Source organism: [Mycobacterium] fortunisiensis (genome assembly GCF_019050325.1).
In the GTDB taxonomy this organism is placed as follows: Bacteria; Actinomycetota; Actinomycetes; order Mycobacteriales; family Mycobacteriaceae; genus Mycobacterium; species Mycobacterium fortunisiensis.
In genome coordinates this window covers 338,446-382,371 of sequence record NZ_VOMB01000023.1, presented here as the reverse complement: position 1 = coordinate 382,371, position 43,926 = coordinate 338,446, and the positions used below count along the sequence as shown (strand labels likewise).

Below are 43,926 nucleotides of genomic sequence, written 5' to 3'. Positions count from 1 at the left end.
CCTTCTCGGCGGAGCCACACGGATGGGGAATTTCGATGAGCGTCAGTGGGGAATTTCAGTGAGCGCGGTCAGTCGAGCGTGTTCGAAATATCCGAGCACTTCGCCCCCGACCACCCAGTCCCAGACGGAGGGTTCGTCGCGTCGGCGGCCTTCGACCGAGCCGGTGAATTCGCGTCAGGCCTGCGAACTGAACACGACAGGGCGATGGACACGCTCTACTACGGGACCAATCCGCCGACCTTCGACGATGTGATCGACCGCGTGCAGGAATGTGCTGAACTGCTCGATCCCCACCGATAGATTTCAGGATTTGCGCTTGAATTAAAGACGTCTCCAAGCGGTTCTTTGTCGATCACCGCCAATTCGGCATCGCTGTACTCTGTGCGGATAAACGGGCTTGAAGGGACCGCGCCGCCTGATTATGGCGACACCAATTGCGCCGCGGTACGGCGCGGAATAGCGAACTGGACTTCAGGCGTGGAGGTGGTTGGGGCCGCGCACTCCTGAGCTGTCCTGCTATCACGCAGGCGTCGTCTGTTGCGCTCCCGCGGGGATCAGGCCGAGCTGTTGCAGCATGCCGAGAGTGTCCCAGGTGACCCAGTTCTCGGCGATCTTGCCGTCGGCGAATCGCGTGGTATCGGTCAGGTTGATCCGGCAATGCTTACCGGTGGCTGCATGCCCCATGATCTCGCCGGTGTTGTCGCCCTGGGCTTCGAGCAAGGTGCAGACGTGGTCGCCTTCGGCGATCTGCTTCTTGACGTCGAACTTCATGTTGGAGAACGATTTCCGGTACATCTCGAACAGGCTCTTCATGTGTCCGGGGCCGCGCTGATCCCCGAACGGATCCTGGGTGTCATGGAAGGCAGCGTCCTCGGCGACGAGATCATCGAGCTCGTTGAGGTCGCCGGAAACGAATAGCTCCCATACGCGTCGTGCCATCGCTTTGTTCTGATCCTCGGCCATGATCCGGGCCTTTCGAGAGGTAACCGCACGGCAGATAACGTCCGCACAAAAAACGGTAGAACCGCGGCCGCTGATCCGACAGCCACGCTGCTGCGTGTGTTGTCACTGGCAATTACCGGATGACCCGCACACCCCGGTTGACCTGCGCAGTCCGTGATCCTGCCACCGGCCGATGGCGTCGCTTCGGCTGTCAGCTCATCCAGCTCGGCGGGCGCTTCTGCAGAAACGCCATCATGCCCTCGCGTGCCTCATCGGAGACGAACAGCTGCGCCGACTGGCGGGTGAGATCCTCGGCGAGCGCATCGAACCCCCGCAGGATCGACGCCGTGGTCAGGGCCTTCGACGTGGCCAGCCCCTGCGGTGACCCCTTGGCGATCTCGGCCGTCAGCGCCTCCACCGCCGCCGGCACGTCGTCGGCGGCCATGGTGATCAGTCCGATTGCCGCTGCCTCCTCGGCGCCGAAGCGCTCCCCGGTGACGAAGTAGCGGCCGGCCGCTCGCGGCGACATCTTCGGCAGCAAGGTCAGCGAAATGATCGACGGCGCAACACCGATGCGCGCCTCGGTCAAGGCGAAAGAGCTCTGCGGCCCCGCGACGACGATGTCGCACGCACCGATCAGGCCCATACCGCCGGCCCGGACATGTCCGTCGATCGCGCCGATCACCGGCACCGGCAGCTCCAGGATCGCCCGCAGCGTCTTGGTCATCTCCCGGGCCCGATCCACCGCGATATCCCCGGGATCCTGCCCGGCAGCTTCAGAGAGATCAGCTCCCGCACAGAAGGTTCCACCGGTGTGCCCGAGCACCACCACCCGCACCCGGGGGTCGGCGGCCGCGTCGTCCAGGCCCTGGTGCAACTGGGTCACCAGGGCCGTGGACAGTGCGTTGCGGTTGTGTGGGGAGTCGAGGGTGACGTGCGCGACGTGGCCCTCGACGCGGTAGTGAACGAGCTCGGACATCAGCAAGCCCCTGTCAGTAGGAGCGAGGCAGGCCGAGGGACGTCTGCGCGACGAAGTTCAGGATCATCTCCCGGCTCACCGGTGCGATGCGGGCCAACTTCGACGCGTTGACCGCGGCGGCGATACCGTACTCCTTGGTCAAACCGTTGCCGCCCAACGACTGCACGGCCTGATCCACCGCCCGCACCGAAGCCTCGCCGGCGGCATACTTGGCCATGTTGGCCGATTCGGCGGCACCGAAGTCGTCGCCCGAGTCGTACAGCGTGGCGGCCTTCTGCATCATCAGCTTGGCCAGCTCGATCTCGATGTGGTTCTGCGCCAGCGGATGTGACAGGCCCTGGTGCGAGCCGATCGGCACCTTCCAGACCTGACGGGTCTTGACGTAATCGACGGCCTTGTTGATCGCGAACCGACCCATGCCGACCGCCGACGCCGCACCCATGATCCGCTCAGGGTTCAACCCGGCGAACAGCTGCGCGATCGCGGCATCCTCCGAACCCACGAGTGCATCGGCCGGCAGCCGCACGTCGTCGAGGAACACCTGGAACTGGCTTTCCGGGCTGATGATCTCCATCTCGATCTTGGTCCAGTGCAGTCCCGGGGTGTCGGTGGGGATCACGAACAGCGCCGGCTTGAGGTTGCCGGTCTTGTGATCCTCCGTGCGGCCGACGACGAGCACCGCCTGCGCCTGGTCGATACCGGAGATGAAGGTCTTCTGGCCCTTGAGAACCCAGTCGCTGCCATCTTTACGGGCCGTGGTGGTGATGCGGTGGCTGTTGGACCCGGCGTCGGGCTCGGTGATGGCGAAGGCCATCGTGATCGACCCGTCGGCGATGCCGGGGATCCAGCGCTTCTTCTGCTCCTCGGTGCCGAACTTCGAGATGATCGTCCCGTTGATGGCGGGGGAGACCACCATCATCAGCAGCGCCGCACCCGAGGACGCCATCTCCTCCATCACCAGCGACAGCTCGTACATGCCGGCGCCGCCGCCGCCGTACTCCTCGGGCAGGTTCACCCCGATGAAGCCGAGTTTGCCTGCCTCGTTCCACAATTCGGTGGTGTGCTCGCCGGCGCGGGCCTTCTCCAGGTAGTAGTCCTGGCCGTAATTGGCGGCCATCGCGGCCACCGCCTGGCGCAGTGCCTTCTGTTCCTCGGTCTCGATGAAGCTCATCACTGTTCTCCTTCAGGTGTTTCCACGCGGGCAAGTACGGCGCCGACCTCGACCTGTTGGCCCGCGGCGACATTGAGTTCGGCCAACACCCCGTCTTCGGGTGCGGCGATGGTGTGCTCCATCTTCATGGCTTCCAGCCAGATCAGTGGTTGGCCGGCGGTGACGGTGTCACCGACGGCAGCGCCGACGCGGACGACCGATCCGGGCATGGGAGCCAGCAGCGAACCGTGTGCCACCGCCGAATCCGGATCGGGGAACCTTGGCAGCGCGGTGAACTGCACCGGGCCCAGCGGGGAGTCGACGAACACCTGGTCGTCGTAGACCGCCACGTCGAATGCACGCTCGACGCCGTTCACCGAGAGCACCACCCGTTGCGGCGTTGCCGACACGACCGAAACCCCGTCGTCGTCGGGTAACTCGACCCCGGCGCGGCTGAAACGGTAGCGCACTGCGACGTCGTCGCCCGCGGCGTCACGGTAGCTACGCGACTGATACCCCGACGCCAGGTTGCGCCAACCGCTGGGGGCGGGCGCGAAAGCGCGTGCGGTGGACCGGTTGTGGACGGAGTCGGCCAGTGCTGCGGCGATCGCCGAGAGCGTCACCGCGCCCGCATCGGCCAGCGGCGTGGCCAGCACATCGAGGCCGTGGGTGTCGAAGAACGCGGTGTCGGTGGCCCCGTCGAGGAACGCCGGATGGCGCAGCACGTTCACCAGCAGATCGCGGTTGGTGCGCAGGCCGTGGATCTTGGTGCGGGCCAGGGAAGCAGCGAGCACGGTGGCGGCCTGGCGCCGGGTGGGCGCGTACGAGATGACCTTGGCCAGCATGGGGTCGTAGAAGATCGACACCACCGAGCCGTCCTCGATGCCGGTGTCGACGCGGACCTGCTCGGGGACCTCGAACTTGTGCACCGTGCCGGCCTGCGGCTGCCAGTTCTTGGCCGGGTCCTCGGCGTACAGGCGGACCTCGATGGCCGAACCACGTGCGGCCGGCGGCTCGGGTTCGAGCCGGCCACCATCGGCGACCAGGATCTGCAACTCGACCAGATCGAGCCCGGTGGTCGCCTCGGTCACCGGATGCTCCACCTGCAGACGGGTATTCATCTCCAGGAAGAAGAAGTGACCCTGCTCGTCCGCCATGAACTCCACGGTCCCCGCACCGGTATAACCGATGGCCTCGGCAGCCAGGCGGGCCGCGTCGAACAACTTCTCCCGCATCCCCGGGGTGCGCTCCACCAGCGGCGACGGGGCCTCCTCGATGACCTTCTGGTGCCGACGCTGGATCGAGCACTCGCGCTCGCCGACCGCCCACACCGTGCCGTGCTCATCGGCCAGCACCTGCACCTCGACGTGATGACCGGCGGCCAGGTAGCGCTCACAGAACACCGTCGGATCACCGAACGCCGACTGCGCCTCACGCTGAGCGGCAGCAACTTCGTCTGCCAACTCGGACAGCTCACGCACCACCCGCATACCGCGGCCGCCACCACCGGCCGAGGCCTTCACCAGCACCGGCAGCTGATCGGCCGTCACCGTGGACGGGTCGAGCTCGGTCAGCACCGGCACCCCGGCAGCGGCCATCATCTTCTTGGCCTCGATCTTGGGGCCCATCGCCTGCACGGCGTTGACGGGCGGGCCGATCCAGGTCAACCCGGCAGCGAGCACCGCGGCCGCGAAATCAGGGTTCTCCGAAAGGAATCCATAGCCGGGGTGGATCGCGTCGGCCCCGGCGGCCTGGGCGGCGTTGATGATCTGCGCGGAATCGAGATAGCCGCTCGTGCCGTCGAGGCGCACCCGGGCATCGGCCTCGGCGACGTGCGGCGACCCGGCGTCAGGATCGGTGTACACCGCAACGGTGCCGATACCCAGGCGCCGGCAGGTCTCGAAGACCCGGCGGGCGATCTCGCCACGGTTGGCGACCAGAACTCTAGTGATCATCGAGCCGCTCACATCCTGAAGACGCCGAAGTTCGACGTCCCCTCGATCGGGCCATTCGCGATGGCAGACAAGCACATTCCCAGCACCGTTCGGGTGTCGCGGGGATCGATCACCCCGTCGTCGTACAGCCGGCCGGACAGGAACATCGGCAGCGACTCGGCCTCGATCTGAGCCTCGACGGCCGCCCGCAGCGCGGCGTCGGCGGCCTCGTCGACCTGCTGCCCGCGGGCCTCGGCGGCCGCCCGGCTGACGATCGAGAGCACCCCGGCCAGCTGGGTACCGCCCATCACCGCCGACTTCGACGACGGCCAGGCGAACAGGAAGCGGGGATCGTAGGCGCGGCCGCACATGCCGTAGTGGCCGGCGCCGTAGGACGCCCCGATCAGCAGCGAGATGTGCGGCACCGTCGAGTTCGACACCGCGTTGATCATCATCGAACCGTGCTTGATCATGCCGCCCTCTTCGTACTGCTTACCCACCATGTAGCCGGTGGTGTTGTGCAGGAACAGAAGTGGGGTGTCGGACCGGTTGGCCAGCTGGATGAACTGGGTGGCCTTCTGCGATTCCTCGCTGAACAGCACCCCGCGGGCGTTCGCCAGGATCCCGACCGGGTAGCCGTACAGCGTGGCCCACCCCGTCACCAGCGACGACCCGTACAGCGGTTTGAACTCGTCGAAATCCGAACCGTCGACGATGCGGGCGATCACGTCGCGCGGGTCGAACGGGATCCGCAGATCGGCCGGCACGATGCCGATGAGCTCGTCGGGGTCGAACAGCGGCTCCACCACCGGCGCGGGCGTCGGTCCCTGCTTGCGCCAGTTCAGCCGGGCCACGATGCGACGGCCGATCCGGATGGCGTCGAGCTCGTCGTTGGCCAGGTAGTCACCCAGACCCGATGTGCGGGCGTGCATCTCGGCCCCGCCCAGGGACTCGTCGTCGGACTCCTCGCCGGTGGCCATCTTCACCAGCGGCGGCCCGGCCAGGAACACCTTCGAGCGTTCCTTGATCATCACCACGTGATCGGACATGCCCGGCACATACGCGCCGCCGGCCGTCGAGTTGCCGAACACCAGCGCGATCGTCGGGATACCCGCCGCCGACAGCCGGGTCAGGTCGCGGAACATCTGCCCGCCCGGGATAAAGATCTCTTTCTGCGTCGGCAGATCGGCGCCACCGGACTCCACCAGCGAGATCACCGGAAGCCGGTTCTCCATCGCAATCTGGTTGGCGCGCAGGATCTTCTTGAGCGTCCACGGATTGCTGGTGCCACCCTTGACCGTGGGATCGTTCGCGACGATCAGGCACTCGACCCCTTCGACCGCACCGATGCCGCAGACGACGCTGGCGCCCACCGTGAAATCACTGCCCCAGGCGGCCAGCGGGCTGAGCTCCAGGAAGGGGGCGTCGGGATCCAGCAGCAGCTCGACCCGCTCACGCGCGGTGAGCTTGCCGCGACCGTGATGGCGGTCCACATACTTCGGCCCGCCGCCGGCCAGTGCCTTGGCGTGCTCGGCGTCGAGCTCGGCGAGCTTGGCCGTCATCACGTCGGCGGCTTCGGCGAACGCGGGGGAGCCGGCATCCAGGGTGGATTTAAGAGTGGTCATGACTGGAACCCCAATGTCTTTGCGGCCAGCGAGGTCAGGATCTCGGTGGTGCCGCCGCCGATGCCGAGGATGCGCATGTCCCGGTACTGCCGCTCGACCTCGGACTCGGCCATGTAGCCCATCCCGCCGAACAACTGCACGGCCGCATTCGCCACCCACTCGCCGGATTCCACCGCGGTGTTCTTGGCGAAGCACACCTCGGCGATCAAGTTTGGGCCGCCCGCCTGGCCCTCAGAGAGTTGCCGCTCGACGACGTTGCGGGTGTACACCCGGGCCACATCGATGCGACGGGCCATCTCGGCCAGCGTGTTCTGCACCGACTGTCGGGAGATCAGCGGCCTGCCGAACGTCTCGCGGTCGCGGCACCACTGCACGGTCAGATCCAGGCAGCGCTGCGCACTGGCGTAGGCCTGGGCCGCCAAACCGACCCGCTCGGAGACAAACGCCGCGGCGATCTGCAGGAAGCCCGAATTCTCCGTACCCACCAGGTTGGCCGCCGGCACCCGCGCATCGGTGTAGGACAGCTCGGCGGTATCGCTTGAGCGCCAACCCATCTTGTCGAGTTTGCGGCTCACCTCGAAGCCCGGCGTGCCCTTGTCAACCACGATCAGCGAGACCCCACCCGCGCCTGGGCCGCCGGTACGGGCGGCCGTGACGACGTAATCGGCCCGCACCCCCGAGGTGATGTAGGTCTTGGCGCCGTTGAGGATGTAGTAATCCCCGTCTCGAACCGCGCGGGTGGTGAGATGGCCGACGTCGGAGCCGCCGCCGGGTTCGGTGATGGCCAGCGACCCGATCTTCTCCCCGTGCAGCGTGGGCTTCACGTACGTCTCGATCAGCCGCTCATCACCCGAGGCGATCATGTGCGGCACCGCGATCCCGCAGGTGAACAACGAGGCGAACACCCCGCCGGGGCAGCCTGCGTAGTGCATCTCCTCGCAGATGATCAGCGAGTCGGCACCGTCGCCGCCACCACCGCCGACCGATTCCGGGAAGCCCGCACCGAGCAGACCCGCGGCGGCGGCCTTGCGGTGCAGCTCGCGGGGGAGTTCGCCGGTGCGCTCCCATTCGTCGACGTTGGGGAGCACTTCGCGTTCGGCGAAGGCCCGCACCGTCTTTCGTAACGAGTCGCGCTCAGGGGTGGTCCAGATACTCACGAAAGGAATTCCTCCGGGATGTCGAGGTGACGGCTGCGCAACCATTCGCCCAGCCCCTTGGCCTGTGGATCGAACCGGGCCTGGTAGGCCACGCCCTGGCCGAGAATGCCTTCGATCACGAAGTTCAGTGCCCGCAGGTTCGGCAGCACATGCCGGGTGACCGGCAGATCGGCCGTCTCGGGCAACAATTCACGAAGCCGCTCGACGGTCAGGGTGTGGGCCAGCCAGCGCCACTGCTCGTCGTCACGCACCCAGACGCCGACATTGGCCGAGCCGCCCTTGTCGCCGCTGCGGGCGCCGGCGATGGTGCCGAGCGCTGCGCGACGCACCGGCCCGGCCGGCAGCGGCTCGGGCAGATCCGGCTCGGAAACCGTTGCCAGCTCCAGGGTTTCGTCCGCCGGCGCAATGCCGACGCGGGTGCCGTCGGCGTGCACCGCGATGTGCGGCACCTCGGCGGCATCGACGTAGCCGGGCGTGAACACGCCGTACACCTGCCCGTCGCCGGGCGGTGCGGTGGTGGTGAAGCCCGGATAGCTGGCCAGCGCGAGTTCGACGCCGGCCGCCGAGAACTGGCGTCCCACGATGGCCGGATCCGGATCGCGCACCACGCAGTGCAGCAGCGCGCTGGCGGTCTCCTCGGTGTCGGCGTCGGGGTGGTCGGTGCGGGCCAGGGTCCAATCCAGTTCGGCCGGGCGGACTTTCAGGCCCGCCTCCAGCTGGCTGCGCACCAGCTCGGCCTTGGCCTCGATGTCCAGGCCGGTCAGCACGAACGTGGCGGCATTGCGGAACCCGCCGATGCTGTTGCACGACACCTTGAGCGTGGGTGGCGGTGCCTCGCCGCGTACGCCCGAGATGCGCACGCGATCGGGCCCGTCGGAGCTCAACTGCAACGAGTCCACCCGCAGTGTCACATCGGGATTGGCGTACCGGGCCCCGGTGATCTCGTAGAGCAGCTGTGCGGTGACGGTGCCGACGCTGACCTGCCCGCCGGTGCCGGCAGGTTTGGTGATCACCGCGGAACCGTCGGCGGCGATCTCGGCGATCGGAAAGCCCGGGCGGCTCAGATCTGGAATCTCGGCGAAGAAGGAATAGTTGCCGCCGGTGGCCTGGGTGCCGCACTCGATCACGTGCCCGGCGGCCACCGCCCCGGCCAGCGCGTCGTAGTCGGTGGCTTTCCAACCGAAGTGGGCGGCTGCGGGCCCGACGATCACCGACGCATCCGTGACCCGGCCGGTGACGACGACGTCGGCGCCGGAATTCAGGCAGTCGACGATGCCCCACGCGCCCAGGTAGGCGTTGGAAGCGAGGGGAGTGCCGAGCCCGAGTTCGGATGCCCGCCCCACCAGATCGTCCCCCTCGACGTGGGCGACGTTGACATCGAGGCCCAGGCGCTCGGCCAGGGCGCGCACCGCGGCGGCCAGCCCGGCCGGGTTCAACCCGCCGGCGTTGGCCACGATCTTCACACCCTGCTCCAGGGCCAGGCCGAGCGATTCCTCCAGCTGGCGCAGGAAGGTCTTGGCGTAACCGCGCTCGGGATCCTTGGCCCGGTCGCGGGCCAGGATGAGCATGGTGAGCTCGGCCAGGTAATCGCCGGTCAGGTAGTCCAGCTCGCCGCCGGTGAGCATGTCGTGCATCGCCGACAACCGGTCGCCGTAGAAGCCCGAACAGTTGCCGATTCGGACTGTTCCAGATGGCACGCGTACTCCCGTCAACGCTGAAACGACCAACCAACCGGTAGGTTAGCCGGTACCTCTGGTCTCGAGTCAAGGGGTGTTCCGGCCCCGGCGAATGCCCCGAGTGTGACGCAGGCGTCGTCGGGTCGGGGCGTGCAACGACGTTTGCGTCGCGTTCGACGAAAGAAGCCCGACACGTTTTGGAGCCGGTGCAGGTCAACCGTTACTCTGTAGTGCAGTCGTCGCCGCCGGCGAGTCGTTTCGAACGAGCGGCAACACCCCAAAGCAAGGAGATGCACGTCATGGCTGTGCCCAAGCGCAGAATGTCGCGCGCGAATACCCGTAGCCGGCGCGCGCAGTGGAAGGCCGAGGCCACCGGTCTGGTCGGTGTCAACGTTGCCGGTCAGCAGCACAAGGTGCCGCGCCGTCTACTCAAGGCCGCTCGTCTGGGCCTCGTCGACCTCGACAAGCGCTAGACCCCCGCAGACACTTCGTCAAAGAGCGCTACCCCGCGTGGTAGCGCTCTTTGTCGTGTCCACACCTGTCCTGCCTGCCCCTGGCCACGCAAAATGTTCGGCGAATTTGCGGCGCGCCTCTCAGTCCACTCTCAGATAGCAGGATGAAACTGTGCCTGTGCGCATACTTGTCGTGGACGACGATCGCGCTGTGCGCGAATCCCTGCGCCGGTCGCTTTCCTTCAATGGTTATTCCGTCGAGCTGGCCCAAGACGGGGTCGAAGCTCTTGACGCGATCGCCGCCGACCGGCCCGACGCTGTGGTTCTGGATGTGATGATGCCGCGGCTGGACGGCCTGGAGGTGTGCCGGCAGCTCCGCAGCACCGGCGACGACCTGCCGATCCTGGTGCTGACCGCCCGCGACTCCGTCTCCGAGCGGGTCGCCGGACTGGACGCCGGTGCCGACGACTACCTGCCCAAGCCGTTTGCGCTCGAGGAACTGCTGGCCCGGATGCGGGCGTTGCTGCGCCGGACCGTCAGCGACGACGGCACCGATTCCCAGAAGATGACCTTCTCCGATCTGACCCTGGACCCCGTCACCCGCGAGGTGACCCGCGGCCAACGCCAGATCAGCCTGACCCGCACCGAGTTCTCGCTGCTGGAAATGCTGATCGCCAACCCGCGCCGGGTGCTCACCCGCAGCCGCATTCTCGAAGAGGTGTGGGGATTCGACTTCCCGACCTCGGGCAACGCCCTCGAGGTCTACATCGGCTATCTCCGGCGCAAAACCGAGGCCGAGGGCGAGCCCAGACTGATTCACACCGTGCGCGGCGTCGGCTACGTGCTGCGCGAAACACCTCCCTGATGTGATGGCATTCAACGACAACACCGGTCCGCTCGCCGCGCCCGTCGCGCGCAACACCAGCTCACTGTCCTTGCGCTGGCGCGTGATGATGCTCGCGATGTCGATGGTGGCCATGGTGGTCGTGCTGATGGCCGTCGCCGTCTACGCCGTCGTGTCCCGCGCTCTCTACGACGACCTGGACAACCAGCTGCACAGCCGCGCCCGGCTGCTGATCGAGAGCGGATCGCTGGCCGCCGATCCCGGCAAGGCGATCGAGGGCACGGCCTACTCCGACGTCAACGCGATGCTGGTGATCCCCGGCCGCTCCATCTATACGGCCAACCAGCAGGGACAGATGCTGCCGCTGGGGCAGGCCGAGAAGGACGTCATCTCCGGTGAGCTGCTGATGTCGCTGCGCACCGCCAACCATCAGCGGGTGCTGGCGGTGCACCTGGCCAACGGCAGCTCCCTGCTGATCTCCAAGAGCCTGGCCCCCACCGGGCAAGTGCTCAGACGCCTGGGCACCGTGCTGCTCATCGTCGGTGGTGTCGGCGTGGTGGTGGCCGCCATGGCCGGTGGTGCGGTGGCCCGAGCCGGGCTCAGACCGGTGGGCAGACTCACCGAGGCCGCCGAGCGGGTGGCCCGCACCGACGATCTGCGGCCCATCCCGGTGGTCGGCAGCGATGAGCTGGCCCGGCTCACCGAGGCGTTCAACATGATGTTGCGGGCATTGGCCGAATCCCGGGAACGCCAAGCCCGGCTGGTCTCCGACGCCGGGCACGAACTGCGAACCCCGCTGACCTCATTGCGCACCAACGTCGAACTGCTGATGGCCTCGCAGGCCCCCGGTGCGCCGCCGCTGCCCGAGGAGGAGATGGCCGGCCTGCAGACCGACGTGATCGCCCAGATCGAGGAGCTGTCCACCCTGGTCGGCGATCTCGTCGACCTCACCCGCGACGACGCCGGCGGCATCACCTACGAGCCCGTCGACATGTCCGAAGTCGTGGACCGCAGCCTGGAACGGGCCCGGCGCCGCCGCAACGACGTCGAGTTCGACGTCGACGTCATCGGCTGGCAGGTGTTCGGCGACGCCCCGGGACTGGGCCGAGCCGTGCTCAACCTGTTGGACAACGCGGCCAAGTGGAGCCCGGCCGGTGGCCGCGTCGGCGTGCGGATGTACCAGATCGACGCCACCCATGCCGAGCTCGTGGTCTCCGACCACGGACCCGGTATCCCCCCGGAAGAACGCCGGTTGGTGTTCGAGCGGTTCTACCGTTCGGATGCCGCGCGGGCGATGCCGGGATCCGGCCTCGGACTGGCCATCGTGCAGCAGGTGGTGCTCAAACACGGTGGTGCGCTGCGGATCGACGAGACCGTGCCGGGCGGAAACCCGCCGGGGGCGTCGATCCACCTCGTTTTGCCGGGGGAGCCGATCCCACACTCCGCAACGACACACAGCCACCCGGTGGTCGGCGGGCACACCGTGGGCACGGACAATAAGTGAGAGAGTTGATCGGTCGGGGGACGGATCATGGATGGACCGAAATCTCTAAGTGGATTCTCAGTCCATCTGGGCAACCTCAATGCTCAGTGCTTCGTTTGACGAAGTGAGAGACACGAGGGTTGGACAGACGGGTCGGACGGGGCCGCAGACAACGGCCGTCGGACCAATTACAAGAGAAGAGCACGCAGCGCAATGACGAACCACCCGAGGTACCCCCAGCAGCCGGAGCAGCACTCCGGCGGCGTCGCCCCCGGATACGCCGGTGCGCGTCCCGATCCCTATCAGTCCCAGGCCTACGACTGGCGCTACGCCCGTCAACAACCGCAACAGCCTCAACAGCAGGCCCCCCATCCCCAGCAGCAGGCTTACCGCGCGCCGTACGACCCATACCGGATCCCGGCCACCCCCCAGCCGGTGCCGGCCAAGAAACGCTCCCGGGCTCCGCTGGTCACCGGCGCCGTCGCAGTGGCACTCGTCTCGGCGGGTATCGGGGGCGGTGTGGCCTCGCTGGTGCACGACGACCACCCCCGCCTCGGCACACAGGGCCTCGGCGCGTCCTCGGCCGTCCCGGCCGCCGCCCTGCCGCCCGGTTCGGTGGAGCAGGTCGCGGCCAAAGTGGTGCCGAGCGTGGTCAAGCTCGAGACCGACATGGGCCGTGCCTCCGAGGAGGGCTCGGGCATCATCCTGACCGCCGACGGCCTCATCCTCACCAACAACCATGTCGTGCAGGCCGCCGCCAAGCCGGCCGCGCCGGTCCCGCTACCGGCAGGGGCCCCGCCGAGCGCCGAGACGAAGGTGACGTTCTCCGACGGAACCACCAAGACGTTCACCGTGGTGGGCACCGATCCGAGCAGTGACATCGCCGTGGTGCGGGCCCAGGACGTCTCGGGGCTGACCCCGATCACCGTCGGCTCGTCGGCCAACTTGCGGGTGGGCCAGGATGTGGTGGCCATCGGATCACCACTGGGCTTGGAAGGCACCGTCACCACAGGCATCATCAGCGCCCTCAACCGGCCGGTGGCCGCCGGCGGCGACACCCGCAACCAGAACACCGTGCTCGACGCCATCCAGACCGACGCCGCGATCAACCCCGGCAACTCCGGTGGCGCCCTGGTCAACATGAACGGCGAGCTCGTCGGGATCAACTCGGCGATCGCCACCATGGGCGGGGATTCCCCGCAGGCCCAGAGCGGCTCGATCGGGCTGGGTTTCGCGATCCCGGTCGACCAGGCCAAACGAATCGCCGACGAGCTGATCCAGAACGGCACGGCCTCGCACGCCTCGCTGGGGGTGCAGGTCAGCAATGACCGCACCAGTGACGGCGCCAAGATCGTCGAGGTCACCGGCGGCGGCGCCGCGGCCGCAGCCGGACTGCCCAGCGGCGTGGTGGTCACCAAGGTCGACAACCGGGTGATCAACAGCGCCGACGCGCTGGTCGCCGCCGTGCGGTCCAAGGCCCCCGGCGACAAGGTCACCCTGACCTTCATGGATCCGGCCGGTAAACCCCAGACCGTCGAGGTCACCCTGGGCAGGGCCGAGCAGTGAGCACCGTGACGGGACCTTCGGGATCGGCCACACTGCGGCTGGCTACGCCGTTGTCCGCCGCCGGATATACGGTTGCAGGCATGGAACAACCAGGGGAGTTGGTGGGCCGGGCGCTCGTCGTCGTCGTGGATGACCGCACTGCACATGGCGAGGAGGACCACAGTGGTCCGTTGGTCACCGAGCTGTTGGGTGAGGCCGGATTCGTCGTCGACGGTGTCGTGGTCGTGGCGGCCGACGAGGTCGAGATCCGCAATGCGTTGAACACCGCGGTGATCGGCGGTGTCGATCTGGTGGTGTCGGTCGGCGGGACCGGCGTGACGCCGCGTGACGTGACGCCGGAGGCCACCCGCGACATCCTGGACCGCGAGCTGCTGGGCATCGCCGAGGCGCTGCGTGCCTCGGGCCTTTCGGCCGGCATCGTGGACGCGGGCCTGTCCCGGGGCCTGTGCGGGGTCTCCGGTAGCACGCTGGTGGTGAACATCGCCGGATCCCGCGCCGCGGTGCGCGACGGTATGGCCACCCTCGGCCCGCTGGCGGCGCAAGTCATCGGCCAACTGTCAAGTTTGGAGATATAGCCACACTTCGAAACGGCGGCCACCGGCCGCCGTTTCGTTTTTGTGACGAAGGTTCAGTTCGGGGTTCATGCTGGTTAAGCGCAGGTTAACGTTTCCTGTCAGACCGCTGGGGCGCAGTTGTGATATCGATCACAAAGGGGATTGATGATGCCGGAAGCGAACAAAAAGAGCCGCCACGCAGTTAACAAGATATTTGGCGATGCCTTGCCGGAGATCGCTCCAGACGAACGTGACACCGCTTCGCCGGAGGACGACGCGGACCGGGAGCAGTGGTTGCGGCGCAACATTCCGCCTCACCATCAATGAATGGTGACCGGGTAATGAGTGTGGGAAACGCCGGGGCGCAGCTGTGGGCTGCACCTCGTTCTGTCGAGAAGGCGAAGAGCGTCACGTCATTGCCCGGACGGCCAAATCCCAGCGTCGCGGCCCTGGCACGCCGCCCTGGCGACCGCGTGCAGCAAATTTTGATCGACCGGTCGCATGCAGACCTGCGGATATGTGTTCGCGTTGCCGCCCCTATGCGGCGCCGTTATGTTCCTCGTGTCAACGATGAGCAGTACGTAAGAGCAACGTGTGAGGTTTTTAATCCGCATCACATATCGGTCTTGCGTGGCGGTACGGTCTGCTGGGGACTGCATCGCCGACCACGACTCGGTGGCCCTGCGGGACGCCGGCGAGATAGCTAGGGAGAACATGAAGGCATTCAGTCGCGCGCTGGTCGCGATGGTGACCGCGTTAGCCGGGGTCTTTGCGGCCGTGTTTGTCGGCACGGCCACGTCTCATGCGGGTCTGGACAATGAGCTGAGCCTGGTTGACGGTCAGGATCGGACGCTGACCGTGCAGCAGTGGGACACCTTCCTCAATGGGGTGTTCCCGTTGGACCGCAACCGGCTCACGCGTGAGTGGTTTCATTCGGGCCGGGCCAAGTATCACGTCGAGGGGCCGGGTGCCGAGGATTTCGAGGGCACCTTGGAGTTGGGGTATCAGATCGGTTTCCCCTGGTCGCTGGGTGTGGGCATCAACTTCTCCTACACGACGCCCAACATCTTGATCGACGATGGTGACATCACCGGTCCGCCCTTCGGCCTGGAATCCGTCATCACGCCGAACCTGTTCCCGGGTGTGTCGATCAGTGCGGACCTGGGTAACGGCCCGGGTATCCAGGAAGTCGCGACCTTCTCGGTGGACGTGGCGGGCCCGGCCGGTGGGGTGGCGGTGTCCAACGCGCACGGCACGGTGACCGGTGCGGCCGGTGGGGTGCTGTTGCGTCCGTTCGCCCGGCTGATCGCCTCCACCGGTGACAGCGTCACCACCTACGGCGAGCCCTGGAACATGAACTGAGGTTCTGAAGCTACAAAGGCGGCCCCCGGAAATCTCCGGGGGCCGCCTTCGTGTGTAGGTCTGATCAGGAACGGTCAGCGCTGGTGTGCTTGGCGGTATCGGGGCTCGGGCCGGTGCCCGGTCCGGTGACATGCTCGTGCCTGCCGCTGGAGCCGTTGGAGTTCTCGGCCAGCAGATCGCGGATCTCGGTGAGGAGGCTCAGTTCGGTGTCCTGAGCTTGTTCCACCTCGCCACGCTCACGAAGCTTCTTGTACGGCACCATGATCACGAAGTAGATGACGGCCGCGACGATCAGGAAGTTGATGGCTGCCGACAGCACCGCGTTGAAGTCGACGAACTGTTCGGGGTCGCCGCCCAGGGAAATCTTGAGGATGCCGTATTCACGGTCGCCGCCCGCGCCGACGCGGTCGACGAGTGGCTGGATGACTTTTTCGGTGAACGAGGTGACCAACCCGGTGAAAGCGGCGCCGATGACCACAGCAACCGCAAGGTCGATGACGTTGCCACGGGCGAGAAACTCTTTGAAGCCTTTCAACATACTGCGGACCCTTCCTGCAGTGGGGTGTGTTGGTGCGACAAGCAAACAGTAACCGCTGGCGGCGAATTCAGTGGATGGTCAGCGTGATGGCCTGCACCAAGGTGGTGGCTGCCACCTCGTTGGCCGACCGGGCCGGCAGCGCCACCAGCGCCACCCGATCGGTGCCGGCGCTGGTGCCGCGGGCTTTCTCCGAGACCAGGACGACGACCGCGCCCGAGGCGATCACGACGGGCCGGGCCGGTTGCCGGTCGTCCTGATCCGGCGTCACGGTCACCACGTCGACCACATCGCCCGGGCGGATCAGATCCAGCAGCGCGGTATCGCTGAGTTTCACCGGCACGATCCGGGCGTCCGGGCCGGCGGCCGATTCGGCCAGCCGAGAGCCCAGCAGTCGGACATCGGTGATGACCTCGCCGCGGCGGGCCGGGGCGGTCAGCGTCGCGCCGATCACCTGGTCGGTGTCACGCTGGGCGCCGTCGGGCAGGGCCGCGGTGGCGCGTCGTTCCAGCCGGATATCGGCGGCGGTCAGTGCCACGCCCGGGGACAGATCGTGGGCGGCCACCGCGATATCGGTGTAGTCGCCGTGCGGATCCGACCGCAGCGCCGCGACGGCGGCCAGCACCACCAACCCGGCCGCGGCCGCACGGCGCGCGGCCACCGTCCGGGTCCAATCGGGCCGGGCCGCGGTCAGCCGATGCCAGGGCGACGGGTTGAGTGAATCGGCCATGGCGCCACGTTATGCGCGGGCGGGCCGTAGGAGAACGGCGTCTTCGCCGTCCTGTGGATAACTTCGGAGCTAGCTCGAGGCGGCCGCGGCCGGGGCGGCGCTGGAGCTGCTCGACGACGTCGAAGCGGTGGACGAGCTGCCCGACGAGGAGGAGTCCGAGGACGAGCTCGACGAGCTGCTCTCGGAGCTCTTGGCCGAGCCGTTGGACGAGCTCTTGCCCGACTCGCGGTTGTCGGTCCGGTAGAAGCCGCTGCCCTTGAACACCACGCCCACCGAGCCAAAGAGCTTGCGCAGCTTGCCGGAGCACTTGGGGCAGGTCGTCAGCGCATCGTCGCTGAAGGCCTGCACCGCGTCGAACCGATTGCCGCACTCAGTGCACGCATAGGAATAGGTAGGCACGAAAACCTCCGAGTTGGTCAAACTTGTTAGCACTCTACCGGCTCAAGTGCTAGAACCGCTACGTGGGCCATGTCATTCCCGCGGGCCGCCGGCGCCGGCGCACCGGAAGGTTAGCGGTACTGGTCGTGGTGGCGGTAATCCTGGCGGTGGCGGCCGTGCTCGTGGTGGCCCGGGCCCGTGAGGAGCGGCCGGCGGACGCGGTGCCGGAACCCTCGGGCGTGGCCCGGCCGCCGTCGGCCTACGACCAGGCCCGGGCCCAGCTCGGCAGGCTGCCGGTCAAAGGCTGGGACCGCCACAGCGACTACGCCCGATACCACTTCGGCGAGGCCTGGAGTGACGACGTCAACGTCGAGTTCGGCCACAACGGCTGCAACACCCGCGACGACATCCTGCGCCGCGATCTGGCCGCCCTGACCGTCCGGCCCGGCACCTGCTACGCCGCCACCGGCGTCCTGCACGATCCCTACACCGGCGTCGAGGTCGCGTTCACCCGCGGGCCCGACACCTCGGGCGCCGTGCAGATCGACCACCTGGTCTCGCTGTCGGATGCCTGGTACAAGGGCGCGCGCACGTGGGACCCGCAGCGGCGCAGGGACTTCGCCAATGACCCCCGCAACCTGCTCGCCGTGGGCGCACAACCCAACTTCGACAAGGCCTTCCGCGATGCGGCCGGCTGGCTGCCGCCCAATGCGGCGTTCCGGTGTGAGTTTGTGGCCCGCCAGATCGAGGTGAAAGCCGTTTATGGGCTGTGGGTCTCGGCGAAGGAGAAGGACGCCATGGCGGCGGTGCTGGACGGTTGCTAGTGACCGCAATCCGCGGCGCAAACCAATGCCGACCCGGGCAGGTTTCCGTTTTGGCGCACTGTGACGAGCGTGCAGTCTTTTCCTGCTGGTCGCGCCGGAATTGCCGTACAAGCTGCACACTCGTCACAGCGTCCAGATAGTGAACAGCTCCTGCGCTGCACGCATTCAAATTTCAAATTGGGCAGGCAGGCGAAGTGTCAAAGCTAGCCCCGATGACGCGGCGCGATCAGCACCGGCACCGGCGAGCGGCGCAGGATCTTGCCCGCCGCCGAGCCGAGGAACACCTGGGCCACCGGGGCGGCCGCGCCGGAGCCGAGCACCAGCAGATCCCCGGCCTCCCAGTCGATGCTCTGCACCGCGGCGTTCCAGTCGTGACCGACCCCGACCAGCACGTCGACCTCGGGCAGCGCCATCCGGGCCCGAATGACGTTGAGCTGCTTGGTGATATCGGCCTGGGTCCGGCGCGCCCACTGCTGGACCACCAGCGCCTCGGCTGAGGATTCGATCGACCCGTGGAACGCCGCGGTGTTGCGCACGCTGAACGACACGATGCGCAGCCGGGCTTTCCAGGCCGCGGCCAGTGCGGCGGTGGCCGGGATCAGCCCGTTGACATCGGCCTCGCCGCCGTAGGCCGCGGTGAGCCGGCCGATGACGGCGTCGGACTGGGCGTAGCCGCGCGGCGCGAAGGCGACCGGCAGCCGGGCGGTGTGCACCAGGCGTTCGGTCACGCTGCCCAGCGCCACCCGCCCGAGCATGCCCGACGAGGACGAGCCGACGGCCACCAGCGTCGCCCGATGCCTGTCGGCCAGTTCGAGCAAACCTGTTGGTATCGACGTGGATTCGTGGACCAGCGGGGTGACGTCCACATCGGCGGGCAGCACGGCGACGGCCCGCTGGAGCACTTGGCTGGCCTGGGCGCGAACGTAAGCCAGATACTCGCCCTCGATCGGATCGTCACGCGGCGGCCAGGACCGTTCCACCACAGCCGCGGCGATCACCTTCTCGCCGGTGGTGCGGGCGAGCTGAACGGCCAGATTCAGCGGAGCGCTGCTGTGCCGGCTGGCGCTGAACGCGGCCAGGATGGTCACGACGCCCGCTCCCGCACCCGCGACACGACGTGCGTCACCGGGACCCGATGTTCGGCCCGGGCCCGGTCGACGACATCGAAACGCTGCCACACCGAATCCTCCGGCGGCAGCGTCGAAATCACGATCTGGTCGGGCCGGAACACCTCCACTGCGTGGGCCAGGGCGCGCAGCGGGCGGTAGTCGCCCAACTCGCCGTCGGCCTGCAGCTGGTCGGAGTGCAGCGTGCTCAGGGTCTGGTCGAGGCGGCGCTGCGCCGCGCGCACGGTCGCCTCGGAGATGTCGAGTGGCCCGTGGGTGGCGGCCACCCCGGTCTCGATCGGGCTGGCCGGGACCACCACGTGATAGACGGTGTCCCGGTCCGCGCCGATGCTGCGCAGCTCGTCGAGAAGTTCGTTCGACTGCACAGTCTCGTTGGCCAGTACCAACACCCGGTGCGGGCGTGGGGCGTCGGCGGCCCGGGCCACCTCGGGCACCTCCGGCCGGCGGGACAGGAACCACCGGTTGGCCACGAACAGCACGATCACCACCGCCCACGACAACAGGCTCAGCGTCAGCGCCTTCCGGTTCTCACCGCCCTGGAGGAACATCTGGATCAGGATCGCGGTGATCGCGAGCGCGGTGAGGATCGACAACACCGGGAACAACCACATCTTGACCTTGAGGGTGCCGGGGGCGCTGCGGTAGCGCAGCACGATCTGTGAGAGCGCGATCAGCAGGTAGACGAACAGGATGACCGCGCCACTGGAGTTCAGCAGGAACGCGAAGATCGTGTTGGGCGAGAAGGCGGCGGCGATCACGCAGACGAAACCCACCACCGACGAGGTCAGGATCGCCGTCGCCGGCACGCCGCGGCGGGTCACCGCGACCAGCTGCGGCGGCGCCTCGCGCCGGGCCGCCAGCACGAACAGCATCCGCGAGGCCGTGTACATCCCGGAGTTCAGGCAACTCAGCACCGCGGTGAGCACGACGGCGTTCATGATGTGGTCGGCATAGGGGATGCCCAGCTCGGTGAACGCCGCCACGAACGGCGAGGCCGCCGTCTGCTCACTGTTCCACGGCAGGATCGTCACCAACAGGAACGCCGAGCCGACGAAGAAGAGCAACACGCGGATGATCACCGAGTTGGCGGCCTTGGCCACCGCCCGCTCCGGATCGGCCGACTCGGCCGCGGCGATGGTGGCGATCTCGGCGCCGACCATCGAGAAGATCACCGTCACCACCCCTACCGTGACGGCCGTGGCGCCCAGCGGGAAAAAGCCGCCGTGGGCGGTGAGGTTGGAGAAGTCCAGCTCCTTGTGCGGCCACAGGCCGAGCACGAACAGCGAGCCCAGCCCGATGAACACCAGGATCGCGGCCACCTTGATCCCGGCGAACCAATATTCGAACTCGCCGAACGATGACACCGAGAACAGGTTGGTGGCCGTCATCGCGATCAACAGCGCCAGCGCGGTCAGCCACAACGGCACGTCGACCCAATACTGGATGATCTTGGCGCCGGCGATCGCCTCGAACCCGACGACGATCACCCAGAAATACCAATACAGCCAGCCGACCGAGAAACCGGCCCAGTTGCCCAGCGCGTTGCGGGCATAGTCGGCGAACGAGCCGGTCGACGGGTTGGCCACGGCCATCTCGGCGAGCATCCGCATCACCATGATGATCAGCACACCGGCCAGCGCATAGGTGATGAACGTGCCGGGACCGGTGTCGGCGATCACCACACCCGAGCCGACGAACAGGCCGGCGCCGATCACGCCGCCGATCGCGATCATCCGCAGCTGTCGCTGGCTGAGTGCCTTCTTCAACGTCGGAGTCTCGCCCATGTCGCCGACGCTATGCCTGAAGACAAACCGTGCGTGGCAAATCGAGTGGGCGAGTTTCAGGTGCCGGTGCCGGCGAGCGGCACCACCCCGCCCAACGGGGTCAATGCATGCGTCATCGGCACGTCGTGCGGGTCGGTCGGCAACTCGTCGACGAGCTCGTCGTCACGCACCACCGCGACCAGCCGCGCATCCGGTGCGGCGAGGATCAGGCTGCGGTCGTAGAAGCCGGCGCCACGGCCCAGCCGGGTACCGCGTCGGTCCACAGCCAGCGCGGGTACCAGGACCACCTCGGCCTCGGCGATCCGCCCGGCGGGCAACCACGGCGGCGGCGGCTCGCGCAGGCCGAACTCGGCGGCCACCAGCGTGCCCGGCTCATACCGGCCCCACTGCAACGGCAGGCCGCGCCCGTCCTCGTCAGTGCGGGCCACCGGAAGCAACACGCGCACACCGAGTTCGGCGAGCGCATCCAGCAGGGCCGACGACCCCGGTTCGGAGCCGACCGGAACGTACGCGCAGACTGTTTGCCCGCCACGCACCAAACCGGGCAGCCAACGGCAAATCGCCTGCGCCTCGCGGTCGCGCAGATCGGCCGGCACGGCCCGCCGCGCCCGCAGAACGCCGGCTCGCCACTCGGTCTTGGTCGGCAGGGTCACGCCCACCACCATCTCAGAATGGGCGTTAGTGTGTGAACGATGAGCACGTCTCCCAAGGCGCCTGAAGTGCCGATTCCCTACACGGCCGTCGTCCCGGCGGCCGGCCTTGGCACGCGCTTCCTGCCGGCGACCAAGACGGTCCCCAAGGAATTGCTCCCGGTGGTCGACACCCCGGGCATCGAGTTGGTGGCCGCCGAGGCCGCCGAGGCCGGTGCCGAGCGGCTGATCATCATCACCTCCGAGGGCAAAGACGGTGTCGTCGCGCACTTCGTCGAAGACCTGGTGCTGGAGGGCACGCTGGAGGCCCGCGGCAAGCAGACCATGCTGGAGAAGGTGCGTCGCGCACCCGCCCTGATCAAGGTCGAGTCCGTGGTGCAGGCCGAGCCGCTGGGCCTGGGCCATGCGGTCAGCTGCGTGGAGGCGGCGCTGGCCCCGGACGAGGACGCCATCGCGGTGCTGCTGCCCGACGACCTGGTGCTGCCCACCGGTGTGCTGGAAACCATGTCGAAGGTGCGGGCCAAGCGCGGCGGTTCGGTGCTGTGCGCGATCGAGGTGCCCGCCGACGAGATCAGCGCCTACGGCGTCTTCGACGTCGAGACCGTGCCCGACGCGGCCAACCCCAACGTGCTGCGGGTCAAGGGCATGGTGGAAAAGCCCAAGGCCGAGGATGCGCCGTCGCCGTATGCCGCCGCCGGCCGCTACCTGCTGGACCGGGCGATCTTCGATGCCCTGCGCCGGGTTTCGCGCGGGGTGGGCGGGGAGATCCAGCTCACCGACGCCATCGCTCTGCTGATCGAAGAGGGCCATCCCGTGCACGTGGTGGTGCATCGCGGAGCCCGACACGACCTGGGAAATCCCGGCGGCTACCTGAAGGCTGCGGTTGACTTTGCGTTGGAACGTGACGACTACGGCCCCGAGTTGCGGCGGTGGTTGGTCGAACGATTGGGCCTGACCGGACAGGAGGGCTAGCAACGAGCTGGCCCGCACGTCGGCCCGTAGACAGGAAGGCGTGTTGTGCGTTCGGTGGAGGAACAGCAGGCTCGGGTAGCGGCTGCCGCGGTGGCGCCCCGACCGGTGCGGGTGGCCATCGCCGAGTCACAGGGCCTGATGTGTGCCGAGGAGGTCGTCACCGAACGGCCGATGCCGGGATTCGATCAGGCCGCCATCGACGGATATGCGGTACGCAGCGTCGACGTGATGTCGGTGGGCGACGGTGCCGGGGAGATCAGCCTGCCGGTGATGGGCTCGATCGAGGCCGGTGCCCGCACCCCTAGCCGGTTGCAGCCCCGGCAGGCCGCCCGGGTGCAGACCGGGGCGCCGATGCCGACCCTGGCCGACGCGGTGCTGCCGTTGCGGTGGACCGACGGCGGAGAGAGCCGGGTCCGGATTTTGCGCAGTGTGCGCTCCGGTGCCTACGTCCGGCGCACCGGTGACGACGTGCAGCCCGGCGACGTCGCGGTGCGGGCCGGCACGATCATCGGCCCGGCCCAGGTGGGGTTGCTGGCCGCGGTCGGGCGGGACCGGGTGCTGGTGCATCCGCGGCCACGATTGTCGGTGATGTGCGTGGGCGGCGAACTCGTCGACGTGTCCCGCACGCCCGGCACCGGGCAGGTGTACGACGTGAACTCCTATGCGCTGGCCGCGGCCGGTCGCGACGCGGGCGCGGAGGTCAACCGGGTCGGCATCATCAGCACTGACCCCCGCGAACTGCGGGAAACTGTTGAAGGCCAAGTCAATCGGAACGAGATCGTGGTGATCGCCGGGGCGGTGGGCGGGGCCGCCGCCGAATCGGTGCGCACCGTGCTCGCCGAACTCGGCGACATGGAGGTGTCCCGGATCGCGATGCATCCCGGGTCGGTGCAAGGGTTCGGCCAGCTCGGACGCGACCGCGTTCCGGTGTTCCTGCTGCCCGCCAACCCGGTGAGCGCGTTGGTGGTGTTCGAGGTGATGGTGCGCCCGCTGATCCGGCTGTCCCTGGGCAAGCGCCAGCCGATGCGCCGCGTGGTCCAGGCCCGCACACTGTCACCGATCAGCTCGGTGGCCGGGCGCACCGGCTATCTGCGTGGGCAGCTGATGCGGGACCAGGACAGCGGCGAATACCTGGTGCAGGCCCTCGGCGGGGCGCCCGGAGCATCCACCCATCTGCTGGCGACGCTGGCCGAGGCGAACTGTCTCGTGGTGATCCCCAGCGAGGTCGAGGAGGTTCGCACCGGCGAAACCGTCGATGTGGCGTTCCTGGCCCAGCGCGGCTGATAAGACTTCATTCGATGAATGACGGTGTGACGAATCGACGGTGCGCATGACCATGTTCCGGTCCAGCGCATTCCACCCGGGCTGGCCCGGTTCGATCGGCCCGCTGCGGGTGCCGGCCGGGGTGGTGCGGCTGCGGCCGGTGCGGCTGCGCGACGCCGCGGTGTGGAGCCGGATCCGGCTGGCTGACCAGGCTCACCTGGAACCGTGGGAGCCGGTCAGCGGCGTGGATTGGCATGTCCGCCATTCGGTTTCGTCGTGGCCCGCGATCTGCTCGGGGCTGCGCAGCGAGGCCAGGCGGGGGCGGATGCTGCCGTACGCGATCGAGCTCGACGGACATTTCGCCGGGCAGCTGACGATCGGCAACGTGACGCACGGGGCATTGCGCTCGGCATGGATCGGCTACTGGGTGGCCAGCGACAAGACCGGGGGTGGGGTGGCCACCGGGGCGCTGGCGCTCGGGCTCGACCACTGCTTCACCGGGGTGCAATTGCATCGGGTGGAGGCCACGGTGCGGCCGGAGAACGCGGCGAGCCGGGCGGTGCTGGCGCGGGTGGGTTTCCGCGAGGAGGGGTTGTTACGCCGCTACCTGGAGGTCGACGGCGCCTGGCGGGACCACCTGCTGGTGGCGATCACGCTGGAGGAGCTGACGCATTCGGCGACGCAGGCGCTGGTTTCGGGGGGCCGCGCCAGTTGGTGCTGAGCCATTTCCGCGTGTGAAGCGCTGTGGCGGCTGGACGGCGGCTTTTTCGCCATGGCGCTTCACACGCGACGACCGCCTGTTGCTGATGTGACACGTGTGACTGGTGGTGCTTGTATCGATCGAATTACAGGTGTGTAATTGTGTCGGCGCGCCATCCATGGATGCGCTGGTCGCAGACCTAGCCTGAACGGGGAAAGGAGCAGGCGTCATGCCAAGCATCCCCCAGTCTCTACTGTGGATTTCCCTCGTCGTTCTCTGGCTTTTCGTGCTGGTTCCGATGTTGATCAGCAAGCGCGACTCGGTGCGTCGTACCAGCGACGTCGCCCTGGCGACCAGAGTGCTCAACGGCGGACGCAACGCGCAACGGCTACGGCGCGGGCCGGCCGCCGGACACCACAGCGATCCAGACTGGCAGCCCGCCGCCGACCATCTCGACTCCGATCTCGACGAGGAATACGACGACGCCTACGCGGAAGAGGAACCGCCGGCCGAGGTACACGTGAAGCGCACGGTCGTGGTGGCCGCCGCGACCGTCGAGACCACCGAACCCGACTACCTCGACGTCGACATCGTCGACGAGGACTCCGGGGCGCTGCCGATGGGCACGGTCGTCGACTCCGAGCCCGAGCTGGAGCTGGAATTCGAGACCGCCCCTGAGCCTGAAGCTGAGCCCGTCGCCGAACCGGAGCCGGAGCCGGAGCCCGAGCCGGAGTCCGAGGCTCAAACCGAGCGAATCCCAGTGGATCTCGGCGCCGTCGAGGAGCCGGTCGAGGAACCGGCCGAGGAGTCCGAGCCCGAGCCTGAGGCCGCCGACGATTCCGAGGACATGTCCGACGACGAGTACGAATACGTTGCCGACACGTCCGGGCTGGAACCCGAAGCGGAGAACGAGCCCGACGACGCGGAGCAGCCGGAGGCACCCGTCACGTCGCTGAATGCCACCCGGCAGCGCCGGTTCGAGTCCAAGACCGCCGCGGAGGTCAGTGCCCGCAAGTTCCGGTTCCGCAAGCGCGTGCTCGCGGTCCTGGCCGTCGCGATGGTGTTCTCGGCCGGCGCGGCCTTCCTGGTCACCCCGTCGGCCTGGTGGGTGTGCGGCACCGCCGGTACGTTGACCGTGCTCTACCTGGCCTACCTGCGCCGTCAGACCCGGATCGAGGAGCAGCTGCGGCGTCGGCGCGCGCAACGGATCGCGCGGTCGCGGCTCGGCGTGGAGAACACCGACGACCACAAGCTGGACGTGGTGCCGGCCCGGTTGCGTCGGCCGGGTGCGGTCGTGCTCGACATCGACGACGAGGATCCGATCTTCGAGCACCTAGCCTATGCGTCGTACCGGTCAGCGGCCCGCGAATACGATCTACCTCGGGCTGCCGGGCAGTAGGCCGGCCGGTTTCCGGTTAGCGGCCGGTGGCTGGTAGCCTTTGCTTCCGGTATCAGGGGCTATAGCGCAGTTGGTAGCGCGTCTCGTTCGCATCGAGAAGGTCAGGGGTTCGATTCCCCTTAGCTCCACTCTCAAATGGCAGGTCAGGCAACTGATCTGCCATTTCTCGTTTGTTGACGGCCGCATCGGCAGCCTGCATCGTGCCGCGCGCCGCCGTCGACGATGTCGAGTTCGGTGGCCATCTGTTCCCGGCGGGGACCTTCGTACTCGCGAACACCTTTGCAGCCAATCGAGATCCAGCGATCTATGACGATGCTGACCGCTTCGACATCGCCCGCAAGGACGTCCCCGCAATTCTGACGTTCGGCGGTGGAGCGCACTATTGTCTAGGCGCGAACCTCGCACGCCGGGAGCTGGCGGAGGCACTCACCGTCCTCACCCGTCGCCTTCCCGCCACCCGTCTCGTCGGGCCGGCCCCGTGGAAATCCCTGCTGGGAATGACCGGTCCGACAACTCTTCCGATCGAGTTCACCAGCGAAAAGCTTGTGATGGCGCCCGCATCCGACGAGGAAGCTCTCTCGCGCATCCTGACTGCGGTCGATGAGGAGATCGCCGAGCATGGAGCAGCCATCCGGCTTGCCGACGTCGCCCGCAGGCTCGGAGTCACCCGCCAGACGGTGTACCGCTACTTTCCCAATGCCGACGCGCTGCTCATCGCCAGCGCTATGCGTGCCGTCAACGGATTCATCGATCAGATTGCAGATCACGTCAGCGGCCTCAACGACCCGGTCACTGCGGTGGTCGAAAGTGTTTCATTCGGAGTCGAGAACCTCTCAGGTGACCCGCAGCTGGAGAAACTACTCTCCCGGAGTGACGACGGCGAAGCCGTCGCGTCGCTGACCTCCGACACGGCCATCGCATTCTGCCTGTCCGTTTTGCACCGCTTCGATGTCGATTGGAGGCTTCAGGGCTTCGACGACACCGCGCTGCGTGAACTCGCCGAGATGACGTTGCGCACGGTGCAATCCATGCTGACCGATCCTGGACAAACGCCGCGTAACGGTGTCGCCTTACGCCGCTTCGTTGCTCGATGGCTGGGCCCGGCCGTCCTCTATCCACGATGGACGTCGCTGTCGACCCACGTCGCCGGCGACCACGGTCCGTCCAGGGCCCTGTGACGAACGTGCAGTTTATCGGTGCAAAAACCGTGAATTTTCCTCGAAAGCCTGCACATTCGCCACAGGGCGCAGGATGAGAGGTACTCAGCTCCGGTGAGCGTCCCGACTATTTGACATACTTGTCGAACCATTCGATCGGCACCTCGGGGTGCACACCGAAGAAGTTGTATCCGTCGAATCGCCGGTCGGTTCCGGTGATCCAGTAGAGGTTCTTCTCCTCGACCGGGATCGCGTCATAGATGTCCTGCACGTCCTGTGGCCGCGTCATCGTGTCGTCGTGGACCTGGGCGACGAGAGTCGGCACGCTCACGGCCTTCACGTGCTCCAACGGTGATTGCTCGGACAGGTGGAACCCGGTGCGCTCGTGGACGGCTTTGTCGAACTTGGCGTAGCCATCCTCCATGCCGATGCCCTTGATGAACTCTTCGACGATGTAGCTGCCGGATACCGGTTGCAGCATCACCATGGCCTGGACCTCGGCGAACTCCTCGGGATGCTTGGACCAGGCGACGGCGTTGGAATCCGCGCCGAGGCACACCGACAGCAGTGCCTTTTTCATCTTCCCGGTGTCCGGCCGCGCCGCGGCGTAGCGCAGCGATCCGATGACGTCGCGGTACTCGGTCAGCCCGATCCCGGCGATGCCGCCATTGCCCTGGCCGCTCATCCCGTGATTGCGGATGTCGTAGGCCAGCACGTTGTAGCCGGCGTCGTGCAACGCCTGGTATTCGGGCAGGAAGTTCACCTCAAAACCGCCTAGGCCGCCGAACTCGGGCAGATGCCCCGGGTAGCCGTAGCGGTTGCCGGGCAGGAAGTGGTTGTGGATGACCAGCCGGTCCGAGTCCGCCGGGATGAACCAGCCCTCAAGCGGCACACCGTCCATCGACGGGAAGACCACATCCTCGTACGTCAGGCCGACCTCGTCGGGACGGCGGAGCACGGGCGCGCGCCGGCCCGCCGTCGTGCCGGTGGTCCACAACTCGACGAAACTGTCGAATGCTTGCTGTGTGGTGTCGTTGTCGGGCATCTCGGTGACCTCGTTTCACTGGAAAATCTCTCTGCACCCGACGCTAAAAGGGTGCTGGGGAGGATGGGGAGACACTGCTTATAGGGGGTACCCACAACACCTCCCTCCGGCCCGGGTTCTTCCCTACTGTTGGGGCATGGACACGCGAAGGACGTCAGGGAATTCCTGATGAGTCGTCGCGCGAAAATCACCCCCGAGCAGGTTGGGCTGAGTCCGGGCGTGCGGCGCCGGGTGCCGGGCTTGCGGCGCGAGGAGGCCGCCCAACTGGCCGGGGTGAGCACCGAGTACTACACGCAGATCGAGCGCGGCAATGTCGCCGGCGTCTCCGACGAGGTACTGCAGGCGATCAGCCGGGCGCTCACTCAGATCGTCGGCGAACTCGCCACGCAGAGCATCGAGTTCCGCACCCGGTGGGCAGCGCACAACGTGGCCGGACACCGGCACGGCGTCAAACAGTTCTGCCATCCCGAGTTCGGCGACCTCACGCTCACCTACAACGTCTTCGAGATCACCGGGGCACCCGGACTGTCCCTCGTCGGGTACACCGCCGCGCCCGACACCCCGTCAGCGCATGCGTTGAACATCATGGCCAGTTGGAGCGTCACCTCTCGAACATGACGCCGTCGGTCACCGCGCACCCAGCGCCGGACCGATCCAGCGGTGCAGATAGGCCCGCAACTGGGCACCAGAGCGTGGCGGGTCCGGCGGTGCGATCACCATCGACTGGATGAACCGCAGCAGGAACTCGACGAGTTCGTCCATCGTGGCCTCGTCGAATCCGAACTGATCCCAGTTGATCTGGGCGTGCTGGAGCATCGTGCGGCAGCGCGCGATCACATCGGAGGTCAGCATCGCGCGGCTGAACATGTTCGACCGGTCGTTGGCCAACAACAGCGCCAGCTGGGGTTCGTGCGGCAATCGCTCGATGATGTAGGCCATCACCTCGACCAGCTGATCGGTCGCGTCCAGATCGGCGACCAACCGCCCGGTCTCGGCCACGAAGCTCCCCAACGCCATTTCGGCGACCGCGGTGAACAACTCGTCCGTGCCGGTGAAGTAGCGGTACACGGTGCGCCGCGTGATGCCCAGCGCGTCGGCGATGTCGGACACCGTGGTCTGCGCGGCCCCGCGCCGATCGACCAACCGCGACGTGGTGTCGATGATCCGCTTGCGGGCCTCCGCGTCGTTTGCCGGCGGTGAACCCGCCCACCCTTTGCGTCCCATGAGCCTTGACTCTTCCGTTCGACTACGCCAAGAATACGCACATGACACATGCATGAGCATTGTGTGTAATGACGTCCGCAGCGGAGCACGCATGACTGACCTCGAGGTGCGACGGCCGAAGTTCGATTTCACCGGCGACGTGCCGTGGGAGTGGAACCCGGCCAACCCGCAGTTCTCGTTCTTCATGAATGCGACGTCGATCATCGCCATCTGCTTCGAGCAGATGATCGTCGCCGCCGTGCAGGAGGCCAAGCCGCTGATCACCGATCCGGAGGCGGCTGCCGAGGCGACGGCGTTCCTGCGCCAGGAAGCCCAGCATTCCAGCACGCACCGCAAGCACGTGACCGCATTGATCCGCCGTTATCCCGGCCTGCAGCACACCCTCGACGCCGCGATCGCAAGCTTCGAAGAACTCACCGCCACCACACCGGTCAAACACCGGCTGGCCTACATCGCCGACCTGGAAGCCACGTTCACGCCGAGCTTCAAGATGATGCTCGACAACGAGGAGACGCTGTTCCGTCCCGGAGACGAGCGGGTGGCCTCACTGTTCATCTGGCACTTCGTCGAAGAGGTGGAGCACCGCAGCTCGGCCCTGCTGATCTACGACGCCGCCATCGGTGACCGCTGGTACCGGATACGGGCCTTGCCCGCCGTGGTGCGGCACCTGATGGGCATCATGCGACTGATCGCCGATGGGGTGAACGAGCATGTGCCCCAAGCGGACCGAAAAGTCGATGCCCGCACCCTGCTGCCCGGCTTCGGCTTCCGCGAGACGTGGCGCCACCGGTTGCCGTTCGGTCGACGGACCGCCGTGCCGGGTGCCTTCGCCACGGTGCCCCGCCGGCAGCGCCTCGCCGCGGCGGGCCGAGTCCTGTTGAGTCAGACGCCGTATCACGATCCGACGCACACCCCGCTGCCCGAGCTCGCCGACCGCTGGTTCGCGCGGTGGGACTCCGGCGCCGACGTGACACGCTGGTACACAAGTCAACCCGCCAATTGAGGTGACGCCATGACCCAACAGTGCACCGCCGCCTTCGATGCCATCGCCCGGCCGCTGGGAGAGTTCTCCTGCCAGTACGCTCCCGCCGTGGTGCACCTGCGCAATCCGCTGGCGCTGAGCAACTGGACGCTGGTGCTGCTGGAAATCATGATGGTGACCGGTGCCGTGCTGGCCCTCATCCACTCGATTCGGCGCCTGCGTCGCGACGGCGACCCGGTCAACCTGGCGCTGTGGTGCGCGACCGCCGTCTACCTGTTCGCCGTGGAGATACCGCTGTACTTCCCGAACGTCTTCGGCATTCAAGACCAACTGGGAGTGGTGTTCGCCCACAACGCCTTTACCGTGCAGTTCCTCTTCGACCGGCTGCCGCTCTACATCGTCGCCCTCTACCCGGCCGTCGTCACGCTGGCCTACGAGATCGTCCGCAGTCTCGGGGTGTTCCGGGACCGCGGCATCGTCATCGGGGCACTGTGTGTCGGGTTCGTCCACCACTGCCTCTACGAGGTGTTCGACCAGCTCGGTCCCCAATTGCGTTGGTGGGCCTGGAACACCGACAACCCGATCAATCACCCGATGTTGGCATCGGTGCCGATGACGAGCATGTTCATCTTCGCCACGCTGGGCCCGATCGTGGCGACGGTGCTGGTGCTGGTCCTGGTGGGCCGCAAGGACCCGAGGGGCTGGAGTCTGACCTGGCGGACCGTGCTGGCCGGGGTGTTGGTGCCGCTGGGCCTGGCGGTGCTCAGCATCCCCACCTCGCTGTTCGGCGGGCCCGACCCCAACACGACCGCCCAGGCCATCATCTTCTCCGTGGAACTGGTGGTGCTCGCCGGCATCGCCCTGCCGGTCCTGGCGCGGCAGTGGCAGCGGGCCTGCATCACCGCCAACCGATTCGTCCGGGTGTTCGGGCCGGTGTACCTCGGCGTGCTGGCCGTGCTGTGGCTCAGCGCGCTGCCCGACTACTTCCGTGCCGACGCAGGCATCACCGCCGACGGGACGCCGACCGGCAGTCTCACCTATGCCGTCGGGTGCTTTGCCGTGTCGGTTGCCGTGGTGGCTGCCGTCGCTGCCCGGCGGGGGACACCGACGCCCGTCGGCCGACCGGAATTCGTCCAGCCGGTCGAATAGCCGACCACGCCGGGTTAGGATGGCCGCGTGGAGGATCAGCCCGCGGGCTCCAGTCGGGTGGCCCGCCGCCGTGACCGCCGCAAGGCTGAGATCGTCAAGACCGCCACCCGAATCCTCACCGACTCCGGCTATGGCGGCATGAGCCTGGAAGATGTCGCCGAGCAGACCGACATCGCCAAAGCCACGCTCTACCACTACTTCTCATCCAAGGATGCGTTGGTCGCCGCTGCGTTGGAGACGCTCACCCAGGAAGTGCTGCAGCGGCTGGCCGCCCGTGCAGAGGCCATCGGAAAGGTCGGTGCCCGCGAGCGGTTGGCGGCCCTGGTCGACGAGCAGATCCGGATCCTCACCGAGACCGCGCCCGAGGTGGCCGCGGTGTTCTCCTGGCCGCGCGGCTGGCCGGATGCGTTCGAGGAGCCGATGAAGGACATGCGCCGACGTCACGACGCGGTGTTCCGCCGGGTGGTAGAGCGGGGCGTGGCCGACGGTGAATTCAGCTGCCCTGACGTCAATGTCGCCCTGCAGTGCCTGCACGGCATCCTCAACCAGGCCTCGGTGTGGCTCGGTCCGGGCCTGCACGAGGACGACCGCGACCGGTTGCGGGCCGCGATCGTCGACCGGGCGTTGTGCCTGTTCGTCTCAGGCTGAGCCGCCCGCCGCGGCGGCCGCCACCTCAATCAGCAGGTGTTCGTTGGCGCGGACGCGGTCGGGGTCGACTCCGAACGTGGGCGGGTAGAGCAGCGCCCAATCCACCACATCGGCATAGCGGCGCAGCTGCTCGACGATGTCCTCGGGCGTGCCGTACACCGCGCGGTCCTCGACCATGGCCTCACCCGCGGCCGCGATGCCGTCGATGTCGTTGCGGGCCAGGGCGTCCCGGCTGGCTTGGCGCTCGGCGGCGTGCTGCCCGTCGGGGAACAGCGCGTCGTAGCCCTTCGGCGTGGCGTAGAACCCGACCTGGGCCGCGGCGTCGCGGCGCGCCACCGCGCGGTCGGTGCTGGCCGCCGCCACGATCTGGGTGGTGATCCGGATGTCGGTGACCTCGCGCCCGGCCTTGGCCGCACCGGCGGCCAACCGCGGAAGCGACACGTCGCGCAGGTTGTCCGCCGAGGCGATGGTGTGGCCGACGAAGCCGTCAGCGCACTGTCCGACCGCGCTGACCATGTGCTCACCCACCCCGGCCGCCATTATCGGTATCTCGGTGGGCAACCCGGCCCGCTCATAGTGGGCCATCGCCACGCTGTCGAATCGTCCGTCGAAACGGAACGGCCCGCTCCGATGGGCGATCAACTGCCGGATCAATTCGATACGCTCGCGAACCTGCGGGGCCGGGTGCTGCAGTGCCGTGCCGTACCAGTCCTGGTTCATCCGGCGGGTGCTGCTGCCGACCCCGAGTACGAACCGGCCGCCGGCGATGGCCTGGATGTCGGCGGCCGCAGCGGCCAGCGCCAGCGGTGCCCGCGCGAAAAGCGGTGTGACACTGGTGCCGACGATCGCATTCTCGGTGACCGCGGCGAACGACGCGGCCCGGGTGAGACTGCTGCGGTTGTAGTAGTCGATGCTCCACAGCGAGTGCACCCCGGCGCGATCCGCGGCCTTGGCCACCTTCACCGCGTCGACAGGGTCCTCGTCCATGATGACCAGACCGATTTTCATCGTCATTCTCCCTGCGCCGACGGAAACTGCGGTGGACGCTTTTCGCGCAGCGCGGTGTAGCCCTCCACCACATCCGGCCCGAGGAAGGTCAGCATCTCGTAGGCCGCGGACTGGTCGAAGATCGGGCCGGCGTTGCGCAGCCAGTTGTTGAGTGCGCGTTTGGTCAGTCGGATTGCCTGCTGAGCGCCGGTGGCCAGGTTGTCGGCGATGCGCAGTGCCTCGTCGAGAACCTGCTCGCGCGGAAGGGCTTTGGCGACCATGCCGATCCGCTCGGCTTCGATGCCGCCGATCATCTCGCCGGTCATCAGGTAGTACTTGGCCTTCGCTGTCCCGGCCAGCAGGGGCCAGATGATCGCAGCGTGGTCGCCGGCGGCGACACCGAGTTTGACGTGGCCGTCGCCGATGCGGGCGTCCTCGGCGATGATCGCGACGTCGGCCAGCAGGGCGGCCACCGCACCGGCCCCGACGGCGACGCCGTTGATCGCGGACACGATCGGCTTGTCGCAGTTGATCATGTTGTAGACCAGCTCGCCCATCTCGGTGAGCATGTGCGACACCCGGTCGTAGTCGCCGGCCATGCGCTCCACCATGGCCAGATCACCGCCGGCGCTGAAGGCCTTGCCGGCGCCGGTGATCACCGCGACCCGGGTCTGCGGATCGGCTGCCACGTCCTTCCAGATGGTGGCCAACTCGGTGTGCATGTCCTCGTCGGCGGCGTTGTATTTCTCCGGCCGGTTCAGCGTGATGAGCAGGACGCCGTTGTCCCGGCGGGTCAGCGTGAGCTGCTGGTAGTCGGAGAAATCCATCTCGGTGTCCCTTCGTTGCGCTGGACGCTATTCGACCGAAGCTACGGCTATTCGACTGAACAAGTCAATTATCGACTGAGTGGTTGATTTTTAGCGGATGTCGGCAGATAGTGGCCATACCGTCCACACCACCGCAGATCGGAAGGTCAGATAGTGCGATTCGACGACAAAGTCGCCGTTGTCACCGGCGCAGCCTCGGGTATCGGCCGGGCCATCGCGGTCGAACTGGCACACGCCGGCGCCACCGTCGCGGCCGTCGACCGCGACGAGTCGGGCCTGACCCAGACCGTGCAGGCCTGTGCGAACGCCACGGCACACATCGTCGACCTCGCCGATGCCGCCGCGCTGGGCACACTTCGCGACGACGTCGTGGCGGCGCACGGACTGCCCGATGTCATCGTCAACGCGGCCGGCTTCGACCGGGTCGAGCCGTTCATGTCCAACGACGACGCGCTGTGGCAGGCGTTGGTCGCGGTGAACTTTCTCGGGCCCGTCCGACTCACCCATGCCTTCCTCGAATCGATCCTCGCTCGGGAAGCGACGGCAAAGATCGTCAACATAGCCAGTGACGCGGGGCGGGTGGGCAGTCTCGGCGAGACGGTCTACGCCGGCACCAAGGGCGGGGTGATCGCCTTCACCAAGTCGCTGGCGCGCGAGATGGCTCGCCATCAGATCAACGTCAACTGTGTTTGCCCTGGACCGACCGACACCCCGCTGTTGGCTTCGCTTCCGGACAAGGTGCGCCAGGGGCTGATCCGGGCCATCCCGTTCGGTCGGATTGCGAAACCTGAGGAGGTCGCCAAGGCCGTGCTCTTCTTGGCCTCCGATGATGCCAGCTTCATCACTGGCCAAGTCCTCAGTGTCAGTGGAGGCTTGACCATGGCCGGTTGAGCGCAAATTAACGTTTGATGAGGCTCGCCCCCGCCCTTGGTCGATGCCAGCTCCCAGTGGCATACTTGCTCCGCCCCTGGGCTCAACTCAGCCGATTCCGTTAGCCTCAGGGAGCAGATTGGCCGGTTGGGGGATTGCTATGGCAAACGATCTGAGGGTCGACCCGGGTGCGCTTCGGGCGGGGGCCACCAGCAGCGAGATGATCGCTGCCGAATTACGGGCGTCGGCCACTGCTCCGGATGCGGGGGACTATCCCAGTTGTGCCGGGGTCTCGGCGATGGATGCCGCGGTGATCACCGCGCGGGGAACGCAGTCGGGTCGGGTCAGTGCGCAGGCGGGCGACCTTTCGGCCGCCGCCCTGAGATATGACGTCAGCGATGGACACACCGCCGGAGGTATGGCGGAGTTGATGTGAGTGAGGTAGCCGTCGCCGATCTGTCAGGTGGGGCGCTGACCCGTTCGAGGTTGGAGAGTTGGGACACAACGTATCTCGCGGAGGCCGCGGCGCGCTGGCGGCAGTTGGCGGCCCAGTCTGAGGAGCTGTTCGAATGGCACCGGCGGAACGTCTGCGCCCCCGGCGGTGCGGAGTGGTCGGGTGCGGCCAGTGAGGCCGCCGGCGAACGGGTGAGCACAGACGCGGCGGTGGTCCGCAAGCAGGGGGATATTCAGCGCGAGGCGTCCGAGATCGCCGAAAACGGCTGTCGTGACATCAGATTGGCGGTCGAGCAGGTGCTCGAGGCCATTGCGGCGGCCGAGGAGGACGGCTTCCAGGTGTCCGAGGATCTCAAGGTCCGCGACACCCAGCGGATCGACGTGACCACGCTGGCCGTGCGCTACACGGCGTCTCGGGAGCACGCCGAGGACATTCGGTGGCACTGCGAGCGGCTGCTGCAGGCCGAGCTCTATCTGGGTCAGCGGCTCGAGGGCAAAGCCCTCGAGCTCGCCGACATCCGATTCCCGGTGTGACCGGGACGGTTTACAGCTGCGCCCAGATCGACTTGGTCTTCAGGTACGCGTCGATACCCTCGTAGCCGAACTCCTTGCCGAGGCCGGACTGCTTGTACCCGCCGAACGGCACGTTGTGGTCGAAGGTCAGCTGGCAGTTCAGCCCCACCATGCCGGCCTGCAGACGCTTGCCCAGGCTGTGCGCACGGGCCAGGTTGGAGGTCCAGACGGTGGCGGCCAGACCGTAGCTGGTGTCGTTGGCCATCGCGACGGCTTCGTCGTCGTCGTCGAAGGGCAGGATCGTCACGACCGGGCCGAAGATCTCTTCCTTGTAGAGCCGGCTGGTGGCCGGGTCGACATTGGTGACGACGGTGGGCTTGACGAAATAGCCCTTGCGGTCCAGCCGGTAGCCGCCGGAGACGATCTCGGCGCCGTCGCGCTTGCCCTGGTCGATGTAGCCGAGCACCCGGTCGAGCTGCTTCTGGCTGACCAGCGGGCTGATCATGGCCCCCTCGTCCTTGGGCCCGCCCAGCACGAGGTTGTCGCCGATCATCGCGATGCCCGCCACGACACGCTCATAAACGCTGCGCTGCACGAAGATTCGTGACCCGCACACGCAGCCCTGGCCGGAGTGCACGAAGATGCCCATCGAGGCCATCATGATCGCCATGTCCAGATCGGCATCCTCGTAGATCAGCACCGGGGACTTGCCGCCGAGTTCCAGGGTCACCTTCTTCAGGTTGTCCGCCGAGTTGCGCATGATCTGCTTGCCGACCTCGGTGGATCCGGTGAAGGCGACCTTCTCCACGTCGGGGTGGGCGGTGATCGCGGCCCCGGCGGTGGCGCCGTAACCGATCACGAAGTTGGTCACGCCGTCGGGTACGCCGGCCTCACCGATCAGGCGTTCCAGCAGCACCGCCGACAGCGGGGTCTCTTCGGCGGGTTTGACGACGCTGGAACAACCGGCGGCCAGGGCCGGGGCCACTTTGGCGCAGGCGTTGAACAGCGGGCCGTTCCACGGGTAGATCAGGCCCACCACGCCATAGGGTTCCTTGGTGGTGTAGGCGTGCAGGTTGGAGTAGTTGCTGTTGACGCCGCCCTCCATCTGCACCTGGTAGGACGTGCCGTTGAGCTTGGTACACCAGCCCGCGTAGTAGCGGAAGAACTCGGCGCACGTCGACACGATCATCTCGGCCTGCATCGGCGGCATGCCGGCGTCCAGTGACTCCAGCTCGGCGAACTCGGCGGCGTGCTCGTCCATCAGGTCGGCGAGCTTCCACATGACCTTGGCGCGCTGGCGGGCCGCCAGATCGGTCCACACCCCGGACTGATACGCCGCCTTGGCCCGCGCGACGGCCTCGTCGACCGCTTCCGGTCCGCAGTCGCGGAACTCGGTGATCTGCTCCTCGGTGGCGGGGTCGATGACCGCGATGGTCTCGCCGGTGCCGGGCCGTTTACGGATGTCGTCCAGGACTGTCTGTAGCGCCATGTGGTTCCCTTCGTCGTGACAATGCTGAGCACCTGCTTAGCAGTCGGGCCCGGGGTGGTCAAGACCGCACCTGCGGCAGGGGGCAGCACGTGATTCGGCATTTGCGGTTGTTGCGGCACTGCGGTGTGGATACGCTGGCGCGGTGCCAGACATCCGGGTCCGCGATGCGGCCGAGTTGCTCGGCGTGAGTGACGACACCGTGCGGCGCTGGATCGATGACGGCGCACTGCCGGCGCATCTCGACGGCTCCGGCCGCAAGGTGATCGACGGGGCCGCGCTGGCCGCCTTCGCACGCGCCAATGCCGCTGCGGCGCCCAAGGATCCGCTCGGCATCGGCAGCTCGGCGCGCAACCGGTTCGTCGGGCTGGTCACCGACGTCGTCACCGACGAGGTGATGGCTCAGGTCCAGATGCAGTGCGGGCCGTTCACCGTGGTCTCGCTGATGAGCAGCCAGTCGGTGCGTGAGCTCGGCCTTGTCCCGGGCAGCGTGGCCGTCGCGGTCGTCAAGGCCACGACCGTCATCGTGGAAACCCCGAAAGGACAGTCATGACCAGAACCCGGATGCTCGCTCTGGCGGTCGGCACCGCGATGGCGACGGCCCTGATCGGTGGCTGCGGCACGAACCAGTCGTCCGCGCCGAGCGCCGACGGCGATTCGATCACCGTGTTCGCCGCCGCCTCGCTGAAGGCCGCGTTCACCGAGATCGGCGAGCAGTTCAAGACCGACAATCCCGGCGCCTCGGTGGAGTTCTCCTTCGCCGGGTCCTCCGACCTGGTCACCCAGCTGACCCAGGGCGCCGACGCCGACGTGTTCGCCTCCGCCGACACCCGGAACATGGACAAGGCAGTGGCCGCCGATCTGGTCGAGGGCGACCCGGTGAACTTCGCCGCCAACACCCTGACGATCGCCGTGGCCCCGGGAAACCCCAAGGGCATCACGTCGTTTGCCGATCTGGCCAAACCCGGCATCAGCGTGGTGGTGTGCGCACCCCCGGTGCCGTGCGGCGGCGCCACCGAGAAGGTCGAGAAGGCCAGCGGGGTGACGTTGTCGCCGGTGAGCGAGGAGAACTCGGTCACCGATGTGCTGGGCAAGGTGACCACCGGCCAGGCCGACGCCGGTCTGGTCTACGTCACCGACGCCGCCGGGGCCGGCGACAAGGTCACGGCCGTCGCCTTCCCCGAGGCCGCCGGGGCCGTCAACACCTATCCCATTGCGGTGCTCAAGCAGACCGCGCACAACGAGTTGGCGCACCGTTTCGTCGACCTGGTCACCGGCGAGGCGGGCCAAAAAGCCCTCGCCAAGGCAGGATTCGTCAAGCCCTGACCATGCCCGCGGCAGCGCCGTAGCCTTGGGACGTGGCCGATCTGACCGAGATCCGTGCCGACGACCTGGCGGCGCTGGAATTCTTCGCCGGATGCGGGCCGTCCGTGCTGGCACCGTTGACCACCCTGTTGCGCCCGCTGTCGGCCGCAGCCGGCCAGGTGCTGATCCGTCAGGGCGAACCGGCCCTCACGTTCATGTTGATCGCCTCGGGGCGGACCCGGGTGGTCCACGTCGGCGACGACGACCAGGCCGTCATCGCCGATCTCGAACCCGGCCTGATCGTCGGCGAGATCGCGCTGCTGCGGCACGCGTCGAGGACCGCCACCGTGACGGCGATCGACCCGGTGACCGGCTGGGTCGGTGACCGGGACGCCTTCGAGGTCATGCTGCACCTGCCCGGCATGTTCGACCGGCTGGTGCGCATCGCCCGCCAGCGGCTGGCCGCGTTCATCACGCCGATCCCGGTGCAGATGCGCAACGGCGACTGGTTCTATCTGCGGCCGGTGCTACCCGGTGACGTCGAGCGCACCATGAACAGCCCGGTCGAGTTCTCCAGCGAAACCCTCTACCGCCGGTTTCAGTCCGCCCGCAAACCGACCAAGGCGCTGCTGGAGTACCTGTTCGAGGTCGACTACACCGATCACTTCGTCTGGGTGATGACCGAGGGAGCGCTGGGGCCGGTGGTCGCCGACGCCCGGGTGGTCCGCGAGGGCCACGGCGCCACGACCGCCGAGGTGGCGTTCACCGTCGGCGACGACTATCAAGGCCGCGGGATCGGCACCTTCCTGCTCGACGCACTGGTGGTGGCCGCCCATTACCTTGGCATACAACGGTTTACGGCTCGGGTGCTCAGCGACAACTACTCGATGCGGCGCATCCTGGACCGGATCCACGCGGTATGGCAGCGCGAGGATCTGGGAGTGGTGGTGACCGACGTCGCGGTGCCCGCGGTCGACTCGCTGAGCCTGGATCCCGAGCTGTCCGCGCGGATCACCGACGTCACCCGGCAGGTGATCCGCGCGGTGAGTCAGTGACCGGTCAGGGGGTGATGACCGCCCCGTCGTCGATCGCCTTGGTCACCTCCATCAGCGCACGCATCTGATTCTCGGTGCCATCGGCGTTGAGCTGCAACACGAACAATCCGTCGGCACCGGGGATCACCACGGTCTTCTGGGCGATCAGCCGGGTGGCGCCGTTCTTCAGGTAGCTGCCGCCGATCTGGTATGCGTCGAATCCGCTGAGCTGACTCGTCGACCCTTCGCCCTGGTTCTGGTAGCCGGGCAGATTCCGCAGCTCGTTCGGTGCGTACTCCAGGATCTTGGCCGGATCCACATTGCCCACCAGCTTGGACATCAGGGCGATGATCGACGGCGGGTCACTGACGAACGCCGGGTCGGTGGACACGATGGCGCCCCACGCCCACTTCGGGGCCGAGGAGCCCGCGTCCGTCCAGCCCGGGGGAACCGGCAGCTGCAGCGTCGGCGTGCCCGGATCACCTTGGTGCACCGCGGTTTCGGTGATGTTGTTGTCGCGGATGTAGTCGACGATCGTGTAGTGGTGCTCGGCCGCCGGGGCGGGGGCGGCGCTGGTTTCGCCGGCCTCGGACGTCGTGGTGGCCGCACTGTCGTCGTTCTGGGCTTCGTCCTTCGGGGCGCCGCAGCCGGCCATTGCGATCGCCAGCACCACGGTGGTGCTGGCGATCCAGCTTGCCCTCAACGAGCTGGTCATCGTTCTCCAATCGCCTGGGATGCCGCTCAACTGATGTGGACGATAACTGTCGACGCGGTCAAATATCGCCAAAAGCCGCGGTTCACCGGCAACTTCGTGCCCGGCCCGGTATTTGCCGCAGGGCGGGTTCCAGCTGTGGTATCAACGCGCCGTGCGCCTTTTCGTCGTTGCGACCGTTGTGCTGGCGGCCGCTGTGGGCTGCGGGCCGCGACCGGCGCCGGAACCCGCGACGACCTCGGGGCCGGCACCGAGGAGTTCCGTCGGCACCGTCGACCCGGCCCGCATCCAGCGGGCCCGCGACGGTCTCCCGCCGGGCTACGAGGTGGTCGACATCGACCCGCACGCCAACCCGGTATCGCTGTGGGGGTTCGGCCCGGACTGGGCCGCCGATCCGCCCGAGTGCGGGGCGCTGCCCGCCCGCGAGACCGAACCCACCCGCGGGTGGTCGGCGTCGGGACCTGGCGGCATCGTGTACGCGGGGGTGATGACCCTGGCCCCGGGGGTTCCCGAGGTGCGTGACGCTCGGTCCTGCGGACAGTGGAGTGTGTCGGGCGGACATGCCGTCGGGACCGTCACCCGGGTGCCGGCCCCGGAGATCGACGGCGCGGTGACGGCCGGGACGTCCACCGCCGTCACCACCGTCGTCGAGGGCGGCACCGAAACGCGGTCCCACGCCGACACCTTCACCGCGACAATCGCCGCCGAGTCGGGTTCCCGCCACGTGTTCGTCACCGTCGTGACCGACCCGGGCTCGCCCAATCCCGCGCTCGACGCCACCTTTGCCGCCGACCTGCTGGTGAAAACGGTTTCGGTGTTGCGCGGCTGAATCGGCGCGGCCCTGTAAGTTGAACCAGCGATGAACCGCAACGTCTCACTCGCCGCCATGGGCGTGCTCGTCTGTGCCTCCGGATTGGTCGCCTGCGGTCAATCGGACCAGGCGGCCTCCGCCAACGCGAACATCGCCAACGTCGCCAAGGTGCGCTCCAGCTTCGGCCCCGAATTCAAAGTCACCGATGTCGCTCCGGCCGGCATCGACCCGAAAAAGCTGGCGCCGCACAAGATGCCGCCGGGGGTCAAGGTCGAGCCCGCCGAGTGCGCCAAGTTCGCCGAAGGCCAGGCCATGCCCGACGACCTCAAAGGCAATGTGGCAGCCACCTCGGCAGAAGGGGCGGGTAACCGGTTCATCGTGATGGCGCTGGAGACCTCCGAGTCCATCCCGGTGAGCGATCCGGGGGACGCCTGCAAGCAGGTGAAGTTCCTGGGCCCCGGGATGCGCGGTCAGGTCGACGTGGTCGACGCCCCGCAGATCGAGGGGGCCCGCACCGTGGGAACCCACCGCGTGGTGCAGACCGTGATGGGTGGCCAGCCGCGCACCGGCGAGCTGTACAACTTCGTCGCCAGCTTCGACACCTTCATGGTGATCGTCACGGCCAACCCGCTGGTGGCCGCGGGCAAGCCGGTGGCGCCGATCGACGACAAGCGGGCCCGTGAGCTGCTCACCACCGCGGTGGCCGCCGTGCGGGGCTGAACCTCAGCGCACGTCGTGCGGGCGGAACTGGATGCTGATCCGCGGGCCGACCAGGCTGGTGGTCTTCGGTATCGAATGCTCCCAGGTGCGCTGGCACGATCCGCCCATCACCAGCAGGTCGCCGTGGCGGTGCTGCAACCGCAGGGCCTGACCGCCACCGCGGGGGCGTAGCGCGAAAGTCCTTGTGGCGCCGAGCCCGACGATCGCCACCATGGTGTCGTGGGTGCGGCTGCGGCCGATGGTGTCACCGTGCCAGGCGACGCTGTCGTTGCCGTCGCGGTACAGGCACAGGCCTGCGGTGGTGAACGGTTCGCCGAGCTCACCGCCGAAGGTGTCGTTGAGCCGGCGCCGGATCTGCTTGAGCCGTGGGTGCGGTACCGGTTCGTTGATCAGGTGGTGAAAGCTCACCAGCCGGGGCACCGCGACCACCCGGTCGTACATCTCGCGCTCTTCGGACCGCCACGGGATCGTGTCCATCAACTCCTCGAACAGCGAGTCCGCGTCGGGCAGCCAGCCCGAGCGCAGCTCCACCCAGGCGCCGTCGCCGAGCCGTCGACGTTCGGCGTGCTCGAACAGTGAGCCTTGCAACGCCAGCTCCATGCGCGCGAGTGTATCGCACAGACGTTCGACTGCTCTAGAGGCGGGAGGCGCCCGGTCCGTGCTCGGCCAGCACGTCACCGGGATTCGTCAGCAGGCAGGTTTTCAGGCTCAAACAGCCGCAGCCGATGCAGCTGGTCAGGTTGTCGCGCAGGCGTTGCAGATGCAGGATGCGGTCATCGAGGTCCTGACGCCAGCCGGCGGACAGCTTGGCCCAGTCCTTGCTGGTGGGCACCCGGTCCTCGGGCAGCGCCGACAGTGCCTCGCGGATGCGGGCCAGTGGGATGCCCAGGCGCTGCGACATCCGGATGAAGGCCACCCGGCGCAGGGTCTCCCGGGCGTAGCGGCGTTGGTTGCCCGCCGTGCGGCGGCTCACGATCAGGCCCTCGCGCTCATAGAAGTGCAGTGCGGACACCGCCACGCCGCTGCGTTGCGACATCTCGCCGGGAGTGAGCTCGTGAGTCTCCATACACCTCAACCATAGTTGAGCTAACGTCAGGGGGTGGGCACTGCGGCGTTCGGTTCCAACTCCGAGGTCGGACGGCTGCGCGCGGTGATCCTGCACCGGCCGGGGCCCGAATTGCAGCGGCTCACACCGCGGAACAACGACGCCCTGCTGTTCGACGGCCTGCCCTGGGTGGCCAAGGCGCAACGCGAGCACGATGCCTTCGCCGCGCTGCTGCGCTCACGCGGGGTCGAGGTGCTGCTGCTGGCCGATCTGCTGACCGAGGCGCTGGCCCACAGCGGGGCGGCCCGGATGCACGGCATCTCCGCGGCCGTCGATGCCCGTCGGCTGGGAGTGCCGCTGGCCCAAGAGCTTTCGTCGTATCTGCGCACCCTGCCGCCGGCGGACCTGGCCCGCATCCTGATGGCCGGGATGACGTTCAACGAGGTGCCCTTCGGTGGCCCCGAGCTGTCGCTGGTCCGGCTCATGCACCACGGTGGCGATTTCGTGATCGATCCACTGCCCAATCTGCTGTTCACCCGGGATTCGTCGTTCTGGATCGGCCCGCGGGTGGCCATCACCTCGCTGGCGCTGCCGGCCCGGGTGCGCGAGACCTCCCTGACCGACGTCATCTACGCCCATCATCCGCGGTTCCTCGGCGTCCGGCGGGCCTACGAATCACGCTCGGCACCGGTCGAGGGCGGCGACGTGTTGCTGCTGGCCCCCGGGGTGGTGGCGGTCGGGGTGGGGGAGCGGACCACGCCGGCCGGTGCGGAAGCCCTGGCGCGCAGCCTGTTCGACGACGACCTGGCGCACACCGTGCTCGCGGTGCCGATCCGCCAGGAGCGGGCCCAGATGCATCTGGACACCGTGTG

At 67.5% G+C, this 43,926-nt stretch carries 47 protein-coding genes, 1 tRNA gene and 1 pseudogene (1 of these 49 only partly in view); 28 read left to right on the top strand and 21 right to left on the bottom strand.

Annotated features, from left to right (window positions below; all coding sequences use genetic code 11):
* Window positions 1–519: 519 nt before the first annotated feature.
* From FR943_RS22225 to FR943_RS22195, 7 genes are all read right to left on the bottom strand, one after another.
* Entirely contained in the window at window positions 520–939 is a 420-nt protein-coding gene (locus FR943_RS22225) for an ester cyclase (RefSeq protein WP_217160412.1), read from the bottom strand.
* A 214-nt stretch (window positions 940–1,153) separates the two neighbouring features.
* On the bottom strand, window positions 1,154–1,921 hold the full coding sequence (locus FR943_RS22220; protein ID WP_217160411.1) for an enoyl-CoA hydratase family protein: 768 nt from the start codon (window positions 1,919–1,921) through the stop codon (window positions 1,154–1,156).
* Window positions 1,922–1,934: 13 nt separating this feature from the next.
* Window positions 1,935–3,092, bottom strand: a complete 1,158-nt coding sequence (locus tag FR943_RS22215) for an acyl-CoA dehydrogenase family protein (RefSeq protein WP_217160410.1) — start codon at window positions 3,090–3,092, stop codon at window positions 1,935–1,937.
* Complete coding sequence (locus FR943_RS22210; protein ID WP_217160409.1) at window positions 3,092–5,026, bottom strand: ATP-binding protein; 1,935 nt, start codon at window positions 5,024–5,026, stop codon at window positions 3,092–3,094. The genes FR943_RS22215 and FR943_RS22210 overlap by 1 nt, the downstream gene beginning before the upstream one ends.
* Window positions 5,027–5,034: 8 nt before the next feature.
* Entirely contained in the window at window positions 5,035–6,630 is a 1,596-nt protein-coding gene (locus FR943_RS22205) for an acyl-CoA carboxylase subunit beta (RefSeq protein ID WP_217160408.1), read from the bottom strand.
* Entirely contained in the window at window positions 6,627–7,787 is a 1,161-nt protein-coding gene (locus tag FR943_RS22200) for an acyl-CoA dehydrogenase family protein (protein ID WP_217160407.1), read from the bottom strand. Before FR943_RS22200 ends, FR943_RS22205 begins: the two co-directional genes overlap by 4 nt.
* Window positions 7,784–9,484, bottom strand: a complete 1,701-nt coding sequence (locus FR943_RS22195; protein ID WP_217160406.1) for an acyclic terpene utilization AtuA family protein — start codon at window positions 9,482–9,484, stop codon at window positions 7,784–7,786. The genes FR943_RS22200 and FR943_RS22195 overlap by 4 nt, the downstream gene beginning before the upstream one ends.
* Before the next feature lie 278 nt (window positions 9,485–9,762).
* Here FR943_RS22195 and rpmF point away from each other — a divergent pair, with 278 nt between their 5' ends.
* The 7 genes from rpmF to mspA all read left to right on the top strand — a co-directional run bounded on the left by rpmF (window position 9,763) and on the right by mspA (window position 15,724).
* Entirely contained in the window at window positions 9,763–9,936 is a 174-nt protein-coding gene (gene rpmF / locus FR943_RS22190; protein ID WP_003885704.1) for a 50S ribosomal protein L32, read from the top strand.
* Between the two features lie 157 nt (window positions 9,937–10,093).
* A complete protein-coding gene (locus FR943_RS22185) occupies window positions 10,094–10,780 on the top strand; it encodes a response regulator transcription factor (protein WP_217160405.1) in 687 nt (228 codons plus the stop codon).
* A 4-nt stretch (window positions 10,781–10,784) separates the two neighbouring features.
* Window positions 10,785–12,263 carry a HAMP domain-containing sensor histidine kinase gene (locus FR943_RS22180; RefSeq protein WP_217160404.1) on the top strand — a complete coding sequence of 493 codons (1,479 nt, stop codon included), beginning with the start codon at window positions 10,785–10,787 and terminating at the stop codon, window positions 12,261–12,263.
* 192 nt (window positions 12,264–12,455) lie between these two features.
* Entirely contained in the window at window positions 12,456–13,808 is a 1,353-nt protein-coding gene (locus FR943_RS22175) for a S1C family serine protease (RefSeq protein ID WP_217160403.1), read from the top strand.
* Window positions 13,809–13,888: 80 nt separating this feature from the next.
* A complete protein-coding gene (locus FR943_RS22170; protein ID WP_372448220.1) occupies window positions 13,889–14,383 on the top strand; it encodes a MogA/MoaB family molybdenum cofactor biosynthesis protein in 495 nt (164 codons plus the stop codon).
* 147 nt (window positions 14,384–14,530) lie between these two features.
* Entirely contained in the window at window positions 14,531–14,689 is a 159-nt protein-coding gene (locus tag FR943_RS22165) for a hypothetical protein (RefSeq protein WP_217160402.1), read from the top strand.
* Between the two features lie 387 nt (window positions 14,690–15,076).
* The gene (mspA, locus tag FR943_RS22160; protein ID WP_217160446.1) at window positions 15,077–15,724 is read left to right on the top strand and encodes a porin MspA; all 648 of its coding nucleotides are present in this window, start codon (window positions 15,077–15,079) and stop codon (window positions 15,722–15,724) included.
* 64 nt (window positions 15,725–15,788) lie between these two features.
* Here the strand turns inward: mspA and mscL are convergent, their stop codons facing one another.
* The 3 genes from mscL to FR943_RS22145 all read right to left on the bottom strand — a co-directional run bounded on the left by mscL (window position 15,789) and on the right by FR943_RS22145 (window position 17,388).
* A complete protein-coding gene (gene mscL / locus FR943_RS22155) occupies window positions 15,789–16,262 on the bottom strand; it encodes a large-conductance mechanosensitive channel protein MscL (RefSeq protein ID WP_217160401.1) in 474 nt (157 codons plus the stop codon).
* A 67-nt stretch (window positions 16,263–16,329) separates the two neighbouring features.
* On the bottom strand, window positions 16,330–16,989 hold the full coding sequence (locus FR943_RS22150) for an SAF domain-containing protein (protein ID WP_217160400.1): 660 nt from the start codon (window positions 16,987–16,989) through the stop codon (window positions 16,330–16,332).
* A 69-nt stretch (window positions 16,990–17,058) separates the two neighbouring features.
* Entirely contained in the window at window positions 17,059–17,388 is a 330-nt protein-coding gene (locus tag FR943_RS22145) for an FmdB family zinc ribbon protein (protein WP_217160399.1), read from the bottom strand.
* Window positions 17,389–17,513: 125 nt separating this feature from the next.
* Here FR943_RS22145 and FR943_RS22140 point away from each other — a divergent pair, with 125 nt between their 5' ends.
* Window positions 17,514–18,191: an HNH endonuclease family protein gene (locus FR943_RS22140; protein WP_217160445.1), complete on the top strand. Its 678-nt coding sequence runs from the start codon at window positions 17,514–17,516 to the stop codon at window positions 18,189–18,191.
* Between the two features lie 203 nt (window positions 18,192–18,394).
* On the opposite strand, the gene FR943_RS22135 is transcribed toward FR943_RS22140, so the two are convergent.
* From FR943_RS22135 to FR943_RS22125, 3 genes are read right to left on the bottom strand one after another with little or no spacing between them, the layout of a single operon-like run.
* A complete protein-coding gene (locus tag FR943_RS22135) occupies window positions 18,395–19,279 on the bottom strand; it encodes a universal stress protein (protein ID WP_217160398.1) in 885 nt (294 codons plus the stop codon).
* Window positions 19,276–21,102: an amino acid permease gene (locus FR943_RS22130; RefSeq protein ID WP_217160397.1), complete on the bottom strand. Its 1,827-nt coding sequence runs from the start codon at window positions 21,100–21,102 to the stop codon at window positions 19,276–19,278. Before FR943_RS22130 ends, FR943_RS22135 begins: the two co-directional genes overlap by 4 nt.
* Before the next feature lie 56 nt (window positions 21,103–21,158).
* Window positions 21,159–21,767, bottom strand: a complete 609-nt coding sequence (locus FR943_RS22125; RefSeq protein WP_217160396.1) for a 5-formyltetrahydrofolate cyclo-ligase — start codon at window positions 21,765–21,767, stop codon at window positions 21,159–21,161.
* A 27-nt stretch (window positions 21,768–21,794) separates the two neighbouring features.
* Here FR943_RS22125 and FR943_RS22120 point away from each other — a divergent pair, with 27 nt between their 5' ends.
* The 7 genes and pseudogenes from FR943_RS22120 to FR943_RS22090 all read left to right on the top strand — a co-directional run bounded on the left by FR943_RS22120 (window position 21,795) and on the right by FR943_RS22090 (window position 27,264).
* Window positions 21,795–22,724, top strand: a complete 930-nt coding sequence (locus FR943_RS22120) for a UTP--glucose-1-phosphate uridylyltransferase (protein ID WP_217160395.1) — start codon at window positions 21,795–21,797, stop codon at window positions 22,722–22,724.
* 45 nt (window positions 22,725–22,769) lie between these two features.
* On the top strand, window positions 22,770–24,008 hold the full coding sequence (gene glp, locus FR943_RS22115; RefSeq protein ID WP_217160394.1) for a molybdotransferase-like divisome protein Glp: 1,239 nt from the start codon (window positions 22,770–22,772) through the stop codon (window positions 24,006–24,008).
* 46 nt (window positions 24,009–24,054) lie between these two features.
* Entirely contained in the window at window positions 24,055–24,708 is a 654-nt protein-coding gene (locus FR943_RS22110) for a GNAT family N-acetyltransferase (protein ID WP_217160393.1), read from the top strand.
* 208 nt (window positions 24,709–24,916) lie between these two features.
* The gene (gene sepX / locus FR943_RS22105; protein ID WP_217160392.1) at window positions 24,917–26,086 is read left to right on the top strand and encodes a divisome protein SepX/GlpR; all 1,170 of its coding nucleotides are present in this window, start codon (window positions 24,917–24,919) and stop codon (window positions 26,084–26,086) included.
* A 55-nt stretch (window positions 26,087–26,141) separates the two neighbouring features.
* Window positions 26,142–26,214 (top strand) — tRNA-Ala (locus FR943_RS22100).
* Window positions 26,215–26,271: 57 nt separating this feature from the next.
* Window positions 26,272–26,646, top strand: a pseudogene (locus FR943_RS22095) (cytochrome P450); the annotation flags it as partial.
* Window positions 26,635–27,264 carry a TetR/AcrR family transcriptional regulator gene (locus tag FR943_RS22090; RefSeq protein ID WP_217160444.1) on the top strand — a complete coding sequence of 210 codons (630 nt, stop codon included), beginning with the start codon at window positions 26,635–26,637 and terminating at the stop codon, window positions 27,262–27,264. The pseudogene FR943_RS22095 and the gene FR943_RS22090, both read left to right, overlap by 12 nt.
* 106 nt (window positions 27,265–27,370) lie before the next feature.
* Here the strand turns inward: FR943_RS22090 and FR943_RS22085 are convergent, their stop codons facing one another.
* A complete protein-coding gene (locus tag FR943_RS22085) occupies window positions 27,371–28,288 on the bottom strand; it encodes an alpha/beta hydrolase family protein (RefSeq protein WP_217160391.1) in 918 nt (305 codons plus the stop codon).
* A gap of 168 nt (window positions 28,289–28,456) precedes the next feature.
* Between FR943_RS22085 and FR943_RS22080 the strand changes: the two genes are divergently transcribed.
* Window positions 28,457–28,906: an MmyB family transcriptional regulator gene (locus FR943_RS22080; RefSeq protein WP_217160390.1), complete on the top strand. Its 450-nt coding sequence runs from the start codon at window positions 28,457–28,459 to the stop codon at window positions 28,904–28,906.
* A 9-nt stretch (window positions 28,907–28,915) separates the two neighbouring features.
* Here FR943_RS22080 and FR943_RS22075 read toward each other — a convergent pair whose 3' ends face one another.
* Entirely contained in the window at window positions 28,916–29,512 is a 597-nt protein-coding gene (locus FR943_RS22075) for a TetR/AcrR family transcriptional regulator (RefSeq protein WP_217160389.1), read from the bottom strand.
* A 91-nt stretch (window positions 29,513–29,603) separates the two neighbouring features.
* Here FR943_RS22075 and FR943_RS22070 point away from each other — a divergent pair, with 91 nt between their 5' ends.
* Genes FR943_RS22070 through FR943_RS22060 form a run of 3 tightly spaced genes read left to right on the top strand, consistent with a single transcriptional unit; the run spans window position 29,604 to window position 32,291 of the window.
* The gene (locus FR943_RS22070; RefSeq protein ID WP_217160388.1) at window positions 29,604–30,515 is read left to right on the top strand and encodes a metal-dependent hydrolase; all 912 of its coding nucleotides are present in this window, start codon (window positions 29,604–29,606) and stop codon (window positions 30,513–30,515) included.
* Window positions 30,516–30,524: 9 nt separating this feature from the next.
* Window positions 30,525–31,643, top strand: coding sequence for a DUF7802 domain-containing protein (locus tag FR943_RS22065; protein ID WP_217160387.1), 1,119 nt, complete (start codon window positions 30,525–30,527; stop codon window positions 31,641–31,643).
* A 27-nt stretch (window positions 31,644–31,670) separates the two neighbouring features.
* Window positions 31,671–32,291, top strand: coding sequence for a TetR/AcrR family transcriptional regulator (locus FR943_RS22060; protein ID WP_217160386.1), 621 nt, complete (start codon window positions 31,671–31,673; stop codon window positions 32,289–32,291).
* On the opposite strand, the gene FR943_RS22055 is transcribed toward FR943_RS22060, so the two are convergent.
* Both FR943_RS22055 and FR943_RS22050 read right to left on the bottom strand, forming a co-directional pair.
* Window positions 32,283–33,299 (bottom strand): LLM class flavin-dependent oxidoreductase, encoded by a 1,017-nt coding sequence (locus FR943_RS22055; RefSeq protein WP_217160385.1) that lies wholly within the window; start codon window positions 33,297–33,299, stop codon window positions 32,283–32,285. The two genes, FR943_RS22060 and FR943_RS22055, sit on opposite strands and share 9 nt — an antisense overlap.
* 2 nt (window positions 33,300–33,301) lie before the next feature.
* Window positions 33,302–34,105 carry an enoyl-CoA hydratase/isomerase family protein gene (locus FR943_RS22050; RefSeq protein ID WP_217160384.1) on the bottom strand — a complete coding sequence of 268 codons (804 nt, stop codon included), beginning with the start codon at window positions 34,103–34,105 and terminating at the stop codon, window positions 33,302–33,304.
* Window positions 34,106–34,258: 153 nt separating this feature from the next.
* Here FR943_RS22050 and FR943_RS22045 point away from each other — a divergent pair, with 153 nt between their 5' ends.
* The 3 genes from FR943_RS22045 to FR943_RS22035 all read left to right on the top strand — a co-directional run bounded on the left by FR943_RS22045 (window position 34,259) and on the right by FR943_RS22035 (window position 35,962).
* Window positions 34,259–34,996, top strand: a complete 738-nt coding sequence (locus FR943_RS22045) for an SDR family NAD(P)-dependent oxidoreductase (protein WP_217160383.1) — start codon at window positions 34,259–34,261, stop codon at window positions 34,994–34,996.
* Between the two features lie 139 nt (window positions 34,997–35,135).
* Entirely contained in the window at window positions 35,136–35,411 is a 276-nt protein-coding gene (locus FR943_RS22040) for a hypothetical protein (RefSeq protein WP_217160382.1), read from the top strand.
* Window positions 35,408–35,962: a hypothetical protein gene (locus FR943_RS22035; RefSeq protein WP_217160381.1), complete on the top strand. Its 555-nt coding sequence runs from the start codon at window positions 35,408–35,410 to the stop codon at window positions 35,960–35,962. Before FR943_RS22040 ends, FR943_RS22035 begins: the two co-directional genes overlap by 4 nt.
* Window positions 35,963–35,972: 10 nt before the next feature.
* Here the strand turns inward: FR943_RS22035 and FR943_RS22030 are convergent, their stop codons facing one another.
* Window positions 35,973–37,430, bottom strand: coding sequence for an aldehyde dehydrogenase family protein (locus tag FR943_RS22030; protein WP_217160380.1), 1,458 nt, complete (start codon window positions 37,428–37,430; stop codon window positions 35,973–35,975).
* Window positions 37,431–37,572: 142 nt separating this feature from the next.
* Between FR943_RS22030 and FR943_RS22025 the strand changes: the two genes are divergently transcribed.
* Genes FR943_RS22025 through pat form a run of 3 tightly spaced genes read left to right on the top strand, consistent with a single transcriptional unit; the run spans window position 37,573 to window position 39,787 of the window.
* Window positions 37,573–37,980 (top strand): TOBE domain-containing protein, encoded by a 408-nt coding sequence (locus FR943_RS22025; RefSeq protein WP_217160379.1) that lies wholly within the window; start codon window positions 37,573–37,575, stop codon window positions 37,978–37,980.
* A complete protein-coding gene (gene modA, locus FR943_RS22020; RefSeq protein ID WP_372448218.1) occupies window positions 37,977–38,753 on the top strand; it encodes a molybdate ABC transporter substrate-binding protein in 777 nt (258 codons plus the stop codon). Before FR943_RS22025 ends, modA begins: the two co-directional genes overlap by 4 nt.
* 32 nt (window positions 38,754–38,785) lie before the next feature.
* Entirely contained in the window at window positions 38,786–39,787 is a 1,002-nt protein-coding gene (gene pat / locus FR943_RS22015; protein ID WP_217160378.1) for an acetyltransferase Pat, read from the top strand.
* A gap of 4 nt (window positions 39,788–39,791) precedes the next feature.
* Here the strand turns inward: pat and lpqN are convergent, their stop codons facing one another.
* The gene (lpqN, locus tag FR943_RS22010) at window positions 39,792–40,481 is read right to left on the bottom strand and encodes an envelope biogenesis lipoprotein LpqN (RefSeq protein ID WP_217160377.1); all 690 of its coding nucleotides are present in this window, start codon (window positions 40,479–40,481) and stop codon (window positions 39,792–39,794) included.
* 151 nt (window positions 40,482–40,632) lie between these two features.
* Between lpqN and FR943_RS22005 the strand changes: the two genes are divergently transcribed.
* Both FR943_RS22005 and FR943_RS22000 read left to right on the top strand, forming a co-directional pair.
* The gene (locus FR943_RS22005; protein ID WP_217160376.1) at window positions 40,633–41,307 is read left to right on the top strand and encodes a DUF5642 family protein; all 675 of its coding nucleotides are present in this window, start codon (window positions 40,633–40,635) and stop codon (window positions 41,305–41,307) included.
* 30 nt (window positions 41,308–41,337) lie between these two features.
* Entirely contained in the window at window positions 41,338–42,009 is a 672-nt protein-coding gene (locus FR943_RS22000; protein WP_217160375.1) for a DUF5642 family protein, read from the top strand.
* Window positions 42,010–42,012: 3 nt separating this feature from the next.
* Here FR943_RS22000 and FR943_RS21995 read toward each other — a convergent pair whose 3' ends face one another.
* A complete protein-coding gene (locus FR943_RS21995) occupies window positions 42,013–42,609 on the bottom strand; it encodes an alpha-ketoglutarate-dependent dioxygenase AlkB (protein WP_217160374.1) in 597 nt (198 codons plus the stop codon).
* 34 nt (window positions 42,610–42,643) lie between these two features.
* Complete coding sequence (soxR, locus tag FR943_RS21990) at window positions 42,644–43,075, bottom strand: redox-sensitive transcriptional activator SoxR (protein WP_217160373.1); 432 nt, start codon at window positions 43,073–43,075, stop codon at window positions 42,644–42,646.
* Between the two features lie 33 nt (window positions 43,076–43,108).
* Between soxR and arcA the strand changes: the two genes are divergently transcribed.
* On the top strand, window positions 43,109–43,926 hold the 5' portion of the coding sequence (arcA, locus tag FR943_RS21985; protein WP_217160372.1) for an arginine deiminase. 406 nt of this gene lie beyond the right edge of the window; 818 of the gene's 1,224 nt are visible here — the first part of the coding sequence; the start codon lies at window positions 43,109–43,111; the stop codon falls past the right edge of the window.

Excerpts from the sequence above, each read along its gene's own strand:
- FR943_RS22040 (WP_217160382.1), top strand. The coding sequence starts at position 35,136 with ATGGCAAACGATCTGAGGGTCGACCCGGGTGCGCTTCGGGCGGGGGCC.
- FR943_RS22050 (WP_217160384.1), bottom strand. The coding sequence starts at position 34,105 with ATGGATTTCTCCGACTACCAGCAGCTCACGCTGACCCGCCGGGACAAC.
- FR943_RS22150 (WP_217160400.1), bottom strand. The coding sequence starts at position 16,989 with ATGGCCGATTCACTCAACCCGTCGCCCTGGCATCGGCTGACCGCGGCC.
- FR943_RS22090 (WP_217160444.1), top strand. The coding sequence starts at position 26,635 with ATGGCGCCCGCATCCGACGAGGAAGCTCTCTCGCGCATCCTGACTGCG.
- FR943_RS22030 (WP_217160380.1), bottom strand. The coding sequence starts at position 37,430 with ATGGCGCTACAGACAGTCCTGGACGACATCCGTAAACGGCCCGGCACC.
- FR943_RS22070 (WP_217160388.1), top strand. The coding sequence starts at position 29,604 with ATGACTGACCTCGAGGTGCGACGGCCGAAGTTCGATTTCACCGGCGAC.
- modA (WP_372448218.1), top strand. The coding sequence starts at position 37,977 with ATGACCAGAACCCGGATGCTCGCTCTGGCGGTCGGCACCGCGATGGCG.
- FR943_RS22210 (WP_217160409.1), bottom strand. The coding sequence starts at position 5,026 with ATGATCACTAGAGTTCTGGTCGCCAACCGTGGCGAGATCGCCCGCCGG.
- FR943_RS22085 (WP_217160391.1), bottom strand. The coding sequence starts at position 28,288 with ATGCCCGACAACGACACCACACAGCAAGCATTCGACAGTTTCGTCGAG.
- mscL (WP_217160401.1), bottom strand. The coding sequence starts at position 16,262 with ATGTTGAAAGGCTTCAAAGAGTTTCTCGCCCGTGGCAACGTCATCGAC.
- FR943_RS22165 (WP_217160402.1), top strand. The coding sequence starts at position 14,531 with ATGCCGGAAGCGAACAAAAAGAGCCGCCACGCAGTTAACAAGATATTT.
- FR943_RS22055 (WP_217160385.1), bottom strand. The coding sequence starts at position 33,299 with ATGAAAATCGGTCTGGTCATCATGGACGAGGACCCTGTCGACGCGGTG.
- FR943_RS22125 (WP_217160396.1), bottom strand. The coding sequence starts at position 21,767 with ATGGTGGTGGGCGTGACCCTGCCGACCAAGACCGAGTGGCGAGCCGGC.
- FR943_RS22065 (WP_217160387.1), top strand. The coding sequence starts at position 30,525 with ATGACCCAACAGTGCACCGCCGCCTTCGATGCCATCGCCCGGCCGCTG.
- FR943_RS22170 (WP_372448220.1), top strand. The coding sequence starts at position 13,889 with ATGGAACAACCAGGGGAGTTGGTGGGCCGGGCGCTCGTCGTCGTCGTG.
- FR943_RS22175 (WP_217160403.1), top strand. The coding sequence starts at position 12,456 with ATGACGAACCACCCGAGGTACCCCCAGCAGCCGGAGCAGCACTCCGGC.
- FR943_RS22180 (WP_217160404.1), top strand. The coding sequence starts at position 10,785 with ATGGCATTCAACGACAACACCGGTCCGCTCGCCGCGCCCGTCGCGCGC.
- mspA (WP_217160446.1), top strand. The coding sequence starts at position 15,077 with ATGAAGGCATTCAGTCGCGCGCTGGTCGCGATGGTGACCGCGTTAGCC.
- FR943_RS22225 (WP_217160412.1), bottom strand. The coding sequence starts at position 939 with ATGGCACGACGCGTATGGGAGCTATTCGTTTCCGGCGACCTCAACGAG.
- FR943_RS22080 (WP_217160390.1), top strand. The coding sequence starts at position 28,457 with ATGAGTCGTCGCGCGAAAATCACCCCCGAGCAGGTTGGGCTGAGTCCG.
- FR943_RS22000 (WP_217160375.1), top strand. The coding sequence starts at position 41,338 with ATGAACCGCAACGTCTCACTCGCCGCCATGGGCGTGCTCGTCTGTGCC.
- FR943_RS21995 (WP_217160374.1), bottom strand. The coding sequence starts at position 42,609 with ATGGAGCTGGCGTTGCAAGGCTCACTGTTCGAGCACGCCGAACGTCGA.
- FR943_RS22110 (WP_217160393.1), top strand. The coding sequence starts at position 24,055 with ATGACCATGTTCCGGTCCAGCGCATTCCACCCGGGCTGGCCCGGTTCG.
- rpmF (WP_003885704.1), top strand. The coding sequence starts at position 9,763 with ATGGCTGTGCCCAAGCGCAGAATGTCGCGCGCGAATACCCGTAGCCGG.
- FR943_RS22130 (WP_217160397.1), bottom strand. The coding sequence starts at position 21,102 with ATGGGCGAGACTCCGACGTTGAAGAAGGCACTCAGCCAGCGACAGCTG.
- FR943_RS22215 (WP_217160410.1), bottom strand. The coding sequence starts at position 3,092 with ATGAGCTTCATCGAGACCGAGGAACAGAAGGCACTGCGCCAGGCGGTG.
- lpqN (WP_217160377.1), bottom strand. The coding sequence starts at position 40,481 with ATGACCAGCTCGTTGAGGGCAAGCTGGATCGCCAGCACCACCGTGGTG.
- FR943_RS22120 (WP_217160395.1), top strand. The coding sequence starts at position 21,795 with ATGAGCACGTCTCCCAAGGCGCCTGAAGTGCCGATTCCCTACACGGCC.
- FR943_RS22205 (WP_217160408.1), bottom strand. The coding sequence starts at position 6,630 with ATGACCACTCTTAAATCCACCCTGGATGCCGGCTCCCCCGCGTTCGCC.
- FR943_RS22075 (WP_217160389.1), bottom strand. The coding sequence starts at position 29,512 with ATGGGACGCAAAGGGTGGGCGGGTTCACCGCCGGCAAACGACGCGGAG.
- soxR (WP_217160373.1), bottom strand. The coding sequence starts at position 43,075 with ATGGAGACTCACGAGCTCACTCCCGGCGAGATGTCGCAACGCAGCGGC.
- sepX (WP_217160392.1), top strand. The coding sequence starts at position 24,917 with ATGCCAAGCATCCCCCAGTCTCTACTGTGGATTTCCCTCGTCGTTCTC.
- FR943_RS22220 (WP_217160411.1), bottom strand. The coding sequence starts at position 1,921 with ATGTCCGAGCTCGTTCACTACCGCGTCGAGGGCCACGTCGCGCACGTC.